General features: G+C 64.6%; 54 protein-coding genes (1 of these 54 only partly in view). 26 read left to right on the forward strand and 28 right to left on the reverse strand.

The features are described from left to right. The 8 genes from ACODR8_RS17060 to ACODR8_RS17095 all read right to left on the reverse strand — a co-directional run. Positions 1-604 (reverse strand): 5-deoxy-glucuronate isomerase (locus ACODR8_RS17060; RefSeq protein WP_489008372.1); only part of this gene is annotated, 604 nt, incomplete at its 3' end. Between the two features lie 82 nt (positions 605-686). After that, positions 687-1,346, reverse strand: a complete 660-nt coding sequence (locus ACODR8_RS17065) for a LutC/YkgG family protein (protein ID WP_489008373.1) — start codon at positions 1,344-1,346, stop codon at positions 687-689. Further along, the gene (locus tag ACODR8_RS17070) at positions 1,343-2,737 is read right to left on the reverse strand and encodes a lactate utilization protein B (RefSeq protein WP_489008374.1); all 1,395 of its coding nucleotides are present in this window, start codon (positions 2,735-2,737) and stop codon (positions 1,343-1,345) included. Before ACODR8_RS17070 ends, ACODR8_RS17065 begins: the two co-directional genes overlap by 4 nt. After that, positions 2,734-3,504 carry a (Fe-S)-binding protein gene (locus ACODR8_RS17075; protein WP_489008375.1) on the reverse strand — a complete coding sequence of 257 codons (771 nt, stop codon included), beginning with the start codon at positions 3,502-3,504 and terminating at the stop codon, positions 2,734-2,736. The genes ACODR8_RS17070 and ACODR8_RS17075 overlap by 4 nt, the downstream gene beginning before the upstream one ends. Then, positions 3,501-4,481, reverse strand: a complete 981-nt coding sequence (locus tag ACODR8_RS17080) for an alpha/beta hydrolase (protein ID WP_489008376.1) — start codon at positions 4,479-4,481, stop codon at positions 3,501-3,503. Before ACODR8_RS17080 ends, ACODR8_RS17075 begins: the two co-directional genes overlap by 4 nt. Beyond that, complete coding sequence (locus ACODR8_RS17085; protein ID WP_489008377.1) at positions 4,478-5,278, reverse strand: rhamnogalacturonan acetylesterase; 801 nt, start codon at positions 5,276-5,278, stop codon at positions 4,478-4,480. Before ACODR8_RS17085 ends, ACODR8_RS17080 begins: the two co-directional genes overlap by 4 nt. A 121-nt stretch (positions 5,279-5,399) precedes the next feature. Then, positions 5,400-6,164, reverse strand: a complete 765-nt coding sequence (gene lra1, locus ACODR8_RS17090) for an L-rhamnose 1-dehydrogenase Lra1 (protein ID WP_489008378.1) — start codon at positions 6,162-6,164, stop codon at positions 5,400-5,402. 197 nt (positions 6,165-6,361) lie between these two features. After that, positions 6,362-7,201 (reverse strand): IclR family transcriptional regulator, encoded by an 840-nt coding sequence (locus tag ACODR8_RS17095; protein WP_489008379.1) that lies wholly within the window; start codon positions 7,199-7,201, stop codon positions 6,362-6,364. A 189-nt stretch (positions 7,202-7,390) separates the two neighbouring features. On the opposite strand from ACODR8_RS17095, the gene rhmD reads away from it, so the two are divergent. The 5 genes from rhmD (at position 7,391) to rhaT (ending at position 12,232) form a co-directional block, all read left to right on the forward strand. Next, on the forward strand, positions 7,391-8,575 hold the full coding sequence (gene rhmD, locus ACODR8_RS17100; RefSeq protein ID WP_489008415.1) for an L-rhamnonate dehydratase: 1,185 nt from the start codon (positions 7,391-7,393) through the stop codon (positions 8,573-8,575). A gap of 22 nt (positions 8,576-8,597) precedes the next feature. Then, positions 8,598-9,455 carry a 2,4-didehydro-3-deoxy-L-rhamnonate hydrolase gene (locus ACODR8_RS17105; RefSeq protein ID WP_489008380.1) on the forward strand — a complete coding sequence of 286 codons (858 nt, stop codon included), beginning with the start codon at positions 8,598-8,600 and terminating at the stop codon, positions 9,453-9,455. Then, on the forward strand, positions 9,452-10,201 hold the full coding sequence (locus ACODR8_RS17110) for an SDR family NAD(P)-dependent oxidoreductase (protein ID WP_489008381.1): 750 nt from the start codon (positions 9,452-9,454) through the stop codon (positions 10,199-10,201). The genes ACODR8_RS17105 and ACODR8_RS17110 overlap by 4 nt, the downstream gene beginning before the upstream one ends. Before the next feature lie 67 nt (positions 10,202-10,268). Then, positions 10,269-11,171: an amidohydrolase family protein gene (locus ACODR8_RS17115; protein WP_489008382.1), complete on the forward strand. Its 903-nt coding sequence runs from the start codon at positions 10,269-10,271 to the stop codon at positions 11,169-11,171. After that, positions 11,168-12,232 (forward strand): L-rhamnose/proton symporter RhaT, encoded by a 1,065-nt coding sequence (gene rhaT, locus ACODR8_RS17120; protein WP_489008383.1) that lies wholly within the window; start codon positions 11,168-11,170, stop codon positions 12,230-12,232. The genes ACODR8_RS17115 and rhaT overlap by 4 nt, the downstream gene beginning before the upstream one ends. Positions 12,233-12,239: 7 nt before the next feature. Here the strand turns inward: rhaT and ACODR8_RS17125 are convergent, their stop codons facing one another. From ACODR8_RS17125 to ACODR8_RS17165, 9 genes are all read right to left on the reverse strand, one after another. Further along, positions 12,240-13,289: a LacI family DNA-binding transcriptional regulator gene (locus tag ACODR8_RS17125; RefSeq protein ID WP_489008384.1), complete on the reverse strand. Its 1,050-nt coding sequence runs from the start codon at positions 13,287-13,289 to the stop codon at positions 12,240-12,242. Between the two features lie 48 nt (positions 13,290-13,337). After that, on the reverse strand, positions 13,338-14,333 hold the full coding sequence (locus tag ACODR8_RS17130; protein ID WP_489008385.1) for a glycoside hydrolase family 43: 996 nt from the start codon (positions 14,331-14,333) through the stop codon (positions 13,338-13,340). Further along, positions 14,296-15,792, reverse strand: a complete 1,497-nt coding sequence (locus tag ACODR8_RS17135; protein WP_489008386.1) for an MFS transporter — start codon at positions 15,790-15,792, stop codon at positions 14,296-14,298. The genes ACODR8_RS17130 and ACODR8_RS17135 overlap by 38 nt, the downstream gene beginning before the upstream one ends. Before the next feature lie 94 nt (positions 15,793-15,886). After that, positions 15,887-18,340 (reverse strand): glycosyl hydrolase 115 family protein, encoded by a 2,454-nt coding sequence (locus tag ACODR8_RS17140; RefSeq protein ID WP_489008387.1) that lies wholly within the window; start codon positions 18,338-18,340, stop codon positions 15,887-15,889. Between the two features lie 51 nt (positions 18,341-18,391). Then, on the reverse strand, positions 18,392-19,507 hold the full coding sequence (gene bglB, locus ACODR8_RS17145; protein WP_489008388.1) for a beta-galactosidase BglB: 1,116 nt from the start codon (positions 19,505-19,507) through the stop codon (positions 18,392-18,394). 2 nt (positions 19,508-19,509) lie between these two features. Further along, positions 19,510-22,512 (reverse strand): glycoside hydrolase family 35 protein, encoded by a 3,003-nt coding sequence (locus tag ACODR8_RS17150; RefSeq protein WP_489008416.1) that lies wholly within the window; start codon positions 22,510-22,512, stop codon positions 19,510-19,512. A gap of 8 nt (positions 22,513-22,520) precedes the next feature. Next, positions 22,521-22,835 (reverse strand): L-rhamnose mutarotase, encoded by a 315-nt coding sequence (locus tag ACODR8_RS17155; RefSeq protein WP_489008389.1) that lies wholly within the window; start codon positions 22,833-22,835, stop codon positions 22,521-22,523. A gap of 69 nt (positions 22,836-22,904) precedes the next feature. Beyond that, positions 22,905-24,431 carry a rhamnogalacturonidase gene (locus tag ACODR8_RS17160; protein WP_489008390.1) on the reverse strand — a complete coding sequence of 509 codons (1,527 nt, stop codon included), beginning with the start codon at positions 24,429-24,431 and terminating at the stop codon, positions 22,905-22,907. A 1-nt stretch (position 24,432) separates the two neighbouring features. Further along, complete coding sequence (locus ACODR8_RS17165; RefSeq protein ID WP_489008391.1) at positions 24,433-25,611, reverse strand: rhamnogalacturonan acetylesterase; 1,179 nt, start codon at positions 25,609-25,611, stop codon at positions 24,433-24,435. Positions 25,612-25,876: 265 nt separating this feature from the next. Here ACODR8_RS17165 and ACODR8_RS17170 point away from each other — a divergent pair, with 265 nt between their 5' ends. Both ACODR8_RS17170 and ACODR8_RS17175 read left to right on the forward strand, forming a co-directional pair. Continuing rightward, positions 25,877-27,160 (forward strand): oligogalacturonate lyase family protein, encoded by a 1,284-nt coding sequence (locus tag ACODR8_RS17170; protein WP_489008392.1) that lies wholly within the window; start codon positions 25,877-25,879, stop codon positions 27,158-27,160. Positions 27,161-27,286: 126 nt separating this feature from the next. Beyond that, positions 27,287-30,232: a TonB-dependent receptor gene (locus ACODR8_RS17175; RefSeq protein ID WP_489008393.1), complete on the forward strand. Its 2,946-nt coding sequence runs from the start codon at positions 27,287-27,289 to the stop codon at positions 30,230-30,232. Positions 30,233-30,308: 76 nt separating this feature from the next. Here the strand turns inward: ACODR8_RS17175 and ACODR8_RS17180 are convergent, their stop codons facing one another. The 7 genes from ACODR8_RS17180 to ACODR8_RS17210 all read right to left on the reverse strand — a co-directional run bounded on the left by ACODR8_RS17180 (position 30,309) and on the right by ACODR8_RS17210 (position 35,943). After that, positions 30,309-31,109, reverse strand: coding sequence for an IclR family transcriptional regulator (locus tag ACODR8_RS17180; protein ID WP_489008394.1), 801 nt, complete (start codon positions 31,107-31,109; stop codon positions 30,309-30,311). Between the two features lie 150 nt (positions 31,110-31,259). Continuing rightward, the gene (gene pal, locus ACODR8_RS17185) at positions 31,260-31,769 is read right to left on the reverse strand and encodes a peptidoglycan-associated lipoprotein Pal (protein ID WP_489008395.1); all 510 of its coding nucleotides are present in this window, start codon (positions 31,767-31,769) and stop codon (positions 31,260-31,262) included. A gap of 118 nt (positions 31,770-31,887) precedes the next feature. Next, positions 31,888-33,222, reverse strand: a complete 1,335-nt coding sequence (gene tolB, locus ACODR8_RS17190; protein ID WP_489008396.1) for a Tol-Pal system beta propeller repeat protein TolB — start codon at positions 33,220-33,222, stop codon at positions 31,888-31,890. Next, entirely contained in the window at positions 33,219-34,196 is a 978-nt protein-coding gene (locus ACODR8_RS17195) for a cell envelope biogenesis protein TolA (protein WP_489008397.1), read from the reverse strand. Before ACODR8_RS17195 ends, tolB begins: the two co-directional genes overlap by 4 nt. Positions 34,197-34,203: 7 nt before the next feature. Continuing rightward, positions 34,204-34,650: a protein TolR gene (tolR, locus tag ACODR8_RS17200; protein WP_489008398.1), complete on the reverse strand. Its 447-nt coding sequence runs from the start codon at positions 34,648-34,650 to the stop codon at positions 34,204-34,206. A 118-nt stretch (positions 34,651-34,768) separates the two neighbouring features. After that, positions 34,769-35,476 carry a protein TolQ gene (tolQ, locus tag ACODR8_RS17205; protein ID WP_294137012.1) on the reverse strand — a complete coding sequence of 236 codons (708 nt, stop codon included), beginning with the start codon at positions 35,474-35,476 and terminating at the stop codon, positions 34,769-34,771. Further along, on the reverse strand, positions 35,473-35,943 hold the full coding sequence (locus tag ACODR8_RS17210) for a YbgC/FadM family acyl-CoA thioesterase (RefSeq protein ID WP_489008399.1): 471 nt from the start codon (positions 35,941-35,943) through the stop codon (positions 35,473-35,475). The genes tolQ and ACODR8_RS17210 overlap by 4 nt, the downstream gene beginning before the upstream one ends. A gap of 171 nt (positions 35,944-36,114) precedes the next feature. Here ACODR8_RS17210 and ACODR8_RS17215 point away from each other — a divergent pair, with 171 nt between their 5' ends. Continuing rightward, a complete protein-coding gene (locus ACODR8_RS17215; protein WP_489008400.1) occupies positions 36,115-36,993 on the forward strand; it encodes a 3-hydroxyacyl-CoA dehydrogenase NAD-binding domain-containing protein in 879 nt (292 codons plus the stop codon). A 143-nt stretch (positions 36,994-37,136) separates the two neighbouring features. Here ACODR8_RS17215 and pspF read toward each other — a convergent pair whose 3' ends face one another. Further along, the gene (pspF, locus tag ACODR8_RS17220) at positions 37,137-38,159 is read right to left on the reverse strand and encodes a phage shock protein operon transcriptional activator (RefSeq protein WP_489008401.1); all 1,023 of its coding nucleotides are present in this window, start codon (positions 38,157-38,159) and stop codon (positions 37,137-37,139) included. Between the two features lie 186 nt (positions 38,160-38,345). Here pspF and ACODR8_RS17225 point away from each other — a divergent pair, with 186 nt between their 5' ends. The 10 genes from ACODR8_RS17225 (at position 38,346) to ACODR8_RS17270 (ending at position 42,423) form a co-directional block, all read left to right on the forward strand. Next, on the forward strand, positions 38,346-38,519 hold the full coding sequence (locus ACODR8_RS17225; protein WP_217672543.1) for a hypothetical protein: 174 nt from the start codon (positions 38,346-38,348) through the stop codon (positions 38,517-38,519). A 40-nt stretch (positions 38,520-38,559) separates the two neighbouring features. Next, on the forward strand, positions 38,560-39,228 hold the full coding sequence (gene pspA, locus ACODR8_RS17230; RefSeq protein ID WP_294137017.1) for a phage shock protein PspA: 669 nt from the start codon (positions 38,560-38,562) through the stop codon (positions 39,226-39,228). Between the two features lie 4 nt (positions 39,229-39,232). Next, positions 39,233-39,514 (forward strand): envelope stress response membrane protein PspB, encoded by a 282-nt coding sequence (gene pspB, locus ACODR8_RS17235; protein WP_006953511.1) that lies wholly within the window; start codon positions 39,233-39,235, stop codon positions 39,512-39,514. A gap of 1 nt (position 39,515) precedes the next feature. Then, the gene (pspC, locus tag ACODR8_RS17240; RefSeq protein WP_006953513.1) at positions 39,516-39,896 is read left to right on the forward strand and encodes an envelope stress response membrane protein PspC; all 381 of its coding nucleotides are present in this window, start codon (positions 39,516-39,518) and stop codon (positions 39,894-39,896) included. A 51-nt stretch (positions 39,897-39,947) separates the two neighbouring features. Beyond that, positions 39,948-40,238, forward strand: a complete 291-nt coding sequence (locus ACODR8_RS17245) for a hypothetical protein (protein WP_119743698.1) — start codon at positions 39,948-39,950, stop codon at positions 40,236-40,238. A 24-nt stretch (positions 40,239-40,262) separates the two neighbouring features. Beyond that, positions 40,263-40,574 (forward strand): hypothetical protein, encoded by a 312-nt coding sequence (locus ACODR8_RS17250; RefSeq protein WP_119743755.1) that lies wholly within the window; start codon positions 40,263-40,265, stop codon positions 40,572-40,574. Between the two features lie 25 nt (positions 40,575-40,599). Continuing rightward, positions 40,600-40,851 carry a hypothetical protein gene (locus ACODR8_RS17255; protein WP_217672545.1) on the forward strand — a complete coding sequence of 84 codons (252 nt, stop codon included), beginning with the start codon at positions 40,600-40,602 and terminating at the stop codon, positions 40,849-40,851. A gap of 28 nt (positions 40,852-40,879) precedes the next feature. Continuing rightward, positions 40,880-41,113 (forward strand): hypothetical protein, encoded by a 234-nt coding sequence (locus ACODR8_RS17260; RefSeq protein ID WP_217672546.1) that lies wholly within the window; start codon positions 40,880-40,882, stop codon positions 41,111-41,113. 176 nt (positions 41,114-41,289) lie between these two features. Further along, the gene (locus tag ACODR8_RS17265; RefSeq protein WP_489008402.1) at positions 41,290-41,706 is read left to right on the forward strand and encodes a SufE family protein; all 417 of its coding nucleotides are present in this window, start codon (positions 41,290-41,292) and stop codon (positions 41,704-41,706) included. A 225-nt stretch (positions 41,707-41,931) separates the two neighbouring features. Then, a complete protein-coding gene (locus ACODR8_RS17270; protein ID WP_489008403.1) occupies positions 41,932-42,423 on the forward strand; it encodes a hypothetical protein in 492 nt (163 codons plus the stop codon). A gap of 107 nt (positions 42,424-42,530) precedes the next feature. Here ACODR8_RS17270 and ggt read toward each other — a convergent pair whose 3' ends face one another. From ggt to ACODR8_RS17285, 3 genes are all read right to left on the reverse strand, one after another. Further along, positions 42,531-44,231: a gamma-glutamyltransferase gene (gene ggt / locus ACODR8_RS17275; protein ID WP_489008404.1), complete on the reverse strand. Its 1,701-nt coding sequence runs from the start codon at positions 44,229-44,231 to the stop codon at positions 42,531-42,533. 357 nt (positions 44,232-44,588) lie between these two features. Further along, positions 44,589-45,128, reverse strand: coding sequence for an inorganic diphosphatase (gene ppa, locus ACODR8_RS17280; RefSeq protein WP_119743706.1), 540 nt, complete (start codon positions 45,126-45,128; stop codon positions 44,589-44,591). A 37-nt stretch (positions 45,129-45,165) separates the two neighbouring features. Continuing rightward, positions 45,166-47,085, reverse strand: a complete 1,920-nt coding sequence (locus ACODR8_RS17285; RefSeq protein WP_489008417.1) for a M61 family metallopeptidase — start codon at positions 47,083-47,085, stop codon at positions 45,166-45,168. A gap of 93 nt (positions 47,086-47,178) precedes the next feature. Between ACODR8_RS17285 and ACODR8_RS17290 the strand changes: the two genes are divergently transcribed. The 8 genes from ACODR8_RS17290 to ACODR8_RS17325 form a co-directional block, all read left to right on the forward strand. Continuing rightward, a complete protein-coding gene (locus tag ACODR8_RS17290; RefSeq protein ID WP_489008405.1) occupies positions 47,179-48,669 on the forward strand; it encodes an alginate export family protein in 1,491 nt (496 codons plus the stop codon). 50 nt (positions 48,670-48,719) lie between these two features. Further along, on the forward strand, positions 48,720-50,024 hold the full coding sequence (gene hisS, locus ACODR8_RS17295; protein WP_489008406.1) for a histidine--tRNA ligase: 1,305 nt from the start codon (positions 48,720-48,722) through the stop codon (positions 50,022-50,024). A gap of 163 nt (positions 50,025-50,187) precedes the next feature. Next, positions 50,188-51,279 carry a peptide chain release factor 1 gene (gene prfA / locus ACODR8_RS17300; RefSeq protein ID WP_119743709.1) on the forward strand — a complete coding sequence of 364 codons (1,092 nt, stop codon included), beginning with the start codon at positions 50,188-50,190 and terminating at the stop codon, positions 51,277-51,279. Positions 51,280-51,281: 2 nt separating this feature from the next. Further along, the gene (locus tag ACODR8_RS17305) at positions 51,282-51,575 is read left to right on the forward strand and encodes a hypothetical protein (RefSeq protein ID WP_489008407.1); all 294 of its coding nucleotides are present in this window, start codon (positions 51,282-51,284) and stop codon (positions 51,573-51,575) included. Further along, positions 51,572-52,408 carry a peptide chain release factor N(5)-glutamine methyltransferase gene (gene prmC, locus ACODR8_RS17310; RefSeq protein ID WP_489008408.1) on the forward strand — a complete coding sequence of 279 codons (837 nt, stop codon included), beginning with the start codon at positions 51,572-51,574 and terminating at the stop codon, positions 52,406-52,408. Before ACODR8_RS17305 ends, prmC begins: the two co-directional genes overlap by 4 nt. A 303-nt stretch (positions 52,409-52,711) precedes the next feature. Further along, positions 52,712-53,668 (forward strand): DUF4167 domain-containing protein, encoded by a 957-nt coding sequence (locus ACODR8_RS17315; RefSeq protein WP_489008409.1) that lies wholly within the window; start codon positions 52,712-52,714, stop codon positions 53,666-53,668. A gap of 125 nt (positions 53,669-53,793) precedes the next feature. Then, entirely contained in the window at positions 53,794-55,194 is a 1,401-nt protein-coding gene (locus ACODR8_RS17320; protein ID WP_489008410.1) for a DUF4139 domain-containing protein, read from the forward strand. 143 nt (positions 55,195-55,337) lie between these two features. Continuing rightward, on the forward strand, positions 55,338-56,658 hold the 5' portion of the coding sequence (locus ACODR8_RS17325) for a DUF4139 domain-containing protein (RefSeq protein ID WP_489008411.1). The gene runs 185 nt beyond the window's last position; only the first 1,321 of its 1,506 coding nucleotides appear in the window; it begins with the start codon at positions 55,338-55,340; the stop codon falls past the right edge of the window.

The raw sequence follows: 56,658 nt of genomic DNA on the forward strand, positions 1-56,658 counted from the left end.
TGCGCCGCTCATGGATGTGCGGGGGCATGGTGTTCCAGACGCTGCCGGGCTTCAGCACCGTGAGGCCCATGACCAGCTGCGCGCTCTCGCAAATGCCGGGGATGACCAGCTGATAGATGGTGCGCTCGTTGGATTCCTCCAGGCTGCCGCGTTCGAGCGTGGTGGCGTCGGCCAGCGAGATCAGGCGGGTGGTGAACGCCTTGTGTGCGGGGCAGGAGGCGAGATAATAGCGCGCGCCTGCGCCGGAAAAGACCACATCCTTCGCGCCCATGGTGACATAGAGGCAATCCTTGTTGCCCAGCGTGAAGGCTTCGCCATCGACGGTCACGGTGCCGGTGACGCCTGACACATTGACGATCGCCAGTTCGCGCCGCTCCAGGAAGGGGTGGCCAGCGGCGGACGCGGGCTCGGTCTGCGCGGGGAGCGCGACGGGCGCATCGGCGACCGCGACGCCGCCGATGACGAAGCGTTCGGCATGGGTGTAGTTCAGCACGCATTCGCCATCGCGGAACAGCCCGCCGATCAGATAGCGATCGCGCAGTTCGTCATTGCTGACGCACTCCATCATGTCCGGGTGCGTCGCATAATAGGTCTTGTCGAACATCAAGTCTCTCCGCTGGCGGGCTTTGGTCCGGCTTATAGCGGGGGTCGGGCGGCCTGTCAGCCATAAATTCCCGATATATGGACTAATGGTCCGCCATGTGAGGAAATTCATCGCGCAGCAGGATGACATGGAGGAAGCGCGGGCCATGCGCGCCGCGGACATAGGTGCCTTCAATGTCGGTCGTGCCGGAGACACCGGTGATCCAATAATGGGCGCGCGGTTGCGGGCCGGGGAGCGGGGCGTCCTCCAGATGGGCGGCGATGGCGGCGACCGGCAGCAGCACGATATGGTGCAGGGTCAGGAAATTGGGCAGCATCGGCGCGGTTGGGCTGGTTTCGAAGATCAGCGATCCGGTTTCGGCGATGGCGGTGCGGGCGATGGCGAGGGTGGCGGTTTCATCCGGCGCGGCGGTGGCATGGAGGGTGAAGGCGGACCAGTCGCAGGGGGCAAGGCGCGGGTCGGGCGGGCAGCAGAGGGTGAGGGGTTCGTTCTGGTCGGCGAGATAGCGGGCGATGGCGGCGGGGAGATCGGTCAGGCTGGCGATGACGTCATGGCTGGCATTGACGCTGGGGAGGGCCAGCCGGGCGAGAAATTCGGATTCTAGGTTGGTGGCGTCCACTGCTGGGCGTTCTGGCGGGCGTTCGGGGGTGCCGAGCAGCGCGGCGGCTTTCGAGGCGTCCGGGGCGGGGCTATGCAAGCGGGCGAGGATGGCCTCCCTGCTATCTGATGCGCGGGCGCTCATTTGCGCTGTTCCTGCTGATATTGGGCCATGAAACTTTGCGCGGCGGGTTTGGGGAGGTCGCGATATTGGGTCCAGCCGCCCGCCAGCGGCAGGCGGGCGATCCAGCCCCTGCGCCCCAGCAGGCGGATGGCGCGGATGGCCAGGGCCGTGCCGAGCCGGTAGAGCGCCGGGCGGGTGGCGACCCAGGCCCAGAGGCCCAGCCCTGCGCGCATGGAGGTTGGCTCCAGCCCCTCGCGCCAGCTTTTCTCCCGCCAGCCCCGAAGCAAAGTGGGGAGCGGGATTTTGACCGGGCAGACCTGTTGACACATGCCGTTCAAGGTACAGGCATGGGCGAGGTCACGGGTTGCGGCGAGGCCGTCGAGCGCGGGGGTGAGGACGGCGCCCATCGGGCCGGGATAGGTGCCACCATAGGCGTGGCCGCCAATCTGGCGGAACACGACGCAATGGTTCATGCACGCGCCGCAGCGTATGCAGCGCAGCATCTCCGCCAGTCCCTCTTCGCGCATTTTGGTGCGGCCATTGTCGACCAGGACGATGTGCATCTCCTCCGGCCCGTCGCGGTCCCCGGGGCGCTTGGGACCGTTGTAGAAGGTCGTATATTGGGTCAGCGCCGCGCCGGTGGCCGAGCGGGCCAGCATCCGCAGCATGTGGATGGCGTGGGGCATGGACGGTACGATCTTTTCGATCCCTGCGGTCACGATATGGACGCGCGGGGGGACGAGCGAGAGTTCGGCATTGCCTTCATTGGTGACGGTGCAGACTGCGCCGCTGTCCGCGATCAGGAAGTTCGCGCCCGATATGCCCACGTCCGCGCCGAGCATGGCACCGCGCAATTCGCGCCGGGCGCTCTGGGCCATGGCGGCGATGGTTTCTTCCTGATGCGGGGTGCGATGCTTTGCCTTGAACAGGGCGGAGACCTGCTCGCTGGTCTTGTGCATGGCGGGCCAGATGATGTGCGAGGGGCGCTCGTCGGCCAATTGGATGATATGTTCGGCAAGGTCGGTTTCGACCCGACCGATCCCGGCTTCCTCCAGCGCATGGGGCAGGCCGATTTCCTCGCCGAGCATGGATTTGGAGCGGGCGACGGTTTTGGCGTTGGCTGTTTTGCAGATGTCGATGACGATGCGGCAGGCTTCGTCGGCGGTTTGCGCCCAGTGGACCTGCGCGCCCGCCGCGATGGCGTTCGCCTCGAACTGCTCCAGATAGGGGCCGAGATGGGCGATCACATGATCCTTGATCGCAGCGGCGCGGGTGCGGGCGGCCTCGAAATCGGGGAAGGCGTCGATGGCGATGGCGCGCTTGGCCTGCGCGGTGCCGGCGGTGCGCTCCACCGCGATTTTCAGGATCGGGTCGGCGAGCGCGGCGTCGGCGCGGGTGGTGAAATCGCTCATGCTTCTTCGCCGATGGCGGGGCCGTCGCCCATGCCCGCGATCAGCTCGATGGCGTGGAAGGCGCGGACCTTGCTGCCGTCGCGGTGGAGCTTGCCTGCCATGTTCATCAGGCAACCGAGGTCACCCGCCAGCAGCAGGTCTGCGCCGGTCGCGTCGATCGCGGCGGCTTTCTCCCCGACGATGGCGTTGGAGATGGCGGGATATTTGACGCAGAAGGTGCCGCCAAAGCCGCAGCAGGTTTCCGCGCCCGCCAGCGGTGTCAGCGACAGGCCGTCGATTGCGCTCAGCAGGCGACGCGGCTGGGCCTTGATGCCGAGTTCGCGCAGGCCGGAGCAGCTGTCATGATAGGTGGCGGTGGCGGGGAGGGTGACGCGGTCGGGTTTCCAGCCGCAGACTTCGTCGAGATAGGCCATGACCTCGAAGGTTTTGGCGGCGACCGCCTGCGCCCGGGGGAGCCATATTGCGTCATGCTCAAACAGTTCGGGATAGTGGCAGCGGATCGTCCCGGCGCAGGAGCCGGAGGGGACGATGACGGCTTCATAGGGTTCTAGCGCGGCGATCGTCTGCTTCGCCAGCGCCACGGCATGGTCGCGGTCGCCGCTGTTGAGGGCGGGCTGGCCGCAGCAGGTCTGGCCCTTAGGCACTATGACGTCGCATCCGGCGGCTTCGAGTGCGCGGATCGCAGCGAAGCCGATGCGGGGGCGCATGATGTCGACCAGGCAGGTGACGAACAGGGCGACCTGACGGGTCCCAGATTGACCAGTCATACCCCGTGACGCTTCGCGAAATTGAGGAACAGGTCGGGCCATGGCGCGGGCGCGGCAGGCGGGGCGATGAGGCCGAAGCCGTGACCGCCATTTTCGAACAGATGCGCTTCGACCGGGATGCCCCTGGCGCGCAGGGCGGCGAGCATGGCGAGGCTGTTTTCGGGCGGCACGGCAGCGTCGTCCAGCGCATGGGCCATGAATATGGGCGGGGTTTGTGCGCTGACATTCTGGTCGAGCGAATAGGCGCGCATCATGTCGGGCGACGGGGTGGGGCCAAGCAGCTGGGTGCGCGATCCCTGATGGACGAACGCGCCCTCCATCTGGATCACCGGATACATATAGGCGGCGATGGCGGCCTTGATCGGTTCGCGGTCGCTGGCGTCGATGGGCGTGTAAGTCTGTTCGGGCGTGCGGCTGGTGAGCCAGGCGGCAAGGTGGCCGCCCGCCGAAAAGCCGATGACGCCGACGCGGTGGGCGTCATAGCGTTCGCGGGAGGCGAGGGAGCGGACGAGGCGCAGGGCGCGCTGGGCGTCCTGCAACGGGGCCTGCGGGCCGGCCGCCCAGCCATCGGCGGGCAGGCGGTAGAGCAGGCTGTAACAGGCATAGCCCGCGTCGGCGAAATGGCGGGCGATGCTATAGCCTTCATGGCCGATCGCGACCCGGCTGTAGCCGCCGCCGGGGATGAGCAGGATGGCCGCGCCATTGGGCTGGGCGCCTACAGATTCTGGGCGCAGCAGCGTCAGCGTGGGCGTGGTGACATGGGTGAAGAGGCTGTCATGCGGGCCGCCGTCGGGGCGGCGCAGGGTTTCGGCTTCGGTCACGGTGACATGATCGCCGCCCGGTGCCTTGCCCGGCCAGATCGGGAAACGGACAAAGCCCTGCGGCAGCGGGATGCCCTGTGCGTGGGCAAGGGTCGGGGCGAGGGCGGCACCCGCCAGTGCGCCGGAAATCAGGGAGCGGCGGTCGATGGCTGTCATTGGCAATCCGTCCTTCCAAGCGGGGTCGTGCGGGTCAGGGCCGGGCGAGGGTCGGCTATTTTGGCGGATATGGGAAGGGCGAGGGACTTGAGGCCGTCGGCGACCAGATCGGCCACCTGCCGCGCGCCCAGCTCGCTGAAATGGGTGTCGTCGCTGATGCCTTTGGGGAAGGCGGGGATTTTGTCCTGGGCGCTGTAGTGGAGATAGAGGGATTTTGAAGCGTCAGGCCCGGCGCGGTCGAGCCAGGCGCGCGAGCGGGCTTCGAGGTCGATGAGCGGGGTGGCGGTTTTGGTGGCGAGGTCGCGCACCACGGCGGACCAGGCGGGATAATCGGCGATAGCGCGGCCGTCCGGCCCGAAGTTGCGCCGCGCGACCGGGGTGATAAGGACAGGGACGCCGCCTGCGATCCGCACGTCGCGGATGAAGCGGAGCAGATTGTCGCGATAGTCGGTCTGCGCGGGCGCCCAGCGTTCGGGCTTGGCGCGGGTCTGGTCATTATGGCCGAACTGGATCAGCACCGTATCGCCGGGCATGATGTCGGCGCGCAGCGCGTCCCAGCGCCCCTCGGCCAGGAAGCTGCGGGTCGAGCGGCCATTTCTGGCGTGGTTGAGGATGCGCACGTCGGGCGATACGGCGCAGCGCAGCATCATGCCCCAGCCGGTTTGCGGGTAACGGGCGGGCGCATAATCGGCGGCGGTGGAATCGCCCGCGATCAGGATGGTGTCGCCGGGGCGGGTTGCGTGCGCGGGGGTGGTGAGGAGCAGGGCGGCGAGGGGGGCCAGGAGGGAGCGTTTCATTTTCTGGCCTCAATGTCGTCATCGCTGCGCAGGGGGCGACCCATTATGCGCCCCAAAGGAAGGCGCGAGGCGGTGATATGGGTCCCCGCCTTCGCGGGGATGACGGGGGTAGGTGCGGGTGTCACTGCAAATTCACATACATGCCGCCGTCGACCAGCAGCGCGGCACCAGTGACATAGGCCGCCATGTCCGAGGCGAGAAAGACGATGGGTCCGGCGAGATCCTCCGGCGCGCCGAGGCGGCCCAGGGGAGTGCGCTGTTCCATGTAGGTGCGCTTTTCGACGTCGGCGAGATCATCCTTGTTGATCTCCGTCAGGATGGTGCCGGGCAGGACGCTGTTGCAGCGGATATTATGTTTGCCAAGGGCAATGGCGGTGGATTGCATCAGCGAATGAACGCCCGCCTTGGTCGGGGTGTAATGGGTCTGATATTCGCCGCCGACCAGCGCGGAGATGGAGGAGACGGCGACGATCGAACCGCCATGGCCCTGGCGGACCATTTGCTGGGCGGCGGCCTGGACCATGAAATAGGCGCCGTGCAGGTTCACTTTGAAGGTGCGCTCGACCACATCGACCGGCATGTCGAGAAAGGCGTGGAAGGGGCAAATGCCCGCATTGCTGACCATGACATCGACCTTGCCGAAGGCGTCCACGGCTTTGGCGACGAAATCCTGCGCGGTCTGCGGGTCGGCGACGTCGCCCTTTACCGCGATGGCGCGCTGGCCGAGCGCTTCGATGGCCTCGACACAGCTTTGGGCTGGACCGTCGCTGCTGGCATAGTTGATCGCGACATTGGCGCCATGCTGCGCTGCGCCGATCGCGGCGGCGCGCCCAATACCGGTCGATGCGCCGGTGACGAGGACGGTCTTGCCTTCAAGCAGTTTCATGGGGCGGGGTTCCTGTATCAGGGTGTGAGACAATGATCATCCTCCCCTGCAAGGGGAGGTGGCGCGCGCGTAGCGCGTGACGGAGGGGGGTAGCGGTCCTGACGCGCCTTGTGGTTGGCGGCCCGCCCCCTCCACCACCGCTTCGCGGCGGTCCCCCTCCCCGTACCGGGGAGGAATGATGGGCGTCCGTCATCACTCTATCGCCGCACGGCGCGGCGGGGTTTGAGGCCGGGGGTCCAGCCGAGATCGGCGCTGACCCGGTTGGCGGTCGCGCGGACGTCGTCGCTGAGCGCGGCCATGCGATCATCGTCCATATATTGGGCGGCGCTCGACAGGCTGATCGCGGCGACGATCGCGCCGGACGCATCGCGGATCGGCGCGGCGACGCAGCGTATCTGGTCCTCATTCTCCTCCAGATCATAGGCGCGGCCCGCGGTCGCATAGGCGCGCATCCGGTCGAGCCAGAGCCTATAGTCGGCGGCGTGGATGCCCGCTTCGCGTTCGGCGTCGAACGCCCGCTGCCAGCGCGATTCGCTTTCATCGAGCAGCAGCGCCTTGCCGAGGCCCGTCGAGGTCAGGGGATGGCGATCGCCGATGCGGCTGGAGATTTCGACGCGGCGGCGACCTGGAATCTTGTCGAGATAGAGCGCATGATCGCCATCGAGACGGCCGAGATGGACGACATCTTCGCTGGCGGCGGCGAGCGATTCGATATGGGGGCGAGCGATCTGGACGATGTCGGTCTGGCTCTGGGCGAGGAAGCCCAATTGGAGCAGTTTTGGCCCCAGCTGATAGCCTTCGCGCGGCAGGAAGGTCAGGAAACCGCGCTCCACCATCGCATTGGCGAGACGGTGGGTGGTCGATCGGGTGAGGCCCATGCGGATCGACAGGTCGGCGAGCTTGATCGGCCCGTCAATCACCTGGTCGAGCAGGTCCAGCCCGCGATGCAGGGTCTGGGAACCAGCCGCCTTCGATTTTTCCTCAACCTCAACGATTTTCATTTCGCCCGATTCTGGATTTGACGTATTTTGTCTCATCTACTAATACTCTATCCCACAAAATGAGAAAAACAAGGGTGAAGGCGAGGACGGGCTGATAGTTTCAATCAACCCACCTCACCCGATACCCAGCCGTTATCGGCGTTTTGATCATATGGTGAAAGTTTTTGCTGCTGGTTCCCACATATTGGGCAGCGGCTGCGTTCAGGGAGTGGGTGTGTGCCGATCGTGAACTTGCCGAAAATCAAGCATGTCCGTGCCTTCACGGTGCGCGGGGGCGGCGCCGACTATCATGACCAGGGCGAAGGCCATTGGATCGACGACCATATTGCCACGCCCATGTCGCGTTACCCCGAATATCGCCAGTCGCGGCAGAGTTTCGGCATCAATGTGCTGGGCACGCTGGTGGTGGAAATCGAGGCGGAGGACGGCACGATCGGCTTTGCGGTGACGACCGGGGGCGAGCCGGCGGCGTTCATCGTGGAAAAGCATCTGGCGCGGTTTCTGGAAGGGCGTTCGCCCACCGATTATGAGAAAATCTGGGACCAGATGTATTTTTCGACCCAATATTATGGGCGCAAGGGTCTGGTCGTGAACGCGATTTCCGGGGTCGACCTGGCGCTGTGGGACTTGCTGGGCAAGTTGCGGCAGGAGCCGGTCTATCACATGCTGGGCGGTGCGGTGCGCGACGAGCTGCAATTTTACGCCACCGGCGCGCGGCCTGACGTCGCCAAGGAACTGGGCTTTATCGGCGGCAAGATGCCGCTGCACCATGGCCCGGCCGAGGGCATCGAGGGCCTGAAAAAGAATATCGCCGAGCTGGCGGACATGCGCGCAAAATGCGGTCCCGATTTCTGGCTGATGTGGGACTGCTGGATGGCGCTGGACGTCGACTATGCCACGCGGCTGGCGATTGCCGCCCATGAGCATGGGTTGAAGTGGATCGAGGAAGCGATCAGCCCCGACGATTATTGGGGTTACCAGCAATTGAAGCGCAACGTCCCCAAGGGGATGCTGGTGACGACCGGCGAGCATGAGGCGACCCGCTGGGGTTTCCGCATGTTGCTGGAGATGGACTGCTGCGACATCATCCAGCCCGATGTCGGCTGGTGCGGCGGCGTGACCGAATTGCTCAAGATCAGCGCGCTGGCCGATGCCCATGGCAAGATGGTCGTGCCGCATGGATCATCGGTCTATTCCTACCATTTCGTCATTACGCGCCACAATTCGCCCTTCGCCGAATTCCTGATGATGCATCCCGGACCAACCGAGGTGGTGCCGATGTTCCATCCGCAGCTGATCGGTGAGCCGGTGCCGGAAAATGGGCGCCTGAAGGCCAGCGCGCTGGATGCGCCCGGCTTCGGCGTCGAGCTGAACCGCGATATCGCGATGCACCGCCCCTACACTCATTGATTGCCAAAGAGAGACTGATCCCATGAAATTCTGCCGTTTTGGGCCGCGTGGCCAGGAAAAGCCCGGTATCGTTGATGCCGAGGGGAATATTCGCGACCTGTCGGGCGTGGTGGCCGATCTGACGATCGAGACGCTGGCTGCTGCCAAGGCCGCCGACGTCGCGTCGCTGCCGATCGTCGAGGGGACGCCGCGCTATGGCGTGCCGGTCAAGGGCGTGGGCAAGATCGTCGCCATTGGCCTGAATTATGAGGATCATGCGATCGAATCCAACCTGCCGATCCCGACCGAGCCGATGATGTTCATGAAGGCGCTGTCCTCGCTCAATGGTCCCAATGACGAGGTGATGCTGCCCAAGGGTTCGACCCATGGCGACTGGGAAGTCGAACTGGGCGTGATCATCGGCGAGACCTGCCGCTTTGTGAGCGAAGAGGACGCGCTGTCGAAGGTGGCGGGCTATACTTTGGTCAACGACGTGTCGGAGCGTTTCAACCAGAAGCAGCGCGGCACCCAGTGGAGCAAGGGCAAGGGGCATGACACATTCTGCCCGACCGGTCCCTGGCTGGTGACGCCCGATGAAGTGGGCGACTGCCAGGATCTGGACATGTATCTGGACGTCAATGGCGCGCGGATGCAGACCGGCAACACGCGCACGATGATCTTCAATGTCGCGCAGCTGATTTCCTATGTCAGCGAATATCTTACTCTTTATCCGGGCGACCTGATGATCACCGGCACCCCGCCGGGCGTGGGTGAGGGCAAGAAGCCGACCGCCATCTACCTGAAGGCTGGCGACGTCATGGAACTGGGCATCGCGAAGCTGGGCAAGCAGACGCAGAAGGTCGTCGAGTGGCGGCATCTGGGTGACGAGGTGCTGGGATGAGCATTTTTGCAGGACGCTATACAGGGCGCTGCGCCATCGTCACCGGTGGCGCGTCGGGGCTGGGCAAACAGGTCGCCGCGCGGATCGTCGCGGAAGGTGGCAAGGTGGTGCTGTGGGATGTGAACCCGCAAGCGCTGGCTGCGGCCGGGGATGAGGTCGGTGCGAGCGCCGTAGCCGCGCTCGACGTGTCCGATCAGGCGGCGGTGGAAGAAGCGGCCAAGGCGAGCGCCGAAGCGCTGGGCAAGATCGACATTCTCGTCTGTTCGGCGGGGATCACCGGCGCGACCGCGAGTGTGTGGGACTATCCGCTCGACAGCTGGCAGCGGGTCATCGACATCAATTTGAATGGCCTGTTCTACTGCAACCGGGCGGTGGTGCCGTACATGCTTCAGAACGGTTATGGGCGGATCGTCAATCTCGCCTCGGTCGCGGGCAAGGAGGGCAATCCCAATGCGTCCGCTTACTCCGCGAGCAAGGCGGGGGTGATCGGCCTGACCAAGAGTCTGGGCAAGGAACTGGCGGGCAAGGGCGTGATCGCAAATGCGCTGACGCCTGCGACCTTCGAAAGCCCGATCCTGGCGCAGCTGCCGCAGAGCCAGGTCGATTATATGCGGTCGAAGATTCCCATGGGCCGTCTGGGCGAAGTCAGCGAATCCGCCGCGATGGTGTGCTTCATGGCGAGCGAGGAGTGCAGCTTCACCACGGCGTCGACCTTCGACACGTCAGGCGGGCGGACGACCTTTTAAGACAAGTCGCGCGGCGCGACTGGACGGAAAGAGCCAGCGCGCTGCTTCTCCATGGGAGAGGACGGGCATGATTCCCTTTGTCGATGCGCATATCCATCTGTGGGATCTGGCGCATATCCGCTATGACTGGCTCAGCCCGCCTTTCTCCGACGAGGGGCCGAATGGCAGTGTCGAGGCCATTGCGCATAACTATGGCGTGGCGGAGTATCGCGCAGACCTGGCCCGGTGGAACGTCGTCGGTGCCGTCCATGTCGATGCGGGGGCGGCGGCGGAGAGTGCGCTGCGGGAGACGCAGTGGCTGGACGGGCTGGCCGCGATCGAAGGGTTGCCGACCGGGATCGTCGCCTTTGCCGCGCTCAACGACCCGGATGTCGATGCGCTGCTGGCAGCGCAGGCGGCGCATGGCCGGGTGAAGGGCATCCGCCATATCGTCAACTGGCATCCCGATCCCACGCGGACCTATGGGCCGGTCGACCTGACGCGCGATCCGGCGTGGCAGGCAGGCTATGGGCTGCTGGCCAAACATGGTCTGTCCTTCGACCTGCAATGCTATCCGGGGCAGATACCGGGGCTTGTTGCCCTGATCGAGCGGCATCCCGCCATCCCGGTCATCATCAACCATATGGGGATGCCGGTGCTGACCGACGCCGACGGCATTGGCGATTGGCGGCGCGGCATGGCGGCGCTGGCGGCGCTGCCGCATGTTGCGGTCAAGCTGTCGGGCATGGGTTTCATCCGCCGCGACTGGACCAAAGAGAATATCGCCTCCTTCATCCGCGAGACGATCGACCTGTTCGGGGTAGAGCGCTGCATGTTCGCCAGCGACACGCCGACCGACAAATTGTTCGGCAGCATCGATCGTTACATGGAATCCTATCACGCCATCGTCGCCGATCTGCCGGAAGCAGAGCGGCGCGCCCTGTTCGGCGGCAACGCCAATCGCCTCTATCGTCTGGGACTTGAACTATGACCCCCAATCCGTTGCTCGGCGTGCTGTTCCACTGGCTGGGCGGTCTCGCCTCGGCCAGTTTCTACGTCCCCTATCGTGGGGTGAAGCGGTGGAACTGGGAGATTTTCTGGCTGACCGGGGGGATATTTTCCTGGGTCATCGCGCCCTGGTTCTTTGCGTCGATCCAGACCAATGACCTGACGGGGGTGATGGCCCGTGTGCCGGGCAGCGTTGTGGGCTGGTGCATGTTCTTCGGTTTTCTCTGGGGCTTTGGCGGGCTGACCTATGGCCTGACGATGCGCTATCTGGGGCTGTCGCTGGGGATGGCCGTGGTGCTGGGGCTATGCACCGTGTTCGGCACGCTGATCCCGCCGATCGTGGACGGCACGTTCATGCGCGAGATTGCAGGAACCCTGTCCGGGCAGATCGTGCTGCTGGGGCTGGCGGTGACCGTGCTGGGCATCATCGTCGTCGCCATGGCGGGGGCGCGCAAGGATGCAGCGCTTTCGCCGGAGCAGAAAGCGGCGGTGGTCGCTGAATTTGATTTCAAGAAGGGCATCGCCGTCGCCATCTTTTCCGGCATCATGTCGTCCTGCTTCGCCTTTGGCCTGGCGGCGGGCCAGCCGGTCAATGACCTCAGCCGAGCGGCGGGGACCGGGCCGCTATGGGTTGGCCTGCCGACCCTGTGCATCGTCATGTTCGGCGGGCTTGTGACCAACGCTTTGTGGTGCGCCTGGCTGATCGTAAAGAACAGGTCAGCGGGGCAATGGCTGGGCGCGGCGGATGCGCAGGGACAGCGCCCGGCGCTGCTGCCCAATTTCCTGCTCTGCGCGCTGGCGGGGACGGCCTGGTATTTCCAATTCTTCTTCTACACGATGGGCGAAAGCCAGATGGGCCGGTTCGGCTTTTCCAGCTGGACGCTGCACATGGCATCCATCATCATCTTTGGCACCTGCTGGGGCTTTGCCTTTCGCGAGTGGAAGGATGCCGCACCCGCGGTGCGGCGGATGGTGTGGAGCGGGGTCGGGCTGCTGATCCTGGCGACGATCATCATCGGCTATGGCAACCGGCTGGCGGTGTGATGGGGCGTTAAGGCGGCGTCGGTACGCCGTCGGACTGGCGGCGGATCAGTTGATAGTCGAGTTTCACGCGGGCCAGTGACGGGCGATCGGCGCCTTCATCCTGCGCGCGGAACAGGTTGGCGAGCAGGCCAATCGCTTCGCGGATCATCTCGCGGATCGGCTGGCGGATGGTGGTCAGCGCGGGCCAGATCGCGCTGGCGAGCGGGGTGTCGTCAAAGCCGCAGATGCTGATCCGGGCGGGGACGCTGATGCCGCGCTGGTGGGCGATGGCGATCGCGGCGGCGGCCATGTCGTCATTGCAGGCGAAGATGGCGGTGGGGCGATCGTCCTGGTTCAGCAGAGCCAGCGCCGCGTCCAGACCGGAGCGGTAGGAGAAGTCGCCCGGCACGATCCAGCGTTCGTCCACGCCGATGCCATGACCGGCCAATGCATCGCGAAAGCCCTGAAGCCGCCGGGCGCTGGCGCGGTGGCGGGGATTGCCCTGAATGAAGCCGATGCGGCGATGGCCAAGGTCGATGAGGTGGCGGGTCATGTCATAGGCGGCGTGGCGATCGTCTATGCCCACGGTCAGCACATCACCGCTATCGACATCGGGCGCGATGGCGACGACCGGGATGGCGCGCTGGCGCAGCTGATCGACCAGATCGGTCCAGTCGCACAAGGGTGGAGGCAGGATGACGCCCGCGACACGGGCATGATCGATCTGGTCGGCAACGACTTGCGCCGACGCACCGGGCGCGCATTGTTCTACCACCAGATGCAGGCGGCGCAGTGATGCTTCGCCCAATGCGCCGAGCAGCAATTCGCCCAGATAGGCCGCGGTCGTGCTGTCGCTGTGGAGCAGGGCGATGCGCCGGTCGACCCCGCCCGCCAGCGCACGGGCCGATGCGTTGGGGACAAAGCCCAGTTCGGCCACCGCCTGCTCGACCGCGCGTTGCGCCTTCGCGCTGACCAGCGCCTTGCCGTTGATCGCGCGCGACGCGGTCATCACCGACACGCCTGCGCGGGCGGCGACATCGCGGATGGTGGGGAGCTTTTTCCGGTCGGTCGTCTGCATCGCATTCCGTCCTAGCCGCATTTGGCGGCTGGCGACAATCTGTGGCGATCAGGGTTTCAGGCGGACGCGGACCGGGGCGTTGCGATCGACGGTCAGGATGCCGTCTGTCTCCTTGAGTTCGGCGATCTGGAGGACGCTGCGGCGCCAGAGGTCGGGTTTGGCCTTTGTGTCCGCTTCGCCGCTCTGGTGGACGAAGTAGATGATGTAGGCGCGGTTGCCCGCGACGATGATGTCGGGATGCTGGCCCTTGGCGCGATCGGTGGGATGGAGGCCGGGGGTGGCCAGGATATGGCCAGGCTGGGCGGTCCATGTCGTGGCGTCGGGCGAGCGTATGACCAGCAGGCCTTTCCATGCGTCGGAAATGAGCCACCAGCTTTTTCTCCAATAGAAGGCCTTTGGTCCTTCGCCCGGCGTTTGCGTCAGGCGCTGGCCCGGCGTCCAGTGGACAAGGTCGCTGCTATCGGCGGTGCGGATCGCCTTGTTCTGATGCTCGTCATTGTAGGAGAGGCGGTAGCCGCCTTTTGGCAGGGCGATGACGCTGGCGTCGATGACCCGGTCGGAGCCGAGATCGAGCCGGTCGCCGCAGGTCCAGCTGGTCAGGTCGGGACTGGTCAGATGGACGATGAAGCGCGGGGCGTTCCAGTCGCGGAAAATGCCCGGCACCACGGTCAGCCACATATGCCATTGGCCTGCGAGATACTGGATTTCCGGCGCCCAGAGGGTCTCTCCGGTGCAGCTTTCGGGGATATGGGCGGTGCCGCTGTAGGTCCAGTGCGCACCGTCGCGGGAACGGGCGGTGCCGATCGCGGTGCCATGGACCCAGCGGACGTCCTTGGGATCATCCTGCGGCAGGTCGGCGCGGCGGTTGGTGTAGAACATCACCCATTCGCCGCTTTTGCGGTCATAGACGGTCGAGGCGTCGGCGGCACCGTCATGCACCGGGTCGCGATAGAGCGGCTTGGGCGCGACCGGCGCGCTGGCGAGCAGGAGCAGCGCGGCGATCATCCTAGCGGGCGACCGGGTTGTTGCCCCATAGCTGGTCATAGCGCCAGCCGGACAGATTTTCGACGATCGCGCCTGCCTGTGCGCTGGTGGGGGTGCGTGCGCCGCTGCGCAGATGTTCGATCTCCGCCATCAGGATGGCGTGAGTGGCGGGGCTGAGGCGGAAGCGGGTGGAGACGAGGATGCCAAAGCCCAGCATTCCGACCGTGCCGATGCCCAGCAGCAGCGCGATGGTCAGGATGGCGGTGTAGCTCTGCACCGGTGCGCCGGAGATAAAGCCGCCCGCCTGCATGATGAAGCCGACGCCCGCGACGGCGGCGGCCTGCGTCGCCTTGCGCACGAAGGTCATGACCCCGGCAAAGCTGCCCTCGCGCCGCTGGCCGGTGACGATTTCATCGACGTCGGCCATATAATTATAGGTCGCCCAAGGGATGTAATTGAGCGCGCCGCGGCCTAGGCCCGCCAGGATGATCGGCAGCCAGATCATCGGACTGCTTGCAGGGATGCCCAGCACCCACAGGCCGATCAGCGTCAGCGCGCCCGCCGCGAAGGCGGCGGCGGCGATCTGATAGGCGCGGCTGGGGGAGGCGCGCAGTGCCAGGTTGATGGCGATGATCACCGCGACGAACTGGACGATATACATGGTGCCGAGCAGGCCCGACGCGATCGCCATGGAGCCGGTCAGGGCGAAGATGACGAAGAAGGTGAAGGCGGCGTTGAAAATATCCTGGCTGATATAGCCGCCCAGATACATGCCCAGATGCAGGCGGAAGGCGCGGATGCGCATGGTGGAGAAAAGGTTGCGATAGAGCGCGCGGAACGCCTGCCCCGCGCCGCCCGACGAGGCGGGCTGCGGAGCGAGTGTCGTGCCGGGCATATGCCGTTCCCAGCTGAACAGATAGAGCAGCCCCGCGGTCGCCATGAACAGGATGGCGAAAATGATGCCCATATAGAAAAAAGTGTCGGCGCTGTCGCGGCCCAGCGTGGTGATCAGCCAGAGCGGCAGGAAACCGGCGAGGATGGCGGAAGCCTGACCGAACAGGATGCGCGCGCCGGCGAATTTCGCCTTGGTCTTATAATCGGACGACATTTCGGCGGCGAGGGTTTCGAACGGGATGATCTCCATCGCATAGACCAGCTCGAACAGGACATAGCTGACGAGATAGTACCAGAATGTCTGGCCCGGCAGCCACATCAGCGCGAAGCTCGGCAGCAGGGGAATGGCGGCGAGGATGAAGAAGCGGCGACGGCCAAAGCGCTGGCCAAGGCGGGTGCGGCCGAAATGGTCGGAGATATAGCCGATCATGGGAGAGGCGAAGGCGTCGAGGATGCGCGCGACCGCGAAGATGGTCGCGGCCTGTCCCGCGGACAGCCCCCAAAACTGGGTGTAGAAGATCAGCACCCAGCCGGAAATCACCGCCATCGACCCCGCGCCCAGCACGTCGTTGGAGCCGTAGGCGAGATAGTTGCGCAGGCGGACGGGGCGGGTTTCGGGGGTCATTGTGCTTCCGTCCTCTGCCTTCGGTCGTGCTGCCCTGTTCCGGGTCTGGCGCAGTTAAATACCATATAGTGGATGCGTATCACGCCATGTGAAATTAATGCAAGTCGTCTTTGTCGGTTGCGGGGGTGAAGCGGATCGCTTCGACCAGCACGCCTGGATCGGCGGCGCGCAGCGTCAGGCGATGGGTGCCAGTGGCTAGCGGGGCGGGCAGGGGCAGGGCGATGCGATTGTCCAGCACGGCCAGCGCCCAGTCGCGGTCGCCGGTCTGGCGCGGGGCGGTGAGGGGATAGTCTATGCCATCGATGGTGAGGGTGAGGCGCAGCGGGTCGCCATCCTTGTCGGCATAGGTGGGCAGGATGTCGACGGTTGCGCGCCACTGGCCTGCGGGCAGGGTGATGGTCGCGCTGGTCGGGCCGGGCTGGCCGGTGGGGGCGAGGACAGTGCCATGGCGGCCCAGCCCGTCGCCTTGTCGCCAGCCTTTGGCCGGGGTGAAATCGCGCGGGGTCAGAAAGGGGGCTGGCGGGGGCGGGGCGATGGCGTGTGGTGTGGCGGCCAGCGTGGGGACGTCCGGCGCGGGGAGCAGCGCCGGGGTGAGGCGGTAGCTGCGCCATTGCCCGTCGGCTGGCTCGACCGCCATCATGCCGCGCCATTTGCCGCCTGCGATGGCGTGGTTGTAGCGGTGGGTGAGGGCGCGCAGCATGTCGTCTGCTGCATGGGCGATCGCGCCGCGCTGGAGCGCCTGGGGCAGGTCGGTGTCGCGCAGCCGGTCGTGCGCTTCGGCGGCGAAGAAGCGGCGGTTGGCCGCGGCGGAGGCAGCGACGGGATAGCCGAGCAGCTCGAAAAAGGCATCGCGGCGATCGGCGGGGATGGCGGGTTCCAGCGCGGCGGCGGCGTCGGCCATCGCAGCGAAATCGGCGAGGCGGGCGTCGGCCTGCGCGATCGACAGCGGGCTGGGGCGGGCTTTTTCGCCGGGCAGATAATATTGGAGATGTTCGGGGCGACGATCGAAATTGAGCCGGTGATAGTCGCGCAGGATTGTTGCGATCGGGCGAGCCTGGGCCGGGTCGATATTTTCGGCGGCCCAACTCTCGACGAAGCGGTCGATCGGTTGGGCGCGGGTGGCGTCCACGTCCCAGGCGAGGGAAAGGAAATAGTCGGTGGCGAGTTCGGCGGGTTTGAGATCGCCGACATTGGCGACCCAGACCTGCCGCGCGCCGCGATCATAGGCGCGGCCCATCTCCTCACGGATCAGCGCGGGCGGGGTGGTGGACAGCCAGAGATAGGAGAGCGGCGCGCCGAGATAGGAGAGGTGATAATAGACGCCGGAGCCGCCAGCACGGGCGCGTTCGGCAGCGTCGGGGAAGTGGCGGATATAGCCGAAATTATCGTCCGGCCACATTAACGTGACATCGTCGGGGATTTTGAGGCCAGCGCGGTAGAGATCCAGCACTTCCTTATAGGGGGTAAAGACTTGCGGTGCCTGGGGGATGCCCGCGCGATCGAGCATCGCGCGCTGGTCGGCGATGATGCGATCGAGCGTGGTGCGGCGATCGTCCAGCGTTGCCGGGCCGACCATGCCGCTATCGTGGATGCCGCGCATCCCCAGCGTCCAGATGCTTTCATAGCGGGCATGGCTGGCGACGCGATCCGCCCAATAGCGCTGAACCCCCGGTGCGTTCGTCACATAGTTGAAATCGCCCGGTGGCGCGGTCCATTCGCCGACATTGTTGCGCAGCATCGGTTCGGCATGGCTGGACCCCATGACGATGGCATAGCGATCCGCCAGGGCAGCGTTCGCTGGATCGGCATTGAAGGGCTGGGTCAGCTTGTGCATCGCGGGCCAGAGCAGATTGGCCTTCAGACGCAGCAGCAGTTCGAAGAGTCTGGCGTAGGTCTTGGGGCCGAGCGGCTTTTCGTCCGGGGCGTGGGTGGCGGCGGCCCAGGGGACTAGCCCCCAATCCTCATCATTGAGGAAAATGCCGCGATAGCGAACCGAGGGCGGGCCGAAGCGGCGCAGCCCTTTGGCGACATGGAGCGACGCGCGGCGGGCGGGCGTGACGTCGGCCCACCAGTGCCAGGGGGAAACGCCGATGGCGCGGGAGAGTTCATAGGCGCCATAGGCGGTGCCGCGCCGGTCGCTGCCGATGATCAGCAGCGCGCGGGCGACGCCGGGGCTGGGCCGGTCGACGCTGGTGATGAGGAAACTTTCCCACGCGCCCTTGAGGGAGCCGATGGCGATGCGGCGGTTGGCCACCAGCCGGTCGATCGCGGCGTTGCGGCCGAGCGTGCCGATCCAGATCTGGGTGTCGCCGCCCGGCGTGCCGCGCGTGACGGTGGCGAGGTCATCGCGCAGATCCTGCGCGGCGATGGCGACCACGGCGTGGTCGGTGGGATCGGTGACGACCGGCGCGACCTGCTGGTCCGATGCCAGCGTTATATCCCCGTTGCGCGCGGTGGCATGGACCCAGCTTTCCGCATGGGCGGTGACGGCAAAAGCCAACAGCAATGCCGCCAGCCCGGTGAGGCTGGCGGCACCCTTCAGCAGCATAGTGCGAGGGAACGATCCTTCCATGATATCGGCCCCGCCCATGCTGCTGTGTCAGATATAGGTGCGCAGAAATTCGGCGAGCGCGCAGATCGCCAGGCTCTGACCATAGGGCATGGAGGTGAGCGGGATGTCCTTGTAGAATTGCAGCGTGTCGCCCATCGCGGTGCCGAAGCTGACCTGCTTCAGCTCGCCCGTATCGTCGATATTGGCCAGCACGCCCTCGACCGCGCGGATGCCGACCGCTTCATAGTCGCGCGGCAGATAGCCCTTTCGCACGGCTTTGAGGATACCATAGGCGAAACCGGCGGTGGCGGATGCTTCCAGATAGCTGGTCGGGTCGGTAATCAGCGTGTGCCACAGGCCGGTGTCCGCGTCCTGCGTGGCGGCCAGCGTTTTCACCTGGGCGGCGAGCGTGTCGATCAGGAAGGTCCGTAGCGCGTCGCCTTCGGGCAGGTCGAGAATCTCGATGATTTCGGGGATGGCGATCGTCACCCAGCAATTGCCGCGCGCCCACAGCGCTTCGGCAAAATTGTGGCGACCGTTGAAATCCCAGCCGTGGAACCACAGGCCCGTTTTCTTGTCGAACAGATATTTGATGTGGATGAGGAACTGGCGCTTGGCTTCCTCGACATAATGGGGGCGGTCCAGCAGCAGGCCGATCTTGGCCAGCGGCAGCACCGACATCATCAGCGTGTCGTCCCACATTTCGCCCGGATTTTCGTCATTATAGACGATATGCTGGAAGCCGCCCTCCTCCGTCTTGGGCAGGCCGTCGGGCGCCATCAGCCATTCGGCCCAGCTGTCCAGATAGGGGATGTAAGCGGGCGAGGGTTCATGCTCGTAGAGGTAAGCGAGCGTGATGAACGGGGCCATGGTGTTGATATTCTTGGTCGGCGTGCCTTCGGCAAAGCGATCCGCAAACCATTGTTTGATGATGGTCAGCGCCTTGGCATCGCCGGTCTGCTCATAATAGCGCCACATGCCGAACAGGCCCACGCCATGGGTCCATTCCCATCCGGCCCAGCCCTTGGTATCGATGATGCGGCCATCGTCCAGATGCAGCAGGAATTCGCCGGTTTCGTCGGTGATGTTGACCAGATTGTGCATCAGGCGGTCGATGGCGTCGATCACGCTGGACCGTGCGACGTCATGAGTAAGGGCGGCCACTATTATTTCTCCTGCTTGAGATCGGACGGGGCGGCGGGGGCGGACACCATCCGCACCGGCACGCCGCCTTTGACATTGTGAAGGGTGACGAGGCGCACGGCTTCGAGCGCATCGCCCGGCGCGCCGTCGGACGTGACGGCAAGCGCGATGTGATTTTTACCCCGATGGTTGAGGATGCCTTCGGGGATGGGGAAGGTGCGTTGCGGGCCGACATGGGCGATGAACTGGCCCATATTCCAGCCATTGACGAAGATCAGCACGCGGTAGCGGACGGGGGAGCGCGGGGTGGTCGCGTCGCCGAAGCTGAGGCCAATGGTCGCGTCCTGCCCCTTTGGCACGGCAAGGTCGAAGCTGGTGCGATACCAGCTGGTGCCGGGCGCGCTCTGGCCTGCGGGGACGGTGGTTTTGGCCCAGCCTGCGTCGTTATAGCCGGGCAGGTGCCAGCCCATGCGTTCGCCGTGGAGGCCGCCATTGTTGGCCGCACCGCGCGCGATGTCGGGCAGATTTTCGCCGCCCTGCCTGCCCTGAATCTTCCAGGCGATCGGTATGGTGAAGCTGCGGCCGCCGGGGGCTTCGAGCGAGGCCGATATCAGACCGCGCGTTTCCTTGTGGAAATCGTCGCTGTCCAGATCCCAATTATGGCCGTTGTTGCGGACCATGACGGACAGGACATGCTCGCCGCCTTGCGCGCTGGCGGGCAGGGCGAAGCGGGCGGTGCCGGTGGTGATCGGGCGGGGCAGGCCGGACGGGGTTTCCGCTTCACCCAGAAACTGGCCATCGACCCAGGCCTGGACGAGGCCGGAGCCGCCTGCGCCATAATAGAGCGACAATGTCTTGGCGTCGGGCGTGCCGGTGAAGCGGCCGCGATACCAGACATCGCCATCATGAAAGCCATAGGCGTCCATGCCCATATTGGGCTGGCCATCGGGGCGCTGGGTGATGCTGGCGCTGGGGCGGGTGTCGATCGCCTGCCACGCGCTGTCGTCGAAGGCGGGGTCGGCTTCGGGCGATCCCTTGGCCATGCGCCAGTCGGTGAGCGCGGGCAGGGGGATGGCCGCGGGGCCGGGGAGCGGTTGGGTCGCGGTCAGGCTGCCGGTGGGGGTGGCGCGGGTGGCGATGCGTGCGCCGTTCCATGTGATGGTGCGGATCGCGGCGGGCGCCCAGATTTCGAGCGGGCTTGGCGCGATGGTGTCGCCGGTCAAAGCGAGGGTGCTGCCCTTGGCAGTGGCGCTGCGGACCAGTTCGGGGCCGCGGATCAGCGCGTCGCCATGCCGCCAGTAGCGCGTCCCTTCGGCCTCATCGGCCAGGATCAGGGTGAGCGGCGGGCGACCACCGCCCTCGATCCGCACGATGGCGCGGTTCTGGTGGGCGTAGCGGAGGGTGAGGTCGCCCTTGGCGGGGTCGAAGCTGGTGGTGGCCTTGCCTTCCAGCAAGGTGATTTGGGGGGCGCTGGTGTAGCGCAGGACGGTTTCGCCCGGTTCGCCCGCACGGCCGTAGAGGAGGAGCAGGTCTTTGCCGTCCTGCCGCTGTGCGCTTTGCAGTTCCGATGTCGAATAGACCAGCCTTTGCCTGCCCAGCGTCACCCCCGCGACCAGCCATTTGGCGTCGAAGCCGTTGAGCTGCATCGGCACGGTGTAGCGGCCATCGGGCAGGTTGGCGGTGAAGGTGAAGCTGTCGTTGCTCTGCCCGTTGGACGGCTTGTGCGTCACCATCAGGAAGCGGGCGTCGCTGTCCGGGCTTTTATTGTGATAGATCTGGATATTGGGTGACGATATCTCGACCGGCCCGGCGGGGACCATGCCGGCCAGGTCCGGGACCGAGGCGATCAGCCCGGCCAGCTGCTTCATTTCCTGCGCCTTTTCGCGCAGGGCGCGCGGTTCCGATATGGCCGCGCCATAATCATAGCTGGTGAACACCACCGGGCCGGGCAGCCAGCCCCAGCTGGTGCCGCCATAGGTCATGTAAAAGCTCTGGATGCCGATGCCGTTGGCCAGGTTCGTGCCGTAGAATACCCGCTGGAACCGCTTGCCGCGCTGGATGGCGTTGCAGTCATAGCCGCCGTTCGACCCCCAATAGTCGAACCAGCCGCCGCCAAATTCGGCCAGCAACCCGGGCGTGTCGGGGGAGGCCGACGCGCCGCCCCTTGCGCCGCCGGGACCATAATAGCCCCAGTCGGGCGCGGCGACATCGCGGGTCGGCTGGCCGGTGACGGTGCAGGTGCCGCCGGGATAGCCGTCAAAAGCGTACATATCGACCGGGCCGGGAACGACCTTTTCGACCTTCGAGGATTTGGGCGTCCAGTAGCCGTTGCGGCTCTGGTCATTGTGGAAGATCGGCACGGTGATGCCGTCGGCCCGCGCGCGGGCATAGAGATGGTCCATGTAACGGCGCTGCGCAGGCGTGGTCAGCGCCAGCTCATTTTCGATCTGGTGCAGGATGACCCCGCCCTTGCGCGTTTTGTCCGCATTGATCTGGTGCCGGGCGATGATCGGATTGACGTGGCCGAGCCACTCGTCGACCGCCTTGATATAGTCCGGGTCGTCGGTGCGGGCGCGGCCGCGCTGGTTGACCAGCCAGCCGGGGAAACCGCCGCGCGAGAGTTCGGCGTTCACATAGGGACCGGCGCGGGTGATGACGTAGAGGCCTTCCTCCTCCGCCATCGTGAGCAACCGGTCGAGATCGCGGATGCCGGTAAAGTCGTACACGCCCTGTTTGGGGCTGTGATAACCCCAGTCGAAATAGAGGGCGACGGTGTTGAAACCGCTGGCCTTCATTTTCTGGAGGATGTCACGCCACAGGTCGGGCGATGGCAGGCGGAAGGGGTGAAATTCGCCGCCCCAGATGATCTGTCGCTGCCCGTCGATCATCAGCGAACGCGCGTCATAGGAGACGCGGCCGAAGGTCTGGACCGGGGCGGCGAAGTTCGCCGTGGGTTTGGCGACCTGCGCGGGGGCGGGGCTGGCCAGCATGGTGCCGAGCAGCAGGGCGGGGAGAAGGCGGTGCATCATGGCCATCAATCGAGATGAAATAGTGGGACGAGCGGCCATTCCTTGGGCCGATTGTCGGGTTCGACCTCCATCAGCGGGGCCATGCTGGCCCACCAGCGCTGCATGACCGGATGGTCGGGCAGCGTGTCGCGCTGATGATCGTCGGACAGGGTCAGGACGGCGAACAGGCTGAGCGTGGTTTCATCCAGAAAGATGGAATAGGCCGAAATGCCCGACGCGCTGAGCAGGGCGGTCAGTTCCGGCCAGATTTCATCATGGCGGCGGCGATATTCCGCCACCACGCCCGGCTTGAGCTGCATCTTGAAGGCGTGGATCGCCACCCGACTCTCCTAAAGAACCATATTATGGAACAGTTGACCTATATATGGTAACAATGTCCCACATCGGCGTCAATGCCGCGCGCGCCAGAGCGGCGTGTTTTGGACGGAGAGGCCCGGCGCGTCCTGGGTGTGGAAGGCGGGGCGCTGGTCCGGGGTGCGGGTTTGCGCGGTGAAACGGTCGATCGTCAGCCGTTCCACATGGCGCGCCCATAGCGCCCAGCTGGGGAGAGTGCCGAACATGCTGGGTTCGGGATAGGCGTCGGCCAGTTCAGCGGGCTGGCGCGCGGCGTCCGCTGCCGTGCCGCCGCCATCATAGACCAAGTGAATGTCGCGCAGCCGGACGTCGGCGATGCGATGGCCGGGCAGGCCCGCAATCGTGGCGGGAAAGCGATGGTCGATGCCGCGCGCGTCGATCTGGCTGATGTCCACATCGCGGATCGCGCCCACGCCGGTGCCCTCCGGCCCGCGTCGCCGGTCGCCCAGCCGCAGGAAGAGCGGTGCGGTGGTGACGTCGCGCATGGTGAGGCGGCGGGCGACGATATGATCCATGACGCCGCCATCGACGGTTTCCAGCGCCAGCCCCCGGCAGCGGGTGAAGCGGCAATCCTCGATGACGATATTGCGATAGCCGCCATTGCTTTCGGTGCCGAGCTTGATGCGGCCGGTGACGCGATCCTGATCGGGGGCGATGGTCTGGACGGCGGTGCGGGTGCCGTCGATGACGGACCCCATATCATAGCCGGTGACGTCGCAGTCGCGGATGAGGATGTTTTCCGCCGCGATGGCGCTGCCTAGCGCAAAGCTGCTCTTGACCACGATGGCGTCATCATTGGGGCTGTTGACCCGGCAGCGTTCCACCACCGCGTCGCGGACGCAATCGAGGTCGATCCCGTCGCGGTCGGTGTCGATCGTCAGCCCGTCGATGCGTAAGCCCCGCGTGCCGGTGGCGAGGATGGCGAAATGGCCGCCCTTGTGGATCGTGAAGCCGGACAGGCGGATATTGCGGCCATTTTTGAAGGCTATCGCCTTGTTGCCCTTGCCCGCCATGGCGGCGGCGGCGGGTTCGAGGTTGGCGATCTGCGCGGCGGTCATCGCCTGCATCGACAAGGGCCGCTCGCCCGCCTGTTTCTTCCAGCGCGCGCCGGGGCCGTCGCGGGTCAGGCCGACGCCGTGGATCAGGCCGGGACCGATGATCGCGACATCCTGCACATCGTCGCCCCAGATCAGGCTGTTGCGCCAATGGCTGTGGCCGAAATCCTGATAGAGCTGGTCGATCCCGGCTTCGGGCAGGTCGTAGCGCCCGGCGTGGCGGGCGGGGTCGGCGGCTTCTATGATTGCGCCTTTGCTGAGCAGCAAGGTTACGCGGCTGGCCAGGCGGATCGAAAAGCAGAGATAGCGGCCAGGGGCCAAGATGACGGTGCCGCCGCCTGCGCGCGATGCGGCGAGGATGGCGGCGTTGATCGCGTCGCTATCGAGGGTGATGCCGTCGCCGCGCGCGCCATGATCGCGCACGTCGATCTGGCGCGCGGCATGGGCGGGGAAGGGGAGGCTGAGCATCAGCAGGCCCAGCGTCAGGTCGCGGCGGGTCATGTCCATGTCAGTTCCCGGCCGGGCGCTGATCGCTGTGGATCAGGCTCGACGCGATGATGACCTGCGCTGCTGATGGGGGCTTGGCGGGCGCGAAGGCGGTGGCGGTGACATGGGGGGCGAGCGCGGGAATCGTGTCGCGGATGCGCTGTGCCACCGCGCTGGCCAGCAGCCATGCGCCGTAATTGTTGTGATGGGTCTTGTCCCCGCCACCATCGTTGAAGGCGGCAGGTGCGTGATCTGGCCCAAGCGCTTCGTAGATCGCGCGGCTGTCGGCGTTGAGGTCGATCAGCGGGATCTGTTCCTCCGCTGCCAATTTGCGCACAGCGGCGGCATAGTCGCCCAGCGTGTCGATGATGCGGCCCTGCGGGTCGAAATTGCGCCGTTCGGGTGACGTGACCAGCACCGGATGCGCGCCGCGCCGCCGTGCTTCGGCGATATAGGCGCGCACATAGGCGGGGTAGGTGGAGTCGGGCGCGACGTAGGTTTGCGGCCATTCGCGCTTCTGGTCATTATGGCCGAACTGGATGAACAGCCAGTCGCCCGGCTTCATGGTCGATAGCAATTTGTCGAAGCGCAAATTGGTGAGGAAGGATTTGAGCGTCTCCCCCGATTTGGCGTGATTGGCGACGATGATCCGGTCATTGAGCAAAGCGGGCAGCATCTGGCCCCAGCTGGCCGCCGGTTCGGCATATTGGTCTGTGACGGTCGAATCGCCTGCGAGAAAAATGGCGGGTGCGCTGGCCGGTTCGATGCGCAGCGATGCGACCTGCGGCGTGCCGAGAAATTCCAGCGTCAGCTTCTCGTCCCAGGTCGCCTCGCGCGCGTCGCGGGCGTCGATGCGCACGGCGCTGCCGCCCGGCGCATTGGCGGGGGGAGGCGGCAGGGCCGGGGTGCGGATGGTGACCAGAAAACTGCGGGTGACGAACTGGCCTTTGGCGGTCACGATGTTGCGCAGCATCAGGCGGCGGGCTTCGGCCTTGACCGTGGTGTCGCCCGCCGCGCGCCGGTCACCCAGTGTCAGCGTGACGCGATAGTCGCCTTCCGGCAGCGCGACCGAGAAGCGGAAGCCTTTTTCGCTGTCGCCAGGCTCCATGCCATGGCCGCCCACTTCGTAGCGATGCTGCCGTTCGGGCGCGTTGGCGGACAGATCGAACTGCAAGGGGCCGGGCGTCGCCAGGGTCAGCATCAGGGCAAGGGCGGCGCTGGACGGCATTGGTGGCGACCCCGCTGGAGCGACGGGAAGAAGGGGAGCGGCTCGGACCCGATCCGCTCCCCCCAATATAACCGCCCGTGCAGGAGCAGTTAGTTGTATCCCGTTAAATAGACATGTGATCCATATATCGGGATATTTTGACGGTCAATCACTTTTCCTCTTCCGCCGATGCTGCAATATGGCCATATGTAAGAACTGGGTTCCACCATATAGAACAATAGCAACACGGGGATGGATCATGCGCTTGGCACCTATGCCGGCAATCTTGGCTCTGGCGGTCATCGGCACGCCGGCGGCGCAGGCCGCGCCCGCGCGCGAATGGATCGACCAGACCACCGGCCATCGCATCATCCGCATCAGCCAGGAGCCGGGCAGCACCTCGCTCTATTTCCATCAGAACAGCTATACCCGCCAAGGCGACAAGATGGTGATCTCCACGCCCGACGGCATTGCCGTGGTGCGGCTGGCCGACTGGAGCGTGACGCCGCTGGTGCGGCAGACGGGGATCAAGCTGCTGCTGGTCGGGCGGCGGACGCGGACGGCCTATTATACCCAGCCCCATGGCGCGGGGGTGATCGTCCATGGCGTGGATATCGACAGCGGCAAAGCGCGGCGGATCGCGACAGTCGCGCGCGGATCGATCGGGTCGATCAATGCCGACGAGACGCTGTTGTTGGGACAATGGGCGGAGCGTGAGCCGCCACTGCAACCCGGCGGCGATGGCAATCGGCCCGGCGAGACGGCCTTTGCCGCGACCGGGCCGGACGGAAAGCCCTTATCCTATGCCGATGCCAAGGAGGTGCGGCTGAACCAGCGGCTGGAGGCGAAGATCCCGATGGAGATTTTCACCATCGATATCCGTACCGGCGCGCGCAAGGTGGTGGTCGCATCGACCGACTGGCTCAACCATGTCCAGTTTTCGCCGACCGACCCGACCCGCATCCTCTATTGCCATGAAGGGCCGTGGCACAAGGTCGACCGGATCTGGACGATCCGCACCGATGGCAGCGACCAGCGGCTGGTCCACAAGCGCACCATGAACATGGAGATTGCCGGGCATGAGTTCTTCTCGCCCGACGGGAAATGGATCTGGTATGATCTCCAGACCCCGCGCGGTGAAGTGTTCTGGCTGGCGGGCTATGAACTGGCGACCGGCAAGAGGCGCTGGTTCCCGGTGGCGCGCGACCAATGGTCGGTCCATTATAACCAGTCGCCCGATGGCAAGCGCTTTTCCGGCGATGGCGGCGACGCGCAGATGGTGGCGCGCGCGACCGACGGCAAATATCTCACCCTCTTCACGCCGCAGCCCATCCCCGATGTCGCGGGCATCCGGGCGGACAATGCCGACGCGCTGATCGAGGCGGGGACATTGCGGGCGGAGAAGATCGTCGATCTGGCCCGACACGACTATCGGCTGGAACCCAATGTCACCTTCACCCCCGACGGTCGCTGGATGATCTTCCGGTCCAATATGGAAGGGGCGAGCCATATCTATGCGGCGGAGGTCGCTCCGACAAAATGATCCACATTGTGGATCAAATAATCACATGATGATTTTTCTGGCATTATCGATCGACTCCCTATAAGATGATACATGAGTTCACATAGTGGGACATCTGGGATAGCCCAGCGATCAGGGGAGGATTATATGTTGACCACCACCACTCGTTCCGCGTTTGCGCGCCGCAGCTCAGGCATTGCGCTCGCATCCGCCATGCTCATGGTCGCGCCAGCACTGGCGCAGGACCAGTCGGCACCGGCTGAGCCGGAGGGCGCCGACATCGTCGTCACCGGCTTTCGCGCCTCGCTCAACAGCGCGCTCGGCATGAAGCGCAAGGAAGCGGCCGCGATCGATTCGATCGTTGCCGAAGATATCGGCAAATTCCCCGACTCCAACCTGGCTGAATCGATGCAGCGCGTGCCGGGCGTGGCGCTGGCGCGCGGCGATGGCGGCGAGGGGCGCAACATTTCCGTCCGTGGTCTGGGCGCCGGTTTCACCCGCGTCCGCATCAACGGCATGGAAGGGTCGGCGCAGACCGGCGGTTCGGACATTTACGGCGCGGGCAATAATGGCCGCAGCTTCGACTTCAACGTGTTCCCGACCGAGATTTTCTCGGCCCTGTCGGTGCGCAAGACGCCGTCTGCCGATATCGAGGAAGGATCGCTTGGCGCGACGGTCGATCTGTCCGCGCCCAAGCCGTTCGACCAGAAGGATGATTTCGTCCTGTCGATGACCGCGCGCGGCATCTATAATGAATTGTCCAAGAAGGTCGATCCGCGCGCATCGCTGCTGATTTCCAAGCAGTTTGGCGATAGCGGTTTCGGCATATTGGGTTCGGTCGCCTACCAGAAACGCAACATTCGCGAGGTTGGCTATTCGGCGGTCGACTTGCTGTCGGCCAACACCAATGGCGGTTTCTGTTCGCCGCTGGGCTATACGCCGCAGAATCCGGCCGACAATGCGCTCAAGGGCGTGACTGCCGCCAATTGTTCGACCGGCAATCCGCGCACCAGCAATACCGCCGCCTACCAGACGATCCAGGATCTGCGTCGGGCCGACCTGCCCAACACGCCCGGCAGCGGCGCGTTCCTGCCGCGTATTCCGCGCTACCTGAACAGCGAACAGAAGCAGGAACGGATCGGCGGATCCCTGACGCTCCAGTTCCAGCCGGATGACCAGACCGACATTTCGGTCGACTTCCTCTATTCCCGGTTCGAAGTGACTCGCCGCGACAATTATATCGCCGCCATCTCCTTCGCCCGGTCGGCCTCCAATAATGGCCAGCCGATGACGTCGGTGCGCGAGATTGAGTTCGATGACAATGGATCGCTGGTCCATGGCGTGTTCGACGGGGTCGATGTGCGATCGGAAGGGCTGGTCGACAATTTCGTATCGACCTTCAAGCAGGCGAACGTCAATTTCCGCCGCGACCTGAACGACAGTCTGACGATCGACGGTCTGGTCGGCTTCAACCGGTCGATCTGGGACGGCAAGAAGCGGCTCCAGACTTTCATCGACGCGATCGATACCGATGGTTTCTCGATCGATTTCCGCGACGGCGGCACCACGCCCAAGCTGGGTTTTGGCGTCGATGTCGCCAATCCGGGCAGCTTCACCTATGCGCCGGGCCTGGCCGACGGCACGGTGCTGGGCGGTTTCAGCTATCAGGGCAAGCCGTCGCGCAACAAGACCGACAATCTGACCGCCGAAACCAACCTGAAATGGACCGTGAGCGACGCTTTCTCGATCCGGGCGGGCGCGCAATATCGGCGCAGCGACTTCCTCTCCACCTTCCTGCGTCCCTATTCGGCCGACACGGCGGTCCGCGCGCTGCCCGCCGGCACGACGCTGGCCAGCATTACCCGCGACATCACCGGCGTGGACAAATTGTGGGGTCAGGGAGCGCCCGCCAGCTGGGTGTCGATCGACGCCGACAAATGGGCCGATACGTTCGGCTTTGACGATGTGCGCTTTTGCGGCGTCGAATGTGGCGGCGGGCGCAGCCGGGTGCGTGAAGAGGTGACCAGCGGTTACCTGATGGCCAATTTCGACCTGGAGCAGGCGACCGGCTTTGGCATTCGCGGCGATGTGGGCGTGCGTTATGTCCGCACCGATATGCTCTCGTCGGGCTATATCGCGGTCGCCCCGCCCGCCGGGCAGACGTCGCCCACCAATCTGGTCGGCAAGTTCGCCGCCGCGCAGAATGTCTATGACGACTGGCTGCCGTCGGCCAATATCGTGATCGAGCCGGTCAGCAATGTGCTGATCCGCCTGTCGGGGGCCAAGGTGCTGGCGCGGCCGGAGCTGGGCCTGCTGACGCCGACCAGCGGCGTCAATCCGGTCACCCGCGTCGGCAATGTCAACAATCCCTTCCTCGACCCGATCCGCGCCAACACGTTCGACGTTGCGGTGGAATGGTATTTCCGTCCTGGTTCGCTGCTCTCGGCCGCCTTCTTCTACAAGGATATCAAGAGCTTCATCCAGAATGTGAACAGCCAGGTGCCGTTCAACGAGCTGGGCCTGCCCAATGCGCTGCTGGAAAACAGCAATACCGCGCCGACCGAATTGTTCACCGTGTCGCAGCCGTTCAATACGCCGGGCGGTCCGCTCAAGGGTATCGAGCTGAATGCGCAGATCCCCTTCACCTTCTTTGACGGGTTCCTGAGCAATTTCGGCGTGCTGGCCAACTACACGCTGGTGACGTCGAAGATCGACTATATCCTGGCCAGCGTAAACGGCGTGCCGACGGTAACGACGACGGCCGATTTGGTGGGCCTGTCGAAGAAAACCGCATCGGCTACGCTCTATTATGAGGATGACCTGTTCAGCATCCGCACCACCGGCAACTTCCGCGACAAGTTCATCCGCGGCATCCCCGCTTCGCCGGGCAGCGATCTAGTCGGCAATGCCAAGACCTTCTACATGGATGCGTCGGCCTCGCTCAACGTTACCGATCGTCTGAAGATCATCGTCGAGGCGCAAAACCTGACCGATGAACAGAACCGCCTCTACACCGACAGCGTGCGGCAGGACACTTTGTTCGAGACGCGGATCGGCCGGACTTTCACCTTCGGCGTGACCTACCGGATGTAAACCTTACACTCTCCCCCAGCCTGAAGGGCGCGATCATAACGATGATCGCGCCCTGTTTTTTGGGCGGGCGGAGACTTCAGCGCGGGCCGCTATAGCCGACGGCGGCGCTGATCTGCTGGGCGACGCGCATGACCTGTTCGGCCAGCGTCGGCCGCAGTTCGTCAGTCAGATAATGGGCGGCGCTGGCGATGGAGATGGCGACGCAAATCTGCCCCTTGGCATCGCGGACCGGGGTGGCGATGGAGCGGACGCCGTCGCCCAGTTCGCTGTCGTGCAGCACTTCGCCCCGCGCCTTGTGCGCGCGCATTTCGGTCAGGAAGGCGTCGATCTGTTCGCGCGGTGCCTTGCCGTCCTTGGCCAGCAGATAGAGCCGTTCCCAGGTCGCTTCATCCTCGTCCAGCAACAGCGCCTTGCCAAGGCCCGTTTCGGCGATCGGGCGGCGGTCGCCAGGGGCCGTGGCGACGCGCAGCCGCTGGGTGCCGGTCACCCGGTCGAGATGGCGGGAAAAATCGCCCTCCCGCTTGCCCACGAACACGCAAAAGCCGGTGCGTTCGGACAGAAGCTCCATGAAGGGGCGGGCGATGCGGACAAAGTCGATCTGTTCGGTCGCCAGCACGCCCAGTTGCAGCAGTTTCGGCCCCAGCGCAAAGCCGTCGCGCGTGACCGTCAGATAGTTGCGGGATTTGAGCGCCTGCACCAGCCGGTGGGCGGTGGTCTTGCTCATGCCGAGCTTACGGGCGAGGTCGGCGGCGCGGATCGGGCCGTCAATTACCTCGTCCATGATGTCGAGCGCGCGCATCAGCGTCTGCGTGCCTTTGACCCCCGGTTCGTTGCCCGAATCCTGTGTCGGGTCCACCCTGTCGTCGCTGTCCTGCATAGCCGTCCATTTTCCTGTTCCGGCATAGTCTATCGGCCAGTTGGACCGAGAAGTCAGCAAGATTATGCCCACCAGTTGGGACGCACGCCCACAATGAAAAGGCCCGCCGGTCGGGGACGGGCGGGCCTTTCGATCATATGTGGCAGGTGATCAATATTGGATCGTCACCGTCACCGCGCGGCGATTCTGCGCCCAGGAGGCTTCGTCCGAACCAAGGGCGGCCGGGCGCTCCTTGCCATAGCTGACCGTGGTGATGCGGCCTGAATCGATGCCGAGCGAGGCGAGATAGTTTTTCGCGGCATTGGCGCGACGTTCGCCGAGCGCGATATTATAGTCGCGGGTGCCGCGTTCGTCGGCATGACCCTCGATCGTGACGCGCACGGCGGGATTTTGTTGCAGCCAGGCGGCCTGGCTTTGCAGCGTCGCCTGATCCTCCGCATCGATATCATATTGATCGAGGCCGAAGAAAACACGGTCGGAGGAGACCGACGCGACGAAATCCTCCTGGCTGCCCTTGACCGGGCCGCTGGGTCCGGTCGATCCGACCGGTTCGGTCGCGGCGGCACCGGGTGCGGGCGGCAATTCGGCAGGCGGCTTTTTCGAGCAGGCGGCCAGCGCGATGATGGCGGTAGCCATGACCAGCGTTCGGGACATTTTCATCGGGGGTCTCCTTTGATTGATCCGGGCACCGCCCGCTCAGGACGGTATCAGGGTCCGTGATGTTCGTTACGCTGTCAAGACGATTGGGTTCCATGCCGACCGTCAGAATGCGCGATTTTCAGGGCAGCAGCGGTCCCCAGGCGGGGTCGGACCCGCTCAAGGGGGTAGGGATGCGACGCTCGTTCACGCCGGTCAGGTCGACCTGCCACACCTGGCTGGAACCTTGCTTGCCCGGCGATGTGCGGAAGAATTGCAGCACGCGGCCATTGGGCGACCAGGTCGGCTGTTCGTCCTGCCAGCCATTGGTCAGGATGCGCTCATTGTCGCCACCCGGCGTCATCACCGCGATCTTGAAATCGCCCGACAGCTTGGTGAAGGCGATGAGGTCGCCACGCGGCGACCATTCGGGCGTCGCATAGCGGCCGCCGCCATGGCTGATGCGGCGCTGGTTGGAGCCGTCCGCGTTCATGACATAGAGTTGCTGCCCGCCCGACCGGTCGCTTTCGAACACGATCTGGCTGCCGTCGGGCGAATAGCTGCCGCCCACGTCAATGCCTGGCGATGTGGTGAGGCGGACGGGGGTGCCGCCGCTGGCGGGAACCCGATAAATGTCGGTATTGCCCGCAATCGCCATGGAAAACAGGATGTTGCGCCCGTCCGGCGACCAGCGCGGCGCGAAGGTCGGATTGTTGCTTTCGGTCACCAGCCGCTGCTGCCCCGCGCCAATGTCGTAGATATAGAGGCGCACCCGGCTGCCCAGATAGCTGACATAGAGGATGGATTTATAGTCGGGCGAAAAGCGCGGGGTGAGCGCCATCGACTGGCCATTGGTGATGAAGCGATGGTTCGCGCCGTCGCTGTCCATGATGGCGAGGCGCTTGACCCGTGCGCCCTTCGGCCCGCTTTCGGCGATATAGGCGATACGGCTGTCGAAGAAGGGGCTTTCGCCCGACAGGCGGGCATAGATGGCGTCGGCGCACTTATGCGCGGCACGTCGCCAGTCGCGCGGGGCGACGACATAGCCCTGGCGGGTAAGTTCCTGCTTCAGCGCCACATCATAAAGGTAGCAGCCCACGGTGATGTCGGCTTCCCCGCCGGTGGTGCGGACGAAACCCTGCACCAGCGCCTGATAGGCGCCCCATTTGTCGAACACGGGAAAAGTGACTTCGGCAAAGGGGATTTGCGGCAGGCCGGCGGGACCGGACGGATCGAACAGGCCGGAGCCTTTGAGGTCCGAGGCGATCACTTCGGCGATCTTGCGGCCCAGTTCCGTGGTGGATCCGGCGGGGGTGGCGACGTCCTGTTGCGCGGGCATGGGGGGGACGGCGACCTTGACATTGCTGTCAATCTCGCCGGTCACATCGACCGACAATTGGGCCATGGCTGGCAGGGCGGTGAAGGCGAGCAGGGCGGCGGTCGCCACGCTCAAACGGCGCAAAAGGGAGGGTTTCATCGGTTCAGCCTCGCGTCAAAGCGGAGTGGCCGGAGCCATTTCCATTGGTCGTAAAATTCGGGCGGCATATTGCGGAAGGGGGAGGCAAGCTTGACCGCCTGGATCGCCCGTTCGGCATGGAGTTTGGCCTGGGGCCGGTTGCTGGCGGTGACGCCAAGCTGGTCGATAACCTCCGGCGTGCCGATCACCGCGCCGCTCTTGTCGAGCCGCACTTCGAGCAGGGTGACAAGCTGGTCCGCATCCGCGCCCGACGGGGGACGCCAATGCGGCTTCAACTGACGGCGCAGTTCGGCGTCGAGCGCGGATTTCTGCGCCGGACCCATGGCAGCGGCGGGCGCTGGGGCAGGCGGTTTGCGCGGGGCGTCGGCACTGGTGTCGATGCCTTTGAGGAAATCATTGCCGAGCAACGAGCCTTTGGGCTTGTCCGCCTTGCCCTGACCCGATGCGCGCGCGGGCGCCTTGGTCGCGGGCTTGGCCGATGCCTTGGCGGCGGGCTTTGCTGGCGCGGCGGCGGCCTTGGGCTTGTCGGGCGCAGGCTTCGGCGCTGGTTTTTTTGGGGGCGCGGGTTTGTCCGGCGCGGGCTTGGGCTTGGGCGCGACCTTGGCCACCTCCTTCCTGGGCGGCGTAGGTTTCGGTTTTTCAGGTGCTGGCTTGGCAACCGGCTTGGGTGGCGCGGGCTTGGGTTGCGGCTTGGGCGGGACTGGCACGGGTTCGGGCGCGGGTTCCGGTTCCGGCGCGGGGGCGGCGTCCTGCGTCGGTCCCTGTTCGGGGGCGACGCTGGGCGGGGGCGGTTCGGCCGACAATTTGGGCGCGGTCGATTGCAGCGCGACCTCATCCACCATGGACACTTCCATCGGCGGGGTCTTGAGCTTCAACGGGTTGGGGGTAGCCAAAAAGCCGGCCGACAGCAGTCCGAACAGCAGGACATGTCCCGCGGTCGCGACGCCAAGGCCGATTTTCTCCGTGCGCTCCATTGTCGGTCTATTCCGCCGTGTCGTCAGGCGAGGAGACCAGCGACACCTTGTTCAGGCCCGCGCGGTTGAGTTCGGCCATCACCCGCATCACCCGGCCATAATCCAGCCCCTTGTCGGCGCGCAGGAAGATTTGCGGCGCATCCGCTTTGCCCGCGTTGGCGGCGACGATTTCGGCGAGACGAGCGGGCAGGTCGGCGTCGGCCACCGCATCTTCATCAACATAGGTCGCGCCGTCGCGGTCAATCGACACGACGGTGGGCTTGGCGTCCTGGTCCAGTCCCCTGGCGCGGGTTTCGGGCAGGTTGACCGGCACGCCGGTCACCAGCAGCGGCGCTGTGACCATGAAGATGATCAGCAGCACCAGCATGACGTCGACCAGGGGCGTGACGTTGATGTCGGCCATCGGCGCGCGGCCACGGCCACGGCGGGTGGAGCGAGGACCGGACATGGCCATTAGTCTCTCCGTCCCATGCTTGTCATCCCAGCGAAAGCTGGGATCCCGCTTCCTTCTTCACGCGACGGCAAAAGAAGTGAGATGCCAGCGTTCGCTGGCATGACGGAAGAAAAATATCTCACCGCTGCGCCTCCAACTCGCGGCTCAATGTCGCATAGAAGCCGTCGGCAAAGCGGGTCAGGCGCGATTCCATGCGGTTGATGCCATGACTGAACCGGTTGTAGGCGATGACAGCCGGGATCGCGGCGAACAGGCCGATGGCGGTGGCGAACAAGGCTTCGGCAATGCCCGGCGCGACGACGGCGAGCGAACTATTCTGTTCCGCCGCAATCGCGGTAAAGGCGCGCATGATGCCCCAGACGGTGCCGAACAGGCCGACAAAGGGCGCTACCGACCCGACCGTCGCCAATATGTTGAGCCGGTCGGACAGCCGGTCGATTTCCGCCGCGATGGTGCTGGACATGGTCGTCGCCAGCCGGTCGCGCGTGCCGTCGCGGTCGATCACCTTCTGCGCGGTCGATCGCCGCCATTCGGTGACGCCAGCGGCCATCACCTTGGCGGCGGGCTGGTCCGCCTTGCCGCGCGCTTCGTAGAAACGGTCGATATCCTCGGCTTTCCAGAAATCCTGCTCGAAGCTTTTGCTATGCTTGCTGGCGCGGCGGAGCGTGACGGAAAAGCCGATGATGATCGCCCAGGTCCAGATGCTGGCCAGCAACAGGCCCAGCATCACACCCTTCACGACGATGTCGGCCTGAAGGAACAAAGCGAGCGGGGAAATGGTCGCGGCGTCGGCCACCGCGGCGACGTCTGGCAGATTGAGGGTCATGGGTGGAAATCTTCCCCTTGGCAAAGGCGGCTGAAAATGTCGGTCCAGGCTTTGGGTTGCCGTTGCGGGCGACCCTGCGGCGTCAGCCAGGCGACCGATATGGTAGCGTCGGTCAACTGTTCGTCGGCGCGCATGACTGATTGATGAATGGCGCAGCTGGCCGCGCCCACCTGCACCACGCGGCTGACGACCATCAGGTCATCGTCCAGGCGCGCGGGGCGGCGGTAGCGGATGTGCAGGTCAGTGACGGCATAGACGCCGGTGCCGCTGTCATGCGCGGCGCGCTGGTCGATCCCGGCAGCACGCAGCATGTCGGATCGGGCGCGCTCCATATAGCGCAGATAATTGGCGTGATAGACCAGCCCCGACAGGTCGGTATCCTCAAAATAGATGCGCAGCGGGAAATGATGCACGGCAGCGACAAAGCGTCCGGTCGCCGGCATGGGCATCTGGTCTGAAACGGGCATGAGCGGCTTTTAACCATGGCGCACCGTTCAGGCAAAGGCGGAAAAGTCGGTTTCTCGCGCGGCTGGCGCATTTTGTCGCCTGTGCTTTTTGGGAAGTGCGCCCCTCTGGTCCCCGGACGGCGCGAAGGCTAGGGAAGTTGGCAACGAGTCAGCATGTGGGAGAAGGCCAGGATGACGGATATTCAGACGGTGGGCGTGATCGGCGCGGGGCAGATGGGCGCGGGTATCGCGCAGGTCGCGGCGCAGGCGGGCTATGAGGTGATCCTGTCGGACGTCGATCTGCCGCGCGCGCAAAAGGGTCGCGACGGCATCATCCGTCTGCTGGCGCGGGGCGTGGAGAAAGGCAAGATCGCCCAGATCGACGCCGACGAGGCAATTGCGCGGATCACGCCGGTGGGCGAGATTGCGCCGCTGGCAGGCGCGCAGCTGGTGATCGAGGCGGCGACCGAGCGGGAGGAGGTCAAGCGCGCGATCTTCGCCAATGTCGGGCCATTGCTGGCGGCGGACGCGATCCTGGCGACCAACACTTCCTCCATTCCCATCACCCGTCTGGCGCAGGCTGCACCCGATGCGGGGCGCTTTGTCGGGGTGCATTTCTTCAACCCCGTGCCGGTGATGGTGCTGGTAGAGGTCATTCGCGGTCTTGCCACCACGCCGGAGACGGTCGCGGCGGTCGAGGGTTTTGCGGGGCGGATCGGCAAGACGGTGGTGCAGGCGTTTGACGCGCCGGGCTTCGTCGTCAACCGCATTTTGCTGCCGATGCTGAACGAGGCGGTGTTCGTGCTGGGCGAGGGCGTGGGCAGCGTGGTCGATATCGACATGGGCTGCAAGCTGGGGCTGAACCACCCCATGGGTCCGCTGACGCTGCTGGATTTCGTCGGGCTGGATACGGCGCTTGAAATCCTCAACGTGTTCCTGAGCACCACCGGTGATCCCAAATATCGCCCCGCGCCGCTGCTGGTCAAATATGTCGAGGCCGGCTGGTATGGCCGCAAGACCGGGCGGGGCTTTTACGACTATTCGGGCGCGGAACCTGTGCCTACGCGGTGAAGGGGGCGCATCGCTTTCCATTTCTCCGTCATCCTGACGAAAGTCAGGATCCATTCGGCGCTCCGTCTGCGTGACGATCCGGCCTAGCGCCGAATGGATCCCAGCCTTCGCTGGGATGACGGCGGTGGGGGAATCGGACCTGCTTACCCCGCGCTCAGCCCATGTTTCTTCATGCAGTGCCTTAGCTGGTCGTAGGTCAGGCCCAGCCCCTTGGCGGTGGCGCGCTGGTTGTAGCGGTGGCGGTCGAGCGCGGCGCGGATGATCGCGGCTTCGTGCGCGTCGACGGCGGCCTTCAGGTCGCTGATCGTTTCGGTGGCGATCGTGGGAGCAGGGGCGCTTGTGGGCGCGCTATCGGAAGGCGCGGCGGCGCTTGGCATCAGCGGTCTGGGTTTCCAGGGGGAGGCGAAAGGGTCGAAGGTCAGGCGGTCGATCGGCTTGCCCGGTTCGTCCCAGCGATAGACGGCCCGTTCGACCACGTTGCGCAGTTCGCGGACATTGCCGGGCCAGCTATGGGCCTCCAGCTGCGCGGCGCAGACGGGGGAGAAGCCGGGCCATTGCGGCCAGTTGAGTTCGGCCGCCATGCGCCGCCCGAAATGATCCGCCAGCACCGGAATATCGCCCTCCCGCGCGCGCAAGGGCGGCAGGGTGATGACCTCGAAACTCAGGCGATCGAGCAGGTCGGGGCGGAAGCGTCCGGCTTCAGCGGCGGCGGGCAGGTCGTCATTGGTCGCGGCCACGATCCGTACGTCCACCCGCAGCGGCTTCGACGCGCCGATGCGGGTGACTTCGCCATATTCGACCACGCGCAGCAGCCGTTCCTGCGCCGCCATCGATAGCGTACCCAGTTCATCGAGGAACAATGTGCCGCCATCGGCCTCCTCGAACCGGCCGGGCCGGGCGCGATTGGCGCCGGTGAACGCACCCTGTTCATGGCCGAACAGTTCGGCCTCTATGAGGGTTTCGGGCAGGGCCGCGCAGTTCATGACGATCAGCGGCTCGCCCCAACGCGGGGAGAGGTGATGGAGCCGCTCGGCGATCAGCTCCTTGCCGGTCCCGCGCTCGCCGATCACCAGCACCGGGCGATTGAGTTCGGCGGCGCGCCCGGCCAGCTCGACCGCGTCGAGAAAGGCAAAGGACTGGCCGACAAATTGGGTGTTTTTCTCCATACCCCAACTTATGGTGAAATTTCCCACCTTTCGGCAAGAGATATTCTGGCACGGGCTTGGAAAATCCCGCAAAAATGGCGCAAATCGGCGCTTTTCCAAAATTGGCACGGCCCCTGCAAAGCTTAGGGCAATCCGCACAGACACAAGCGGAACGTCACGAAGGCCAAGGTTCAGGGAGTTATCATCATGGAAGAGAACAACAACAGCGTTCGCGAAATCGGCCAGCTGATGTCGGTTGCTTTGGCTGCCCTGCTGTTCGGATCGACCCTGATCCTGTCAGCAGTCGGTCCGGCCCGCGCCAGCGAAGCCCCGATGCTTGCCAGTCAGACGACCCCTGTGGCCCTGCGCTATCTGGCCTGAGGTCGCCGCCCCCAAGAATAAAATAAGGAGTGAAGTTCAGATGGGTATTTTCTCCCGCACCCGCGACATCATCGCCGCCAATGTCACCGACTTGCTCGACAAGGCCGAGGACCCGGCAAAGATGATCCGCATGATCATCCTGGAAATGGAGGAAACCCTGGTCGAGGTGCGCGCGTCCGCCGCCCGCACGATTGCCGACCAGAAGGAAATGCGCCGCCACATCGCCAAGCTGACCGCCTTGCAGGACAGCTGGACCGAAAAGGCGCAGCTGGCTTTGTCGAAGGACCGCGAGGACCTGGCCAAGGCGGCTTTGGTCGAGCGCCAGAAGGCGACCGACATGGCCGAGCATCTGTCCCACGAGATCGAGACGCTCGACGATGCGCTGAAAGCGTCGGAAGAGGATATTTCCAAGCTCCAGGGCAAGCTGCGCGAAGCCCGCGCCCGCCAGAACAGCTTGGTCACCCGGATGCAGAGCGCGGAAAACCGCCTGCGGGTGCGCGAAGCCTATGCCGGCGAGAAGGTGAACGAGGCGTTTGCGCGCTTCGACATGCTGGAAAGCCGGGTCGATATGGCCGAAGGTCGCGCCGATGCGATGGCGCTGGGCGGCACGCCCAAGACGCTGGAGGAAGAGATTGCCGAGCTGAAGTCCGCCGACAAGGTGGATGCTGACCTGGCGGCGCTCAAGGCCAGCATGAACAAGGGAGCCTGACGTCATGGAGGACATATTCCTGCCCATCATGATCTGCGGCATGTTGTTCATCGGTATGCCCTGGCTGATCTTCCACTATGTCACCAAATGGAAGCAGGCGCCCAAGATCACCGACGAGGATGAGAAGCTGCTGGATGAACTCCATCTTCTCGCCCGCCGTCTGGAAGAAAGGCTGGTGACGGTCGAACGGATCGTCGCCGCCGACAACCCCGATTTCCGTCCGCGCCGCCCGGCACCCGATGCCGACCTGAGCGATGACGATTACAGCTTCGACCGGAGGAACTGAGATGACCGCCCGCCGCACCAAATTCTACCTCAACAAGGCCAATGGCAAATGGTCGGGCGTGTGCGCAGGCATCGCCGACTATAGCGGGATCGACGTCGTCTGGGTCCGTGTCGGCGCAGTGCTGATCACCCTGATGGGGGCCTTCCCCTGGACGCTGATCGCCTATTTCGCCGCCGTCTATTTCGCCGATGACAAGCCCAAGGGGCTCTATTCGGACCGGGATGACGAGAAATTCTGGCAGGGCGTGCGGACCAATCCGACCCGCTCCACCCGCGACGTCCGGTCCAAATTCCGCGACATCGACCGCCGCCTGGCCGACATCGAAATCTATTATACCAGCCGCAACACGCGCCTGGCGGACGAAATCGACAGTCTACGCTGAGCAGGTTTCGGGCTGAGCAGGTTCGGGGCAGAGTAACAGGGAGTTAAACCCATGAATTTCGGTGGACCTTTCTTCGTCCTGGCCATCATCGCCATGTCGACTTTGGGCTGGATGTTCACCACCTGGGTCCGTGCGCGGCACGGCTATCCTGTGGAAAATGAATGGACCGGCACCGTTGATCGAACCGACGGCGACGCTGGTCGAAAAATCGACCTTCTGTCCGGTGAAAACGAAAAGCTGGTGGGCCGCATCAGCCGTCTGGAGGAGCGCATCGCCGTGCTGGAACGGATCGCCACCGATCCTGCCGTCCGCACTGCGCGCGCCATAGAGGAACTGCGCTGAGCGCGGTGCAAGGGAGTAGAGATCATGTTTCCATTTGCAGATTTCGCGCCGGTCGTCTTTGCCGTCGGGTCGCTGGGGATCATCGGCTGGGTTGTTACCACCTGGCTGCGCGTCAAAAATGGCTATCCGCTGGAAAATAGCTGGGGCAAGCCGGTCTATCCACAGAAGAATGAGGAAATGGTCGAGCGGGTGAAGCTGCTCAGCCAGGAAAATGCCCAGCTGCGCGCCGAGATCGGATCAATGAAGGATCGCTTGGCCGTGGTCGAGCGGATCGTCACCGACGAAAGCCACCAGCTTAATCGCGAAATCGAACGGCTGCGCAGCCCGGCCAACTGAGCGCGCGGCAAAGGGAGAAGTCATCATGAACCCGTTTGAAATGGTCGTCGCCATCATCGCGATCACCGCCATCGCCAGTGTCCTGCGCGCCAAATATGGTGTCGTGCGCCGCGACAAGGGCGAAGAATTTATCGCGCGCGGCCCCGACCCGGAAGCCGAACGGCTGCGCGCTGAGGTGAAAGCGCTGAAAGACCGCGTCGCGGTGCTGGAGCGCCTGGCCACCGACGGCAGTAGCGCGCTGGAGCGCGAGTTCGAGAAATTGCGGGACCGCGATTGAACGCGGCCCATTGGGCAGGGAGGCTATCATGCAGGACCCCACTCTCTATCTGACCATCGCGCTGGCCGGGCTGGCTGGCCTCTCCATCGTCACCATGGCCACGTTGCGCGGCTGGACCGGCTGGCTGGAGCTGAAGCGCGCGGAACTGGGCCATCGCAGCGAAGCGAGCGCGCCGCCATCAGCCGCCGCGCGGATCGAGGTCGCGGATTTGAAGGAACGTATCCGCAAGCTGGAAGCGATCGCGGCGGGCGTGGACCTGTAGAATGATGTTTCGACCGTTCGCCCTGAGCGAAGTCGAAGGGTTCCACCGAGCGCAGCGAGGTACCTTCGCCTCCGCTCAGGTAAAGGCTTCGACTTCGCTCAGCCTGAACGGCTAAGGGTAAAGGCATCACGAGCCAAGGGGTTTCCCCCTGCGCAAATCCCCCTATATGGGCGGCCATGACCGATCAGAGCGCCCTTGCCGACATTTACGATGAGTATGAATTTCTCGACGCGGACGATCGTTATCGCCTGCTGATCGATCTGGGCCGGGCGCTGGAACCCATGCCCGATGCGCTCAAGACGGATGCGACGCTGGTGCGCGGCTGTTCGGCGGCCGTGTGGGTTTATCCCACCGTGCTGGAGGACGGACGGCTGCATTTCCTGGCCGACAGCAATGCCGCGATCACCAAGGGGATCATCGCGCTGGTGCTGCTGACCGTGCAGGACAAAAGCCCCGCGGCGATCGGCGGCGCGGACATAGAAGGGGCGCTGGCCCCGTTCGACCTCAAAAATCAGCTTAGTTCCAACCGGACCCAGGGCATCCCCAACATGATCGCCCTGATCCGCGATACGGCGGCGCGCTACAGCGCGTAGCGCGCGATAACTTTACTATGATCCGTTCGTCCTGAGTAGCCATTGAGCGAAGTCGAAATGGCGTATCGAAGGATCAAGCGCTGTGCATGATGCTTCGATACGAGCCTTCGACAAGCTCAGTCTCTACTCAGCACGAACGGAGTTTATGTAACCTGAAGTCATCAAACTCTGGGGGAAACCTGGATCAAGTTGCGGCGTTGAGTTTCCTGACAAGGAGATTCAATCATGCGCCATTTCATCGCCATCGCTGCCGTCGGCCTGCTCGCGGCCTGTTCGTCCGGCGACAAGGGGCCGACCCAGCGCGACACGATCGGCCAGACGTGGAAATATGAGGCGGGGTCGGGTGGCAAGCCCAAACTGGCCTATATCGGCAGCGCCAATGCCGTGCCGACGATGACAGCGGCAGATACCTTCGCGGTGCTGCTGGTCCAGCCGATGGACAATGGCGAAAAATCAGTGACGGTGAAGCTCGTCGGCGCGCCGTTCCAGTGCGACCTGTCCGATTGCGCCGTCACCGCGATTGCCGATGGCGGCAGGCCGCTGCGCTGGAAGGGGCGGATGACCGACGCCAAGGACGGGATCGAAATCATGCCGTCGCAAAATGCCTATGAGGCGATCGCCAAGGCGCAGACGGTTTCGGTCAATCTGGTTACCGGGCCGAAGGAGCAGACCGCGCCCTTTGCCTTCAACGTCGCCGGGCTGGATTTGAAGGGGTGATGCAACAATAGTCGTCATCCCAGCGGATGCTGGGATCTCCCTTTCTTCGGCGCTGAGCCAAAGAAGGCAGAGAGACCCCAGCGTTCGCTGGGGTGACGGTTGCCCATTCACTCCTGCAACGACACGCCGGGGCTGCGCGGGTCGGCGGCGCCGATCCAGTGGCCGTCGGCGGCGCGTTCGGCGGCATTGGCCTTAAGGCCCAGGCGCGAGACGGTGACCCGATGGCCCATTTTCTCGAGCGGTGCCTGCATCGCCTCCAGCCCGGTCCCCTGTTCCAGCACCAGCCCGTCGCCGTTGAAGAAGATCAGGCCCATGGCGATCGAGTCCTGCGCGGACAGGCCCCAGTCGAAATGGGCGATCAGCGCCTTGGCCACTTGCATGATGATGGTCTTGCCACCTGCCGCGCCGACAGTGAAGATCGGCATCCCCTTGGCGTCATAGACGATGGTTGGGGACATGGAGGAGAGCGGCCGTTTGCCCGGTCCCATCGCATTGGCGACCGGCGCGCCGTCCTTTTGCGGGGTGAAGCTGAAATCGGTCAGTTCATTGTTCAATATCACGCCATTGGCGACCAGCTGGCTGCCGAAGAAGCTTTCGATGGTGGAGGTCCAGGCGGCGATGTCGCCATTACGGTCGATCGCGACGAAATGGCTGGTGCCGCTTTCGGGCTGCGGCAGTGACGCGGTGCGTGGCTGCGCGCCGGGCGGGGTGCCGGGCTGATAGTCGTTCAGCGCCTTGTTGAGGCGGATGCTGGCGGAGCGCTGCTTGAGATAGGCGGGGTCGATCAGGCCGCTGACCGGCACCGCGACGAAATCGGGATCGCCCAGCCAAGTGCCGCGATCGGCATAGGCCAGCTGCATCGCTTCGCCGATGACATGCCAGGATCGCGGATCATCCTTGCCCCATTGCGCCAGGGGAAAGCGCTCGACCATGCCCAATATCTGGAGCACCGTGACGCCGCCTGCCGAGGCCGGACCCATGCCGCACACGGTATAGACGCGATATTTCCCGCACACGGGCCTGCGCGGTTTCGCCTGATAGGCGGCGATGTCGCCTTCCGTCATCGGCACCGGATTTTTGGGGGCGTTGGTGACCGCCTGCGCCATCATCCGGGCATTGTCGCCAGTGTAGAAGGCGTCCGGGCCTTCGGCGGCGATGCGTTTGAACAGGGCCGCGAGCGGCGGGTTTTTCAGCATCGTGCCGATGGGGGCGGGCTTGCCGTCGATCCAGAAATATTTTTGAATTTCGGGAAAGTCGGCCCAGACGCCCGCCACCGCCTTCATCGCCGTGTCGAGCCGCTGGCGCACCTCGAACCCGTCCTGCGCGGCGCGGATCGCGGGCTGGAACAGGTCGGCCCAGGGCAGCTTGCCCCATTTTTTATGCGCGTCCCACGCCATGCGCAAATTGCCCGGCACGCCGACCGAATAGCCACCCGGCCAGGCGTCGCGGAAGGAGAGCGGCTGGCCGTCGGCCCCCATGAAGCGGTCAGGCCGGGCGGCGGCAGGCGCGGTTTCGCGGCCGTCGATCGATTCCAGCACCCCGGTCTGCCCGTCATGATGCATCAGAAAGCCGCCGCCGCCGATGCCGCTATTATGTGGCTCCACCACGTTCAGCGTCAGCATCATCGCGATCGCCGCGTCGGTGGCGCTGCCGCCTTTGCGCAATATCTCCTGCCCCGCGGCGGCGGCGCGCGGATCGGCGGCGGAGACGGTGGCGTTGGTCGACACCGGTTCGCGCGCGATGGCGGGCAGCGGCAGGGTGACGAGGAGGGCGAGGGGGGCCAGCAGGCCGAACGGGCGGAAGTTCATGCCCGCCACCCTACGCATTGCGTTGCCCGCTGCAACCCTTTGAGGATACCAGTGGCGCGCTGGCGGACCCTGCATCATGAAATCCCTCCTTTCAGGGCAAAGGAATCGCATATGACTTTGCGTCATCCCTCCAACGTCATCCTGAATTTATTTCAGGATCCATCGTGCCTCAAAAGCCGCCGCTGGAGACGAGAAATGGATGCTGAAACAAGTTCAGCATGACGAAGTAAAATAAGGTGCATTTCATATACGATACCCCTGCCCTTGCAGGGGAGGATTTTGTGGGACTGCATTGCCACAAAAAAGGCCGCGCAGTCACACCGCGCGGCCTTTTCATTCACTCGGACAATCGGACGCTCAGGCCTTCTTGTTCGCCTGATAGCGTTCGATTGCTTCCAGCGTGACGCGCTTGGCGTCCTCGGCGCCGCCCCAGGTGCCGATACGCACCCATTTGGTTTTTTCCAAGTCCTTGTAATGGGTGAAGAAATGCTCGATCTGCTCCATCACGATGCCGGGCAGGTCGTCCTTCTCGCTGATGTCGGCATAATAAGGGAAGGTCTTGTTATCCGGCACGCAGACGAGCTTTTCGTCGCCGCCGGCTTCATCTTCCAGGTTCAGCACCGCGATCGGGCGAGCGCGCACGACCGATCCGGGGACGAAGGGCGAGCGCGCGATCACCAGCGCGTCGAGCGGATCGCCGTCTGGCGACAGCGTGTGCGGCACGAAGCCATAATTGGCCGGATAGCGCATCGGCGTGTGCAAAATGCGGTCCACGAACAGCGCGCCCGACGCCTTGTCGAACTCATATTTCACCGGCTCGCCGCCGACCGGCACTTCGATGATGACGTTCAGGCTGTTGGGCGGATCGTCGCCGACGGGGATCAGTTCGATATTCATGGAAACGCCTTTTGTTGCACGATAGAATAGCGGGTGTTTATGTTTTTGGTTGGAGCAACCTGTCGAGGCTGCCCTCACCCTCTCCTGTCTTTTCGAGGCGCGGATAGCGCAGCCCGCCCGAATAATCGAGTGACAAAGTGCGGTAATATTTGTCCTGCTTTAGGATGATCTGGATCGGCGTCTTGGCCTTGATCGCCGCCTTCCACACATCGCCGGAAAATTCGTCGCCATTGACCGCCAGGATTTTCGCACCGATCACCAGTCCCGCCTTGAACGCCGGGCTGTCCCATATGACGCCGCTGATTTCGCCGTCATTCTTGACGATCAGGCCGATGCCGAAGCTCTGGTCGACCATCTTGTTGCTGCCCTCGGCCGCTTTGGTAAAGCCGTTAGGGGTGTCGCCATAGACGAGCCGGTATCCGCCCATGGTGAAGCCGCCTTTGGGCGTTTCCCTGGTCGGGCTGTCGACATAGGTCTGGAAGAATCCCGCCCAGTCATAGGGCGCGACGCCGTTCAGCGTATTGATGACGTCCTGCCGATTATAGACGAGCTGGCCCCAGTCGCCCGGCTTCACGCCGAAAAAGGCCTTGGCGAAATCGTCCAGCCCCTTGGCGCCCTTGGTCTGTTTACGGATGATCGCGTCGGCCTCCAGCCAGATCATCAGCCCTTCATTATAATAATCCTCCGACCGCTGCCAGCTGGCCCAGCCCTTGGGCCGCCGGGCGGAGATGATGGGATCATGCGTCGTATCCTCCATCGGCCGCCATTGCCGACCGACCGCCGTGTCCAGCTTGGCCGCGATCTGCGCATAGGCGTCGAGCGTCTCGGCCTTGGTGAACAGGCCCGACCGTGCGCCCAGCACATAGCCCCAGAATTGCGTCTGCCCTTCATAGACCCACAGCAGATTATCCTGCATCGGCGTGCGGAAATCGGGGGTCCAGAGCAGGTCGGGGCGGCGGAACTTGCCGTCCCAGCTATGGGTGAATTCATGGGGCAGCAGGTTGCGGTCCAGCAACGCCTCACCATCGCTCCATTTCTTGAAATAGCCCGGCTCGACCTGATTTTCCGAACTGCGATGATGTTCCAGCCCAATGCCGCCCATTTCGTCGGTGATCGCCAGCAGGAAATCATAATGGTCGAAATGATAGCTGCCAAACAGCGCGCCCGCCTCGGCGACCAGCTTCTTGTGCTTGGCGATCTGGTCGGGGGTATAGACCAGCTCGTCGGCATCATCGGCCACGATGTTGAGCGTGACATTGCTGCCCAAATCCACCGCCTTGAAATGCGTGCCTGCGAACACCGGCGAATCCTGCAACGCTTCATAGTCGATGACGTCATAGGCCACGGTGTCGCCGGTCCGCTTGCCGCGCAGCGCGGTCGCGGCCTGCCAGCCGGCGGGATAGGTGACGGTCGCCTGCACCGGGATCTGGCGGGTATAATAGCCCGCTGGATAGAGCGAGACGCTTTCCCACTGGATATTCTGCATCTTGGGCGTCACCACGACGCGGCCCTGATTGCCGACGGTGGCCGACAGAAACTGGAACTGGGCCACGACCTGTCTGGTCCCCTGCGGCACGTCGATGACGAAGCCGAAGGCGTTGAGTGGATCGCGCTTCCAGCTCAGCGGCTTGCCATCGGCGGTGAAGGTCAGGCCGGTCAGCTTTTCCAGCTGGCCGCGCGGCGCGTGGTTGCCCGGCAGCCATTCGGGCATCAGCAGCGTCATCGGCCCGCTGGTCGCGACCGGAATCGTCTCCTTCACCCGGAAGATGCGCTGGACCGTGTCGCTGGCATCGACCTCCAGCTTGATCGTCCCGCCGGGATAGGGAATGTCCTTTGGCACGGGGCTGGCATCATTGATCGGCAAAGCGGTGGGCCTGGACCGGATCGCCTCCTGCGCGGCAAGCGGGCCGGCGATCGCGGTCGACAGGATAAGGGCGGCAGCGAGGCTGCGGATCATGAACGTCTCCGAAAATTTGGGCTGGGCCGGACGGCCCTCATGCCGCCACAATGGCGTCGGCACGCGGCTGCGTCCAGCCTGTCTGGATGGAAAATGCTTGATCGCGCGCGTCAACATTGCCATGGGCACGCCATCGGGATCAGCGCCTTCCCGGTCAGCGCATCCGCGCCAAAGGCCGCCCATTGCCCCGCCACCTTGTGGATCAAGGCGGCGTGGATGAAGGAGCTGTGCGTGGATCGTTCTGCCTTTTTACCCCTTTTCGCGTGGCTGCTTGGCAGCGTCCCTCTCGCCGCTCAGGCCCAGGACAAGGCGCCCGAACAGGGGCTGGCCCTCTCCGGCAATGTCCGCTTTCGTTATGAAGCGCTCGAAGGGCAGGCCCGCGCCGGGCTGGACGATCGCATCGACCTGGTCAGCCTGCGCACCATCCTGACCGCCAGCTATGGCGCGGGGCCGATCCGGCTTGGCGCGGAACTGTGGGACAGCCGTGTGTGGGGCGGCCAGCGGGGGGAAGGGATCGGCACGGGCGAAGTCAACACGATCGAACCTGTGCAGGCGTTCGTCGCCGCCGATCTTGGCCCGTTGCTGGGTCGGGGCAGCAAGACGTCGGTGCAACTGGGGCGCTTCATGCTGAATCTAGGGTCGCGGCGGCTGATCGCGGCGGACGATTATCGCAACACCACCAACGGCTCCACCGGCGCGCGCGTCGACATCGCCACCGCGCGCGGCGGCACCGCCACGCTGATCTATGTCCTGCCGCAGATGCGCCGTCCTGACGACGAAACATCCGTGCTCGACAATCGTGGCGGGCTCGACCGCGAAAGCTTCGACCTCCAGCTATGGGGCGGCTATGGCGCGCAGAAGATTGCGCGCGGGACTATGGCGGAAATCGGCTATTTCCGCCTGATCGAGCGCGACATGCCCGGCCGCCCGACCCGCAACCGCGACCTGCACAGCATCAGCGCCCGCATCATGCGCGACCCCGCGCCCGCGCGCCTCGACTTTGAGGTGGAAGGGATCGGCCAAATGGGCAGCATCCGCGCCAGCGCCGCGCCTGCTGCCCTGCCGCTCGATGTTGCGGCCTGGTTCGTCCACGCCGACACGGGCTATACTTTCCCCGGCCCCCTGCGCGCGCGGGTTTCGGCCGAGTTTGATTATGCCAGCGGCGACCGGCCGGGCCGCAGCTATGGCCGGTTCGATACGCTGTTCGGGATGCGGCGGGGCGACTTCGTACCGGCGGGCATCTTTGCCCAGACCGGTCGCGCCAACATATTGACGCCCGGATTGCGGGTGGAAATGGCGCCGGGCAAGCGGCTGGACCTGTTCGCGGCATGGCATCCGATGTGGCTTGCCGCGCGCAACGACGCCTTTTCCACCACCGGGGTGCGGGATGCTGGCGGCCGGTCGGGGCGCTTTGCGGGGCATGGGCTGGACGGGCGGTTGCGCTGGTGGGCGAAGCCGCAAAAACTGCGCGTGGAAATCAATGCCAGCTGGATCGGCAAGGGGCACTTTTTGCGCGACGCACCCAATGCCCCGGATGCCGGCAACCCGCGCTATATCTCGCTCGCGCTCTCGTCGATGTTCTGACCGCAAAATCGCGTTTCCTTGGGACACAATTGCGGTTAAAGGCCCGGCATATGGCGAAAATCGAAACTCCGCGTCCGGTTCGTGGCACGCAAGACATGTTGGGCGGCACCCCGGAAGCATTTGCGGAACGGTTCGCACATGTGGTCGCGACCTTTGACCGGGTGCGCAGGCTCTACGGCTTTCAGCGGGTCGAGGTGCCGGTGTTTGAATCCACCGCCGTTTTCGCCCGGTCGCTGGGCGAATCCACCGACGTCGTGTCGAAGGAAATGTACACGTTCGAGGATCGCGGTGGCGATTCCATCACGCTGCGCCCGGAATTCACCGCCGGGATCAGCCGTGCCTATATCACTGAGGGCTGGCAGCAATATGCGCCGCTCAAAGTCGCGACCCATGGGCCTTTGTTCCGCTACGAACGCCCGCAAAAGGGCCGTTTCCGCCAGTTTCACCAGCTCGACGCCGAAATCATCGGCGCAGGCGAGCCGGGCGCGGACGTGGAATTGCTGGTGTTCGCGGACCAGTTGCTCAAGGAATTGGGCATTAATGACGGCGTGACGTTGACGCTCAACACGCTGGGCGATGCGGAAAGTCGCGAGGCATGGCGCGCCGCGCTGATCGCCCATTTCGAGGCGCATCGCGGGGACTTGTCAGAGGACAGCGTCGAGCGGCTGGCCAAGAACCCGTTACGCATCTTGGACAGCAAAGACCCGCGCGACCGCCCCGTCGCGGATAGTGCGCCCGACATCGACGCCTATCTGACCGACGAGGCGCGCGCTTTTTTCGAGAAGGTGACGAGCGGGCTGGATGCCGCGGGCGTGGCGTGGGAACGCAATGCCCGTCTGGTGCGCGGCCTCGACTATTATCGCCACACCGCGTTCGAGTTCGTCACCGACCGGCTGGGCGCGCAAGGCACGGTGCTGGGCGGCGGGCGCTATGACGGGTTGATCGAAAATCTGGGTGGCCCGGCCACGCCTGCGGTCGGCTGGGCCGCGGGGATCGAGCGGCTGGCGATGCTGGTGGATGTTCCGACGGCTCCGAGGGATATCGTAGCAGTTCTTCCTGATAAGCGAGACTTGGAAGATGAGGCTTTGGCAGTTGCCGCACGATTGAGGCGTGCCGGAATCCGTTGTTGGACACCGTTGGGAGGAAACCCCAAGAAATTGCCTGCCAAGGCACGGCAGGCAGGAGTGGAGGCAAATCTTTTCGTGCTGCATCCAGATTCTGAAGGCCGTTGCTTCAATTTTATATCAGTCTCTGATGATCCGTCGGTGCATGAACTGTTTAAGCCTATCTCAGCGGTTTTGGGCGAAGATCGTTTCGGCAATTTCTCTCATTTCAAGAATAACAAAGCCGACTGATGCCGACCTCCGCCCGTCGCGCCACCCCACCCCCGTTCGCCCTGAGCCTGTCGAAGGGCTCACCTGAGCGCAGCGACGGTCCCGGCCTCGCCTCCGCTCGGCAGAAGGCTTCGACTTCCCCCGCATCAAGTCCGGGGCCGAACGGATCGGGGAGCGGTCGCTAATGCACATATCCCCCGAACGCATCGCGCAGATTGAGGCGCGCCGGGATGAGGTGCAGGCGTCGATGACGCGCGCCGATCTGCCGCCCGATGCGTTCGTGCGCCTGTCGAAGGAATATGCCGAGATCGAGCCGGTGGCCCGCGCCGCGCATGAAGTGCGCCGCCTGCGGCAGGAACTGGCTGCGCTCGATTATATGGCGGGCGGGGTGGATGCGGATGCGGACCCGCTGATGCGCGAAATGGCGCAGGAGGAGATGCAGCTGCTCAAAAGCCAGCTGCCCGCCGCCGAACGCGCGCTGGCGCTGCAATTGCTGCCCCGCGATTCGGCCGATGCGCGCCCGGCCATGCTGGAAATCCGTGCCGGGACTGGCGGGGACGAGGCTGCCCTGTTCGCGGGCGACCTGTTCCGCATGTATCAGCGCTATGCCGATTCGCTGGGCTGGAAGATGGAATTGATGTCGGCCAATGCGTCCGAAGCGGGCGGTTACAAGGAGGTCGTCGCCTCCATCACCGGCACCGGCGTGTTCGCGAAACTCAAATTTGAAAGCGGCGTCCACCGCGTCCAGCGCGTCCCCGTCACCGAAAGCGGCGGGCGCATCCACACATCGGCGGCGACCGTCGCGGTGCTGCCTGAACCGGAGGAGGTGGACGTCCAGATCGCAGATGGCGACCTCAAGATCGACATCTATCGCGCGTCGGGCGCTGGCGGCCAGCATGTCAATACTACCGATTCGGCGGTTCGCATCACCCATTTGCCCAGCGGGCTGGTGGTGATCCAGCAGGACGAACGGTCCCAGCACAAGAATAAGGCCAAGGCGATGCAGGTGCTGCGCGCCCGCCTCTACGAAGCCGAACGCGAACGCACCCAGAGCGAACAGGCCGGCGCGCGCAAGGCGATGGTGGGATCGGGCGACCGATCCGAACGCATCCGCACTTATAATTTCCCGCAAGGCCGCGTCACCGACCACCGCATCAATTTGACGCTGCACCGCCTGCCGGAAATTCTCGAAGGGCCGGGGCTGGCGGAGGTGATCGACGCGCTGATTGCGGAGGATGAAGCGGCGCGGCTGGCGCAGCTGGACGGGGTCGGGTAGTTTTGGACGAAGACCTTAGCTCGGCGATCATTGCCTATCTTGGCTATGGCTCAGCGAGTCATCCGCAAACGGACTGGAAAGCCGTTGTGGCCATCATTGGTATGGCGAGGGCACAGGCCGTAGAAATGCCCATGTTGGATTTGCTTCAGAAATTGCGATCCAGCGAACCCGATTGGAGGGTGCATTCCCTCTACAGCGGTAGTGAATGGGCCGTTCGGCAGGTCAGATGTGATGCAGAGATCAGCGATCGGGCAGCCAAGGCGCTTGTGTGGCTTTACTCGTTCGAGAACAAATGACCATCCCCGACGCCCTGCGCGCTGCATATGTCCAGCTCGGTGTCGCCAGCGATACACCGCGCCTCGACGCGGAACTGTTGATGGCCCATGCGCTGGGTCTTTCCCGCAACGACCTGCTGCTGCGCCAGCGCGACCTGAGCGTCCCGCCGGGCTTTGCGGCGCTGCTTGATCGGCGGCTTGGCGGGGAGCCGGTCGCCTATATTATCGGCTATCGCGATTTCTGGACGATCAGCCTGGCGGTCACCCCGGACGTGCTGATTCCCCGCCCGGACAGCGAAACGCTGATCGAGGCGGCGGTCGCGCATTTCACGGCACGCGCACCGCAATCCATCCTCGACCTTGGCACCGGTTCCGGCGCGTTATTGCTGGCAGCCTTGAGCGAATGGCCCGATGCCCATGGTCTGGGCATCGACGCCTCGCCCGGCGCGCTGGCGGTGGCGCAGGGCAATGCGGAGCGGCTGGGGCTGGCCGACCGCGCGACCTTCCGCTTGGGGGACTGGGCGCAGGATGTGGACGGTCCGTTCGACCTGATCCTGATCAACCCGCCCTATATCGCGCGCAGCGTCACGCTGGCAGGCGATGTGCTGCATGAGCCGGACAGCGCGCTGTTTGCGGGGGCGGAGGGACTGGACGATTATCGCCGCATCGCGCCCGATCTGCCCCGCCTGATCGCGCCGGGCGGCATGGCCGCGATCGAGATCGGCTATGACCAGAAGGATCGGGTATCGGCGTTGCTGGCGGACGCGGGCCTGCGCGTGCGGGCGTTGCAGGACCTGGCCGGGCATGATCGTTGCCTGGTCGCAACATGTCCGTCCCGCGACGGCACAGCGTAATTAACGCCATGACAAGCGGAAATTGCTTGGTTTCTCCGGCGAAAGCCTCTACATCGGCAGCAGAGATGGCACTATCTCGTGATATGGTCGGTTCAGGCCATTGATAGAAAAGGCCTTTCTCTACGCTCCTGACAGTCATGACGGCGCTGCTGCCCGGCGCCGCTGGCAGCTTGAGGCACTGGCCCTTTGAACCGGCCATGCCCGGCGGAGCCGTATCCGGTCTGATGTGCGGGCCGTGCTTGGGGATGGCGACGGAACAGAGTTTTCAGCCAATATGATGACAGCGAACGCAAGGATCATGTCTTGATCAACAACCGGCAGGCCGGTCGCCGCAATCGCGGCCGGAACAATAATAACAACGGACGTCCCAACAATGGTGGCAATCGGGGCGGGGGCGATAATGGCAACCGCATCGACAACCGCGCCCGTGGCAATGCGACCCAACTTCTTGAGAAATACAAGAATATGGCGCGCGATGCCCAGATGGCGGGCGACCGTGTGAATGCGGAATATTATCTGCAATTTGCCGATCATTATTTCCGCGTGCTGGCCGACAATCGCGCCCGGCAGGAAGAGCAGCAGGCCAACCAGCCGCAGCGTCACCGCCGCCCGGACGAGAATTTCGACGAGGATGGCGATGATTTCGAGGGCGTCGCCGACGGCGTCGACGAATTCCGCACCGATTCCTCCTCCTATGATCGCACGCCGCGCGAACAGCCCGACCGCGCCCCGCGCGAGCAGGCCGAACGCGCGCCGCGTGACTATGGTGATCGCGCCCCGCGTGACAATGACCGGGCGCCGCGAGACTTTGATCGTGCGCCCCGCGACAATGACCGCGCCCCGCGCGATCAGGGTGATCGTCCGCAGCGCGACTTTGCGCCGCGCGACCAGAATCGCCGTCAGGACGAAGTGCGCGAAGATCGTAGCCGTGAGGATCGCGGCCCTCGCCGTGACCGCCCGCGTCGCGACCGTCCGGTCTTTGCCGAAGCGCAGCCGCAGGTCGAACAGGCTGCACCCGCGCCGGTTGCTGCTCCGGTCGTAGAGGCCGCACCCGCGCCGCAGATGGAAGAAGCACCCCGTCCGCGCCGTGGTCGCCCGCGCAAGGTCGTCGATGTGGCGGCATCCGAAGCACCTGTGGGTCTGGACATGGCGATCCTGCCGCCCTCGATCGCGCGTGCCGACAATGATAGCGAAGTCAGCGAGGACGCGCCCAAGAAGCGCACCCGCCGCCCACGCGCGACGACCGAAGCGGCCGAATAAGCCGCCTCGCTATGCGAGTTGAAAAAGGGGACGGCGCCCGGCGCGCCGTCCCCTTTTTCATGCCCGCTTCCCAATCGCGGCGGCTTGCGGCACAAGGCTGGGACAATGCCGGGAGAGACTTGCCGATGACGACCCTCCGCCTGCTTGCGTCGCTGCTGTGCGCGCTTCCCGTCGCTGCGCTGGCGCAGGGAGCGGCCGATCCGACCGGCGCTTCGGCCCAGGGCGATGTCGCCGTCACCATCTATAATAATGGTCAGTCGTTGGTGCAGGATGAGCGGCAACTGGTGATGACGGTGGGGCGCAACCGCATCGAATTTCCCGACGTGTCGGCACGCATCCGGCCCGAAACCGTCACCCTGTCCGGTCCCGGCATCGCCATCGTCGAACAGAATTTCGACTATGATCTGCTGTCGCCCGACAAGCTGATGGACAAGGCGGTCGGGCAGGAGGTGACGTTGGTGCGCACCAATCCAGCCACCGGCGCGGAAACGCGGGAGCGGGCCAAGATCCTCGCAGCCAATGGCGGCATCGTCCTCCAGATCGGCGCGCGGATCGAGGTGCTGCGCGACGATGGCCTGCCGGTGCGCGTCATTTTCGACCGGGTGCCGCCCAATTTGCGGGCCAAGCCGACCCTCTCGGTCACGGTGGACGCAGCGCGCGGCGGCGCGGTGCCGACGCGCCTGTCCTACCTGACCCCCAATCTGGGCTGGACCGCCGATTATGTCGCGCTGTTCGACGCCGCCAAGGGCGCGATGGACATGCAGGGCTGGGTGACTCTGACCAACAATACCGGCACGACCTTCACCAATGCGCGCACGATCCTGGTCGCGGGCAATCCCGCCAATGGCGGCGGGCGGCGCAACTGGTGGCAGTCTGGCAGCGGCGCGATTGATCAGGCGGGGACGGAAAGCGGCCCGCGCGAACGGCTGGGCGACTATTATCTCTATCCGCTTGAGCGCCGCACGACGATTGCCAACGCGCAGCAGAAGCAGGTGAGTTTTCTGGATGTGAAGGGTGCGCCTGCACGGGCGACCTATGAATATCTCAATCCCTGGATGGGCAGTTCGGCGGAACCGCTGAGCGCATCGAGCGTGCTGAAATTCTCGACCTCCAAACAGGGCGGCCTCGGCGACCAACTGCCGGCCGGCACCATCCGCGTCTATATGCGCGATGCGCGCGGCGACCCGCAATTCATCGGCGAAAACAGCATCGACCATACGCCGATGGGATCATCGATGGCGCTGCGCACCGGCGAGGCGTTCGACGTCAAGGTCCGGCCGACGGTCGAACAGCGCACCAAGAAGGGCGCGTCGCGCTGGGAAACAAAGATGCGCTACACGCTGACCAACGCCCGGCCTGAGGCCATCACGGTCGATCTGGCGCAGGGCGGCCTGTGGGGCGATACGCGCGTCAACGCCCAGAGCGTGGAGGGGCGGCGCGTATCGGCCGACCGGATGGAATGGAGCGTGCCGGTCCCGGCCAATGGTTCGGTGGACCTGACCGTCACCTTCGATTCGCGCTACTGAAGCGGGTCGCTGTGCGACTTTTGCGCCACCAGATTTGTTTTCCCGCGAAGGCGGGAATCCAGTCCCGACGTTTCAACTGGATTCCCGCCTTCGCGGGAATATGGTGGCTTTTGGCGCTGCTTCTTTGTGCCATCGCTCCATCAGTGCAGGCGGACACCGTCATCTCCACCCGGATCGATGCGGTGTCGGTCACCGTCTATCGCGCGCCGGGCCGGGCCGCGGGGGCGATCGACCGGAACTGGCCGGGCGGCTATGCGCTGGTCACCGAAACCCGCACGGTCGATTTGCCGCAGGGCGAGTCGATCGTCCGGTTTGAAGGGGTGGCCGAAGGGCTGATGCCCGAAACCGCCATCCTCTCCGGTATGCCGCGCGGCGTGCGGGAGAAGAATCGCGATGCCCGACTGCTGTCGCCGGCCGGGCTGGTCGACGCCTATCTCAAGCGCAGCGTCACGCTGCGCCGCACGGATCGCAGGACCGGCACGGTGACCGAGCAGGACGCGATCCTGAGCGCCGGGCCGACCGGCGGCGTGATCGTCCAGACCGCGCAGGGCTATGAGGCGCTGGGATGCAGCGGCCTGCCCGAACGGATGCTCTACGCAGAGGCACCCAAGGATCTGTCGCCGCGCCCAACCCTGTCGGTGATCGCGACCAGCGACCGGCCGACCCGCGCGACGCTGCAACTCACCTATCTGGCTGAAGGGTTCGACTGGTCCGCTTCCTATGTCGCGGACATGAAGGGGGAGACGCTCGACCTGATGGCCTGGCTGACGGTTGCCAATGGCGGCGTTACCGGCTTTGCCGACGCCCAGCTCAACGTCATTGCCGGGCAGCCCAATCGCCGGGCGCGCGGGGCGCAGGCGCGTGCCACCGGCGGCCCGCTGCGTTTGCAATGCTGGCCGATGGATGTGACCAGCACGCATCCGCGCTGGGACTTGTTCCCAGTGGATATGCGGCGGCCAAGAATGATGGAAATGGACGACGGCCTGGGCGACATCGTGGTGTCGGCGCGACGGCGAGATGGGATTTTGCAGAGTGCCCCGATGGCGGTTGCGGCAGTCACCAACGAGGTAATCGCTGAGCGGGAGGATCTGGGTGACCTTAAATTCTATCGCGTGCCTGTGGCAGTGACGGTCGCCGCCAACAGCCAGAAGCAGGTCGCGCTGCTGCGTCAGCCCAACGTGAAGGTCGAGCGCCTCTATGCCGCGACGATCGGCGGGTTCGACGGGGGTGAATTCCGGTCGATGACGCTGCGGCTGCGGTTACAGAATCGCAAGGATGACGGCCTTGGCCTGCCCATGCCATCGGGCGGGGTGGCCGTGTTCGAGCAGATGGATGACCTGCGCCTGCTGGCCGGGGAAGCGGAAATCGGCGACAAGGCGGAAGGCGAGCGGATCGACTATGATCTGGCCGAAAGCGCGGACGTCCGTATCGCAGTGCGGCAGACGCAGGCGTCGCGCAAAAGCC

The sequence above is a fragment of the Sphingobium sp. FG58 genome, assembly GCF_057809055.1.

Excerpts from the sequence above, each read along its gene's own strand:
- ACODR8_RS17065 (WP_489008373.1), bottom strand. The coding sequence starts at position 1,346 with ATGAGCGCCCGCGCATCAGATAGCAGGGAGGCCATCCTCGCCCGCTTG.
- ACODR8_RS17070 (WP_489008374.1), bottom strand. The coding sequence starts at position 2,737 with ATGAGCGATTTCACCACCCGCGCCGACGCCGCGCTCGCCGACCCGATC.
- ACODR8_RS17075 (WP_489008375.1), bottom strand. The coding sequence starts at position 3,504 with ATGACTGGTCAATCTGGGACCCGTCAGGTCGCCCTGTTCGTCACCTGC.
- ACODR8_RS17080 (WP_489008376.1), bottom strand. The coding sequence starts at position 4,481 with ATGACAGCCATCGACCGCCGCTCCCTGATTTCCGGCGCACTGGCGGGT.
- ACODR8_RS17085 (WP_489008377.1), bottom strand. The coding sequence starts at position 5,278 with ATGAAACGCTCCCTCCTGGCCCCCCTCGCCGCCCTGCTCCTCACCACC.
- lra1 (WP_489008378.1), bottom strand. The coding sequence starts at position 6,164 with ATGAAACTGCTTGAAGGCAAGACCGTCCTCGTCACCGGCGCATCGACC.
- ACODR8_RS17095 (WP_489008379.1), bottom strand. The coding sequence starts at position 7,201 with ATGAGACAAAATACGTCAAATCCAGAATCGGGCGAAATGAAAATCGTT.
- ACODR8_RS17105 (WP_489008380.1), top strand. The coding sequence starts at position 8,598 with ATGAAATTCTGCCGTTTTGGGCCGCGTGGCCAGGAAAAGCCCGGTATC.
- ACODR8_RS17110 (WP_489008381.1), top strand. The coding sequence starts at position 9,452 with ATGAGCATTTTTGCAGGACGCTATACAGGGCGCTGCGCCATCGTCACC.
- ACODR8_RS17115 (WP_489008382.1), top strand. The coding sequence starts at position 10,269 with ATGATTCCCTTTGTCGATGCGCATATCCATCTGTGGGATCTGGCGCAT.
- rhaT (WP_489008383.1), top strand. The coding sequence starts at position 11,168 with ATGACCCCCAATCCGTTGCTCGGCGTGCTGTTCCACTGGCTGGGCGGT.
- ACODR8_RS17125 (WP_489008384.1), bottom strand. The coding sequence starts at position 13,289 with ATGCAGACGACCGACCGGAAAAAGCTCCCCACCATCCGCGATGTCGCC.
- ACODR8_RS17130 (WP_489008385.1), bottom strand. The coding sequence starts at position 14,333 with ATGACCAGCTATGGGGCAACAACCCGGTCGCCCGCTAGGATGATCGCC.
- ACODR8_RS17135 (WP_489008386.1), bottom strand. The coding sequence starts at position 15,792 with ATGACCCCCGAAACCCGCCCCGTCCGCCTGCGCAACTATCTCGCCTAC.
- ACODR8_RS17140 (WP_489008387.1), bottom strand. The coding sequence starts at position 18,340 with ATGCTGCTGAAGGGTGCCGCCAGCCTCACCGGGCTGGCGGCATTGCTG.
- ACODR8_RS17150 (WP_489008416.1), bottom strand. The coding sequence starts at position 22,512 with ATGCACCGCCTTCTCCCCGCCCTGCTGCTCGGCACCATGCTGGCCAGC.
- ACODR8_RS17160 (WP_489008390.1), bottom strand. The coding sequence starts at position 24,431 with ATGGACATGACCCGCCGCGACCTGACGCTGGGCCTGCTGATGCTCAGC.
- ACODR8_RS17165 (WP_489008391.1), bottom strand. The coding sequence starts at position 25,611 with ATGCTGACCCTGGCGACGCCCGGCCCCTTGCAGTTCGATCTGTCCGCC.
- ACODR8_RS17170 (WP_489008392.1), top strand. The coding sequence starts at position 25,877 with ATGCGCTTGGCACCTATGCCGGCAATCTTGGCTCTGGCGGTCATCGGC.
- ACODR8_RS17175 (WP_489008393.1), top strand. The coding sequence starts at position 27,287 with ATGTTGACCACCACCACTCGTTCCGCGTTTGCGCGCCGCAGCTCAGGC.
- ACODR8_RS17180 (WP_489008394.1), bottom strand. The coding sequence starts at position 31,109 with ATGCAGGACAGCGACGACAGGGTGGACCCGACACAGGATTCGGGCAAC.
- pal (WP_489008395.1), bottom strand. The coding sequence starts at position 31,769 with ATGAAAATGTCCCGAACGCTGGTCATGGCTACCGCCATCATCGCGCTG.
- tolB (WP_489008396.1), bottom strand. The coding sequence starts at position 33,222 with ATGAAACCCTCCCTTTTGCGCCGTTTGAGCGTGGCGACCGCCGCCCTG.
- ACODR8_RS17195 (WP_489008397.1), bottom strand. The coding sequence starts at position 34,196 with ATGGAGCGCACGGAGAAAATCGGCCTTGGCGTCGCGACCGCGGGACAT.
- tolR (WP_489008398.1), bottom strand. The coding sequence starts at position 34,650 with ATGGCCATGTCCGGTCCTCGCTCCACCCGCCGTGGCCGTGGCCGCGCG.
- tolQ (WP_294137012.1), bottom strand. The coding sequence starts at position 35,476 with ATGACCCTCAATCTGCCAGACGTCGCCGCGGTGGCCGACGCCGCGACC.
- ACODR8_RS17210 (WP_489008399.1), bottom strand. The coding sequence starts at position 35,943 with ATGCCCGTTTCAGACCAGATGCCCATGCCGGCGACCGGACGCTTTGTC.
- ACODR8_RS17215 (WP_489008400.1), top strand. The coding sequence starts at position 36,115 with ATGACGGATATTCAGACGGTGGGCGTGATCGGCGCGGGGCAGATGGGC.
- pspF (WP_489008401.1), bottom strand. The coding sequence starts at position 38,159 with ATGGAGAAAAACACCCAATTTGTCGGCCAGTCCTTTGCCTTTCTCGAC.
- ACODR8_RS17225 (WP_217672543.1), top strand. The coding sequence starts at position 38,346 with ATGGAAGAGAACAACAACAGCGTTCGCGAAATCGGCCAGCTGATGTCG.
- pspA (WP_294137017.1), top strand. The coding sequence starts at position 38,560 with ATGGGTATTTTCTCCCGCACCCGCGACATCATCGCCGCCAATGTCACC.
- pspB (WP_006953511.1), top strand. The coding sequence starts at position 39,233 with ATGGAGGACATATTCCTGCCCATCATGATCTGCGGCATGTTGTTCATC.
- pspC (WP_006953513.1), top strand. The coding sequence starts at position 39,516 with ATGACCGCCCGCCGCACCAAATTCTACCTCAACAAGGCCAATGGCAAA.
- ACODR8_RS17245 (WP_119743698.1), top strand. The coding sequence starts at position 39,948 with ATGAATTTCGGTGGACCTTTCTTCGTCCTGGCCATCATCGCCATGTCG.
- ACODR8_RS17250 (WP_119743755.1), top strand. The coding sequence starts at position 40,263 with ATGTTTCCATTTGCAGATTTCGCGCCGGTCGTCTTTGCCGTCGGGTCG.
- ACODR8_RS17255 (WP_217672545.1), top strand. The coding sequence starts at position 40,600 with ATGAACCCGTTTGAAATGGTCGTCGCCATCATCGCGATCACCGCCATC.
- ACODR8_RS17260 (WP_217672546.1), top strand. The coding sequence starts at position 40,880 with ATGCAGGACCCCACTCTCTATCTGACCATCGCGCTGGCCGGGCTGGCT.
- ACODR8_RS17265 (WP_489008402.1), top strand. The coding sequence starts at position 41,290 with ATGACCGATCAGAGCGCCCTTGCCGACATTTACGATGAGTATGAATTT.
- ACODR8_RS17270 (WP_489008403.1), top strand. The coding sequence starts at position 41,932 with ATGCGCCATTTCATCGCCATCGCTGCCGTCGGCCTGCTCGCGGCCTGT.
- ggt (WP_489008404.1), bottom strand. The coding sequence starts at position 44,231 with ATGAACTTCCGCCCGTTCGGCCTGCTGGCCCCCCTCGCCCTCCTCGTC.
- ppa (WP_119743706.1), bottom strand. The coding sequence starts at position 45,128 with ATGAATATCGAACTGATCCCCGTCGGCGACGATCCGCCCAACAGCCTG.
- ACODR8_RS17285 (WP_489008417.1), bottom strand. The coding sequence starts at position 47,085 with ATGATCCGCAGCCTCGCTGCCGCCCTTATCCTGTCGACCGCGATCGCC.
- ACODR8_RS17290 (WP_489008405.1), top strand. The coding sequence starts at position 47,179 with ATGCTTGATCGCGCGCGTCAACATTGCCATGGGCACGCCATCGGGATC.
- hisS (WP_489008406.1), top strand. The coding sequence starts at position 48,720 with ATGGCGAAAATCGAAACTCCGCGTCCGGTTCGTGGCACGCAAGACATG.
- prfA (WP_119743709.1), top strand. The coding sequence starts at position 50,188 with ATGCACATATCCCCCGAACGCATCGCGCAGATTGAGGCGCGCCGGGAT.
- prmC (WP_489008408.1), top strand. The coding sequence starts at position 51,572 with ATGACCATCCCCGACGCCCTGCGCGCTGCATATGTCCAGCTCGGTGTC.
- ACODR8_RS17320 (WP_489008410.1), top strand. The coding sequence starts at position 53,794 with ATGACGACCCTCCGCCTGCTTGCGTCGCTGCTGTGCGCGCTTCCCGTC.